The sequence below is a fragment of the Escherichia sp. 93.0816 genome (genome assembly GCF_013368855.2).
Taxonomy (GTDB): domain Bacteria; phylum Pseudomonadota; class Gammaproteobacteria; order Enterobacterales; family Enterobacteriaceae; genus Escherichia; species Escherichia ruysiae.
Genome location: NZ_JABWNC020000002.1, coordinates 346,029 through 403,699, shown reverse-complemented (window position 1 = coordinate 403,699; position 57,671 = coordinate 346,029). Strand labels below are relative to the sequence as shown.

52 protein-coding genes and 1 pseudogene (2 of these 53 cut by a window edge) are annotated in these 57,671 nt (G+C 51.4%); 28 read left to right on the top strand and 25 right to left on the bottom strand.

The genetic code is table 11. From position 1 onward, the window contains the following. From accC to acuI, 5 genes are all read right to left on the bottom strand, one after another. On the bottom strand, positions 1–604 hold the 5' end (the start) of the coding sequence (gene accC, locus HEM79_RS04660; RefSeq protein WP_000884623.1) for an acetyl-CoA carboxylase biotin carboxylase subunit. Its footprint begins 746 nt before the window's first position; the window shows 604 of its 1,350 coding nt (coding positions 1–604); the start codon lies at positions 602–604; its stop codon lies off the left edge, out of view. Between the two features lie 10 nt (positions 605–614). After that, positions 615–1,085, bottom strand: coding sequence for an acetyl-CoA carboxylase biotin carboxyl carrier protein (accB, locus tag HEM79_RS04655; protein WP_000354618.1), 471 nt, complete (start codon positions 1,083–1,085; stop codon positions 615–617). A 395-nt stretch (positions 1,086–1,480) separates the two neighbouring features. Continuing rightward, a complete protein-coding gene (msrQ, locus tag HEM79_RS04650; RefSeq protein ID WP_001240071.1) occupies positions 1,481–2,080 on the bottom strand; it encodes a protein-methionine-sulfoxide reductase heme-binding subunit MsrQ in 600 nt (199 codons plus the stop codon). Beyond that, a complete protein-coding gene (msrP, locus tag HEM79_RS04645; protein WP_176242841.1) occupies positions 2,081–3,085 on the bottom strand; it encodes a protein-methionine-sulfoxide reductase catalytic subunit MsrP in 1,005 nt (334 codons plus the stop codon). Positions 3,086–3,182: 97 nt separating this feature from the next. Next, a complete protein-coding gene (gene acuI / locus HEM79_RS04640; RefSeq protein WP_176242842.1) occupies positions 3,183–4,157 on the bottom strand; it encodes an acrylyl-CoA reductase (NADPH) in 975 nt (324 codons plus the stop codon). Between the two features lie 151 nt (positions 4,158–4,308). Between acuI and csrD the strand changes: the two genes are divergently transcribed. From csrD to tldD, 8 genes are all read left to right on the top strand, one after another. Continuing rightward, entirely contained in the window at positions 4,309–6,249 is a 1,941-nt protein-coding gene (gene csrD, locus HEM79_RS04635) for an RNase E specificity factor CsrD (RefSeq protein ID WP_176242843.1), read from the top strand. A gap of 305 nt (positions 6,250–6,554) precedes the next feature. After that, positions 6,555–7,598 (top strand): rod shape-determining protein MreB, encoded by a 1,044-nt coding sequence (gene mreB / locus HEM79_RS04630; RefSeq protein WP_000913396.1) that lies wholly within the window; start codon positions 6,555–6,557, stop codon positions 7,596–7,598. A gap of 65 nt (positions 7,599–7,663) precedes the next feature. Then, positions 7,664–8,734: a rod shape-determining protein MreC gene (mreC, locus tag HEM79_RS04625; protein ID WP_000802527.1), complete on the top strand. Its 1,071-nt coding sequence runs from the start codon at positions 7,664–7,666 to the stop codon at positions 8,732–8,734. Continuing rightward, complete coding sequence (gene mreD / locus HEM79_RS04620; protein ID WP_000135265.1) at positions 8,734–9,222, top strand: rod shape-determining protein MreD; 489 nt, start codon at positions 8,734–8,736, stop codon at positions 9,220–9,222. Before mreC ends, mreD begins: the two co-directional genes overlap by 1 nt. Positions 9,223–9,230: 8 nt before the next feature. Beyond that, on the top strand, positions 9,231–9,824 hold the full coding sequence (gene yhdE, locus HEM79_RS04615) for a nucleoside triphosphate pyrophosphatase YhdE (protein ID WP_000203083.1): 594 nt from the start codon (positions 9,231–9,233) through the stop codon (positions 9,822–9,824). Next, a complete protein-coding gene (rng, locus tag HEM79_RS04610) occupies positions 9,814–11,283 on the top strand; it encodes a ribonuclease G (protein ID WP_000123197.1) in 1,470 nt (489 codons plus the stop codon). The genes yhdE and rng overlap by 11 nt, the downstream gene beginning before the upstream one ends. A 67-nt stretch (positions 11,284–11,350) precedes the next feature. Next, the gene (gene yhdP / locus HEM79_RS04605; RefSeq protein WP_176242844.1) at positions 11,351–15,151 is read left to right on the top strand and encodes an AsmA2 domain-containing protein YhdP; all 3,801 of its coding nucleotides are present in this window, start codon (positions 11,351–11,353) and stop codon (positions 15,149–15,151) included. A 156-nt stretch (positions 15,152–15,307) separates the two neighbouring features. Continuing rightward, positions 15,308–16,753, top strand: a complete 1,446-nt coding sequence (tldD, locus tag HEM79_RS04600; protein ID WP_000055925.1) for a metalloprotease TldD — start codon at positions 15,308–15,310, stop codon at positions 16,751–16,753. Between the two features lie 72 nt (positions 16,754–16,825). On the opposite strand, the gene aaeR is transcribed toward tldD, so the two are convergent. Then, positions 16,826–17,755 carry an HTH-type transcriptional activator AaeR gene (gene aaeR, locus HEM79_RS04595; protein WP_000440317.1) on the bottom strand — a complete coding sequence of 310 codons (930 nt, stop codon included), beginning with the start codon at positions 17,753–17,755 and terminating at the stop codon, positions 16,826–16,828. Positions 17,756–17,937: 182 nt separating this feature from the next. Between aaeR and aaeX the strand changes: the two genes are divergently transcribed. The 4 genes from aaeX to HEM79_RS04575 all read left to right on the top strand — a co-directional run bounded on the left by aaeX (position 17,938) and on the right by HEM79_RS04575 (position 21,418). Further along, positions 17,938–18,141, top strand: coding sequence for a p-hydroxybenzoic acid efflux pump operon protein AaeX (aaeX, locus tag HEM79_RS04590; RefSeq protein WP_000051841.1), 204 nt, complete (start codon positions 17,938–17,940; stop codon positions 18,139–18,141). A gap of 7 nt (positions 18,142–18,148) precedes the next feature. Beyond that, on the top strand, positions 18,149–19,081 hold the full coding sequence (gene aaeA, locus HEM79_RS04585; RefSeq protein ID WP_000854026.1) for a p-hydroxybenzoic acid efflux pump subunit AaeA: 933 nt from the start codon (positions 18,149–18,151) through the stop codon (positions 19,079–19,081). A gap of 5 nt (positions 19,082–19,086) precedes the next feature. Beyond that, complete coding sequence (aaeB, locus tag HEM79_RS04580) at positions 19,087–21,054, top strand: p-hydroxybenzoic acid efflux pump subunit AaeB (protein ID WP_176242845.1); 1,968 nt, start codon at positions 19,087–19,089, stop codon at positions 21,052–21,054. A gap of 91 nt (positions 21,055–21,145) precedes the next feature. Further along, positions 21,146–21,418: a barstar family protein gene (locus tag HEM79_RS04575; protein ID WP_001029013.1), complete on the top strand. Its 273-nt coding sequence runs from the start codon at positions 21,146–21,148 to the stop codon at positions 21,416–21,418. A 55-nt stretch (positions 21,419–21,473) separates the two neighbouring features. On the opposite strand, the gene yhcN is transcribed toward HEM79_RS04575, so the two are convergent. Both yhcN and argR read right to left on the bottom strand, forming a co-directional pair. After that, a complete protein-coding gene (gene yhcN / locus HEM79_RS04570; protein WP_016159490.1) occupies positions 21,474–21,737 on the bottom strand; it encodes a peroxide/acid stress response protein YhcN in 264 nt (87 codons plus the stop codon). Between the two features lie 365 nt (positions 21,738–22,102). Further along, complete coding sequence (argR, locus tag HEM79_RS04565) at positions 22,103–22,573, bottom strand: transcriptional regulator ArgR (RefSeq protein WP_001257843.1); 471 nt, start codon at positions 22,571–22,573, stop codon at positions 22,103–22,105. Positions 22,574–23,007: 434 nt separating this feature from the next. Here argR and mdh point away from each other — a divergent pair, with 434 nt between their 5' ends. Continuing rightward, a complete protein-coding gene (gene mdh / locus HEM79_RS04560) occupies positions 23,008–23,946 on the top strand; it encodes a malate dehydrogenase (RefSeq protein WP_001295272.1) in 939 nt (312 codons plus the stop codon). A gap of 64 nt (positions 23,947–24,010) precedes the next feature. Here mdh and degS read toward each other — a convergent pair whose 3' ends face one another. From degS to zapG, 3 genes are all read right to left on the bottom strand, one after another. Continuing rightward, a complete protein-coding gene (degS, locus tag HEM79_RS04555; protein ID WP_000497717.1) occupies positions 24,011–25,078 on the bottom strand; it encodes an outer membrane-stress sensor serine endopeptidase DegS in 1,068 nt (355 codons plus the stop codon). Positions 25,079–25,167: 89 nt separating this feature from the next. Further along, positions 25,168–26,535, bottom strand: a complete 1,368-nt coding sequence (degQ, locus tag HEM79_RS04550; protein WP_176242846.1) for a serine endoprotease DegQ — start codon at positions 26,533–26,535, stop codon at positions 25,168–25,170. Between the two features lie 155 nt (positions 26,536–26,690). Further along, positions 26,691–27,089, bottom strand: coding sequence for a Z-ring associated protein ZapG (gene zapG, locus HEM79_RS04545; protein ID WP_010345273.1), 399 nt, complete (start codon positions 27,087–27,089; stop codon positions 26,691–26,693). A gap of 193 nt (positions 27,090–27,282) precedes the next feature. On the opposite strand from zapG, the gene zapE reads away from it, so the two are divergent. The 11 genes from zapE (at position 27,283) to nanQ (ending at position 36,507) form a co-directional block, all read left to right on the top strand. Continuing rightward, positions 27,283–28,410 (top strand): cell division protein ZapE, encoded by a 1,128-nt coding sequence (gene zapE, locus HEM79_RS04540; RefSeq protein WP_016159488.1) that lies wholly within the window; start codon positions 27,283–27,285, stop codon positions 28,408–28,410. Positions 28,411–28,628: 218 nt separating this feature from the next. After that, positions 28,629–29,057, top strand: a complete 429-nt coding sequence (rplM, locus tag HEM79_RS04535; RefSeq protein ID WP_001517180.1) for a 50S ribosomal protein L13 — start codon at positions 28,629–28,631, stop codon at positions 29,055–29,057. Positions 29,058–29,072: 15 nt separating this feature from the next. After that, complete coding sequence (gene rpsI / locus HEM79_RS04530; protein ID WP_000829818.1) at positions 29,073–29,465, top strand: 30S ribosomal protein S9; 393 nt, start codon at positions 29,073–29,075, stop codon at positions 29,463–29,465. Positions 29,466–29,780: 315 nt separating this feature from the next. Then, positions 29,781–30,419: a stringent starvation protein SspA gene (gene sspA, locus HEM79_RS04525; protein WP_000257293.1), complete on the top strand. Its 639-nt coding sequence runs from the start codon at positions 29,781–29,783 to the stop codon at positions 30,417–30,419. 5 nt (positions 30,420–30,424) lie between these two features. Then, positions 30,425–30,922, top strand: coding sequence for a ClpXP protease specificity-enhancing factor (gene sspB / locus HEM79_RS04520; RefSeq protein ID WP_000366125.1), 498 nt, complete (start codon positions 30,425–30,427; stop codon positions 30,920–30,922). A gap of 117 nt (positions 30,923–31,039) precedes the next feature. After that, the gene (gene nanR / locus HEM79_RS04515) at positions 31,040–31,822 is read left to right on the top strand and encodes a transcriptional regulator NanR (RefSeq protein ID WP_000990910.1); all 783 of its coding nucleotides are present in this window, start codon (positions 31,040–31,042) and stop codon (positions 31,820–31,822) included. 123 nt (positions 31,823–31,945) lie between these two features. After that, complete coding sequence (nanA, locus tag HEM79_RS04510) at positions 31,946–32,839, top strand: N-acetylneuraminate lyase (RefSeq protein WP_000224706.1); 894 nt, start codon at positions 31,946–31,948, stop codon at positions 32,837–32,839. A 107-nt stretch (positions 32,840–32,946) separates the two neighbouring features. Then, on the top strand, positions 32,947–34,437 hold the full coding sequence (gene nanT, locus HEM79_RS04505; protein WP_176242847.1) for a sialic acid transporter NanT: 1,491 nt from the start codon (positions 32,947–32,949) through the stop codon (positions 34,435–34,437). A 47-nt stretch (positions 34,438–34,484) separates the two neighbouring features. After that, entirely contained in the window at positions 34,485–35,174 is a 690-nt protein-coding gene (locus tag HEM79_RS04500) for an N-acetylmannosamine-6-phosphate 2-epimerase (RefSeq protein ID WP_176242848.1), read from the top strand. Beyond that, the gene (gene nanK, locus HEM79_RS04495) at positions 35,171–36,046 is read left to right on the top strand and encodes an N-acetylmannosamine kinase (protein WP_016159485.1); all 876 of its coding nucleotides are present in this window, start codon (positions 35,171–35,173) and stop codon (positions 36,044–36,046) included. Before HEM79_RS04500 ends, nanK begins: the two co-directional genes overlap by 4 nt. Beyond that, entirely contained in the window at positions 36,043–36,507 is a 465-nt protein-coding gene (gene nanQ, locus HEM79_RS04490) for an N-acetylneuraminate anomerase (RefSeq protein ID WP_176242849.1), read from the top strand. The genes nanK and nanQ overlap by 4 nt, the downstream gene beginning before the upstream one ends. A gap of 37 nt (positions 36,508–36,544) precedes the next feature. Here nanQ and HEM79_RS04485 read toward each other — a convergent pair. The 8 genes and pseudogenes from HEM79_RS04485 to gltB all read right to left on the bottom strand — a co-directional run. Further along, positions 36,545–36,877: pseudogene (locus tag HEM79_RS04485) on the bottom strand (DUF1016 N-terminal domain-containing protein); the annotation flags it as partial. 182 nt (positions 36,878–37,059) lie between these two features. Next, on the bottom strand, positions 37,060–37,776 hold the full coding sequence (locus HEM79_RS04480; RefSeq protein ID WP_176242851.1) for a DUF1120 domain-containing protein: 717 nt from the start codon (positions 37,774–37,776) through the stop codon (positions 37,060–37,062). Next, positions 37,773–38,318, bottom strand: a complete 546-nt coding sequence (locus HEM79_RS04475; protein ID WP_176242852.1) for a YhcE family protein — start codon at positions 38,316–38,318, stop codon at positions 37,773–37,775. The genes HEM79_RS04480 and HEM79_RS04475 overlap by 4 nt, the downstream gene beginning before the upstream one ends. Continuing rightward, positions 38,315–40,702, bottom strand: coding sequence for a fimbrial biogenesis usher protein (locus HEM79_RS04470; RefSeq protein WP_176242853.1), 2,388 nt, complete (start codon positions 40,700–40,702; stop codon positions 38,315–38,317). Before HEM79_RS04470 ends, HEM79_RS04475 begins: the two co-directional genes overlap by 4 nt. A 20-nt stretch (positions 40,703–40,722) precedes the next feature. After that, on the bottom strand, positions 40,723–41,394 hold the full coding sequence (locus HEM79_RS04465; protein WP_000477084.1) for a fimbria/pilus chaperone family protein: 672 nt from the start codon (positions 41,392–41,394) through the stop codon (positions 40,723–40,725). Between the two features lie 144 nt (positions 41,395–41,538). Beyond that, positions 41,539–42,306 (bottom strand): DUF1120 domain-containing protein, encoded by a 768-nt coding sequence (locus tag HEM79_RS04460; protein ID WP_176242854.1) that lies wholly within the window; start codon positions 42,304–42,306, stop codon positions 41,539–41,541. Between the two features lie 451 nt (positions 42,307–42,757). Beyond that, on the bottom strand, positions 42,758–44,176 hold the full coding sequence (gene gltD / locus HEM79_RS04455; RefSeq protein WP_176242886.1) for a glutamate synthase subunit GltD: 1,419 nt from the start codon (positions 44,174–44,176) through the stop codon (positions 42,758–42,760). A 12-nt stretch (positions 44,177–44,188) separates the two neighbouring features. Continuing rightward, entirely contained in the window at positions 44,189–48,649 is a 4,461-nt protein-coding gene (gltB, locus tag HEM79_RS04450; protein ID WP_176242887.1) for a glutamate synthase large subunit, read from the bottom strand. Positions 48,650–49,324: 675 nt separating this feature from the next. Here gltB and HEM79_RS04445 point away from each other — a divergent pair. The 4 genes from HEM79_RS04445 (at position 49,325) to mtgA (ending at position 54,294) form a co-directional block, all read left to right on the top strand. After that, positions 49,325–50,254, top strand: coding sequence for a TIGR01212 family radical SAM protein (locus tag HEM79_RS04445; RefSeq protein WP_176242885.1), 930 nt, complete (start codon positions 49,325–49,327; stop codon positions 50,252–50,254). 95 nt (positions 50,255–50,349) lie between these two features. Next, positions 50,350–52,686 (top strand): aerobic respiration two-component sensor histidine kinase ArcB, encoded by a 2,337-nt coding sequence (gene arcB, locus HEM79_RS04440; RefSeq protein WP_176242884.1) that lies wholly within the window; start codon positions 50,350–50,352, stop codon positions 52,684–52,686. A 229-nt stretch (positions 52,687–52,915) separates the two neighbouring features. Continuing rightward, positions 52,916–53,569: an isoprenoid biosynthesis glyoxalase ElbB gene (gene elbB, locus HEM79_RS04435; protein WP_176242883.1), complete on the top strand. Its 654-nt coding sequence runs from the start codon at positions 52,916–52,918 to the stop codon at positions 53,567–53,569. Beyond that, positions 53,566–54,294, top strand: a complete 729-nt coding sequence (gene mtgA / locus HEM79_RS04430) for a monofunctional biosynthetic peptidoglycan transglycosylase (RefSeq protein ID WP_176242882.1) — start codon at positions 53,566–53,568, stop codon at positions 54,292–54,294. The genes elbB and mtgA overlap by 4 nt, the downstream gene beginning before the upstream one ends. Here the strand turns inward: mtgA and yrbL are convergent. The 6 genes from yrbL to rpoN all read right to left on the bottom strand — a co-directional run. Then, complete coding sequence (yrbL, locus tag HEM79_RS04425) at positions 54,291–54,923, bottom strand: PhoP regulatory network protein YrbL (RefSeq protein ID WP_000620403.1); 633 nt, start codon at positions 54,921–54,923, stop codon at positions 54,291–54,293. The two genes, mtgA and yrbL, sit on opposite strands and share 4 nt — an antisense overlap. Before the next feature lie 222 nt (positions 54,924–55,145). After that, positions 55,146–55,418, bottom strand: a complete 273-nt coding sequence (gene npr, locus HEM79_RS04420; RefSeq protein WP_000216792.1) for a PTS phosphocarrier protein NPr — start codon at positions 55,416–55,418, stop codon at positions 55,146–55,148. After that, positions 55,415–56,269 (bottom strand): RNase adapter RapZ, encoded by an 855-nt coding sequence (gene rapZ, locus HEM79_RS04415; protein WP_000243741.1) that lies wholly within the window; start codon positions 56,267–56,269, stop codon positions 55,415–55,417. The genes npr and rapZ overlap by 4 nt, the downstream gene beginning before the upstream one ends. Positions 56,270–56,314: 45 nt before the next feature. Further along, entirely contained in the window at positions 56,315–56,806 is a 492-nt protein-coding gene (ptsN, locus tag HEM79_RS04410) for a PTS IIA-like nitrogen regulatory protein PtsN (RefSeq protein WP_000183676.1), read from the bottom strand. Between the two features lie 117 nt (positions 56,807–56,923). Then, positions 56,924–57,211, bottom strand: a complete 288-nt coding sequence (gene hpf / locus HEM79_RS04405; protein ID WP_001176602.1) for a ribosome hibernation promoting factor — start codon at positions 57,209–57,211, stop codon at positions 56,924–56,926. Between the two features lie 22 nt (positions 57,212–57,233). Further along, positions 57,234–57,671, bottom strand: the end of a protein-coding gene (gene rpoN / locus HEM79_RS04400; RefSeq protein WP_021550129.1) for an RNA polymerase factor sigma-54. It continues 996 nt past the right edge of the window; 438 of the gene's 1,434 nt are visible here — the last part of the coding sequence; the start codon falls outside the window, past its right edge; its stop codon occupies positions 57,234–57,236.

Genomic DNA, 57,671 nt, shown 5'->3' with positions numbered 1-57,671 from the left:
TCTCCATATAAACCATATCATTGCTAAAAGCAGCTTTCGCTTCCGCACGGGTCATGGAGATAGACTGCGCCAGTTCCGCGTCGCTGCGCACAACGCGCATACCGCGACCGCCGCCGCCGCCGGAGGCTTTGATAATCACCGGATAACCAATGCGTTTTGCAATGGCGCGGTTTTTATCCATATCGTCGCCCAGCGGGCCGTCAGAACCCGGAACGCAAGGAACGCCAGCTTTTTTCATCGCTGCAATTGCAGACACTTTGTCGCCCATCAGGCGAATAGTGTCTGCTTTCGGGCCGATGAAGATAAAGCCAGAGCGTTCAACCTGCTCGGCAAAATTAGCGTTTTCGGAAAGGAAGCCGTAACCCGGATGGATTGCTACTGCGCCGGTGATTTCAGCGGCGCTGATGATAGCCGGGATGTTCAGATAACTTTTTACTGACGGAGCCGGGCCAATACAGACCGTTTCATCTGCCAGTAATACGTGTTTTAAATCGCGATCCGCGCTGGAGTGCACAGCGACAGTCTTAATGCCCAGTTCTTTACAGGCACGAAGAATACGCAATGCAATCTCGCCACGGTTGGCAATAACAATTTTATCCAGCATGTTCGCCTCGTTACTCGATGACGACCAGCGGCTCGTCAAATTCTACCGGTTGTCCACTTTCGACCAGAATTGCTTTCACAGTACCGGATTTGTCTGCTTCGATCTGGTTCATCATTTTCATGGCTTCAACGATGCACAGGGTATCGCCCACGTTCACTTTCTGACCCACTTCGATGAACGCTTTCGCGTCCGGGCTTGGGGTGCGATAGAAAGTACCAACCATTGGGGAACGTACGATGTGACCACTGATTTCCGCTGCTGCTGGCGCTTCCATGGAAGGAACGGTCGCCGGAGCGGCTGCGTTAGATTGAGCTGGCTGCTGCATCATCGGTGCAGCGTAAGCTTGTTGCATCATCGGGAAACTAGCGGCAGGTGCTGCACGGCTGATGCGTACTGACTCTTCGCCTTCAGAAATTTCCAGTTCAGAGATGCCTGATTCTTCAACCAGCTCGATCAGTTTTTTAATCTTACGAATATCCATGAGTGGGTTCCGTACTCTTTGTTTAGTGTGATTGTGACAGGCGTTTCACCGCCGTCTGTAAAGCGTATGCCCCGACAGCTGTATGCATAGCGATAAATTCCAGCTGACCGGGACGCCGGTCTATTTTGCCCCAGAGCGTCAATGTGAGACTTGACGGACATTGTGCAGCGATCTGCTGCTATCCTCCGGCAAAAAACAAAATATACCTTCGTTGCGCCATTGTCACCTTTTCCGCAGCTTAAAAACCGCGTTAGGGAGAACGAAGTCGCACATTATAACGATTTCGTAGCAATTGGCAGCTAAATACTGGTCTTATCAGGGAAGATAATCAACAGCTAACATGTAAATAACTTTCAACGCCGTGCATTTTGCAACAAGCCGCACAGTTCATGAAATTAGCGCCACCATTGACGGAACTTCTTAAAACGTAAGGCTAAAAGCAGTAAAGCCAGCCCGGCATAGATAACCGGCTGTGGTGAGATAATCTTCACTGACCACAGATAATGTATGGGAGCCAGGATCGCGACCAGATAGACGAAGTTATGCAACTGTTGCCAGCGTTTACCTAAGTTTCGCTGCATCGCCTGCGTGGAAGTGAATGCTAAAGCCAGTAAAATCAGCCAACTGACAATGCCGAGCGTTAAATAAGGTCTGGTAATTAATTCCTGACCGAATAACGTCAGGTTATTCACGCCCAGTTCCAGTAAGGCATAACTGGTTAAGTGCAGCGTTGCCCAGGCGAAACACCATAAACCTAGCAGGCGGCGGGTGCGTATCAATAAGGGCTGTTTAGCATAGCGCGCTAGTGGCGTAATTAATAAGGTCGCCAGCAAGAATTTCAGCGCAGTCCGACCCGTAAAATGCTGAATATCTTTCACCGGATCGGCGCTTAATCCGCCATGATTGATTGCCCATACCAGCCAGACAAACGGTAAAAATCCGGCAAGATGCAGGCAAACTTTCAGCCATGTCACTTGTTTTGCTGTCAGTCGCACTTAAAAATTCTCCCGTAAATCCAGGCCACGATAGAGCGACGCGACTTGATCGGCGTATCCGTTAAACAGCAGCGTAGGCTGGCGTTGTACATCCAGAATGCCGCCTGAACCAATAAATCGTTCGGTGGCCTGCGACCAACGGGGATGATCAACATGCGGATTGACGTTGGCGTAAAAGCCATATTCATTGGGCGCAGCCAGATTCCAGGTGGTTGGCGGACGTTCACGGGTCAGCTTAATGCTGACAATCGATTTAATCCCTTTAAAGCCATATTTCCACGGCACAATCAGCCGCACTGGTGCGCCATTTTGTGGTGGTAGCGCCTTGCCATAGACACCAACGGTCATCAGCGTGAGTGGATGCATCGCTTCGTCGAGACGTAATCCTTCTATATAAGGATATTTCAGGCCGCCGCCAATAAACCGGTCCTGCTGGCCTGGCATCTGTTCCGGCGCATAAATGGTCTCGAAGGCGACGTATTTTGCGTTACTGGTTGGTTCCGCCAGTGCCAGTAATTTGTGCAGCGGGAAACCAATCCACGGTACGACCATCGACCACGCTTCCACGCAGCGCATACGGTAAATCCGCTCTTCCAGCGGGAAACGATGGGTTAAGCCGTCGTGGTCGAGCGTTAATGGTTTGGCGACTTCACCACTGATTTTCAACGTCCACGGATCGGTTTTCAGGCTGCCGGCATTTGCCGCTGGGTCCGCTTTATCCAGCCCGAACTCATAGTAGTTGTTATAGCCGGAAACTTTATCTTCCGGCGTGAGCGGCAGATTATTTTGCCAGGCGGCAGGTTTACTAAACTCCAGCGGCTTCCCGGCAGGTGCGGGCGGGCGATCGTTGCCCTTAAACCAGTTAAGCAGGTCGGCATGTGTAGTGGTTGGCAGAGAAAGTGCAGCTGCGCTGATGCCTAACGTTTTCAGAATCTGCCGACGTTGCATAAAAAAAGCCGATTCGGCAGTGACATCGGCTTCTGTAAATTGACGAATTTTTTTCATAACAGACTCCCGGTATGCTCCTGATTACTATGGCAGGGAGAATGTCAAAGTGCTGCTAAAATTCGTTAGTTATATGTAAATTATTTTGTACGAAATCTTAACTTATTTTTACCAGAGTGCGCCCCTGCACTTGGTTATTAATAATGGCTTCGGCAAACTTCGGTGCCTCTGTCAGTGAGATTTCTTTTGCTGCTTGTGAATAGAATGATTCCGGTAGATCGGCGACCAGACGCTGCCAGGCCTGCGCCCGACGAGCTGGTGGCGTCATGACTGAATCCACTCCTTGCAGACGGACGTTGCGCAGAATAAACGGCATTACCGTGGTTGGCAGAGCAAAGCCACCCGCCAGACCACAAGCCGCCACGCAGCCGCCGTAGTTCATTTGTGCCAGCACTTTCGCCAGTACTTTGTCACCAACAGTGTCAATTGCGCCTGCCCAGAGTTGTTTTTCCAGGGGACGGGACTCAGCAAACTCATCGCGGGGCAGAATACGGCTGGCGCCCAAACTTTTCAGATACTCATGGGTACTTTCGCGACCAGATACAGCAACGACCTGATAACCTAACTTATGCAGCAGCGCCACGGCTGTACTGCCGACGCCGCCACTGGCGCCCGTCACCACAATCTCGCCATCCTGCGGGCGAATACCGGCATCTTCCAGTGCCAGTACGCACAGCATAGCGGTAAATCCGGCAGTACCGATAACCATCGCTTTACGCGCGTCCAGACCTTGCGGCATCGCAACCAGCCAGTCACCTTTTACGCGCGCCTGTTGTGCCAGCCCGCCCCAGTGGTTTTCACCGACGCCCCAGCCCGTCAGTAACACTTCCTGACCGGCATGAAAACGAGGATCTTCACTGGCGCGTACCGTTCCGGCGAAGTCAATGCCAGGAATCATCGGAAAATTACGGATGATTTTTCCTTTACCGGTAATCGCCAGCGCATCTTTATAATTCAGACTCGACCACAGGACATCGACCGTCACATCGCCTTCCGGCAGGCGACTTGCGTCCAGAGTCTGTACAGATGCGAGGGTTTTACCGTCCTGCTGTTCTAAAAGTAACGCCTGCATAAGAGATCCTCATGTGCATGATGGATTGGAAAATAATTTCTGAAGACTATACTCGCTAATGGAAAAGCAAAGCCGATGAAGCGCAATAAATTGCGAGATAAATCTGATTTGCTAGTATGCCCGCGTCCTCACTATCGGAGTTAACACAAGGATGAGATTAACGACGAAATTTTCGGCCTTTGTCACGCTGCTCACCGGGTTAACAATTTTTGTGACTCTGTTGGGCTGCTCGCTTAGTTTCTACAACGCCATTCAGTATAAGTTTAGTCATCGTGTTCAGGCAGTGGCGACGGCGATCGATACCCACCTTGTGTCGAATGACTTCAGCACATTGAGGCCACAAATCAGCGAACTGATGATGTCTGCGGATATCGTTCGCGTGGATCTTTTGCACGATAAAAAACGGGTTTATACCCAGTCCCGCAATGGTAGTTACCGTCCGGTGGGAACCAGCGATCTGTTTCGCGAACTGACTGTACCGTTGATTAAACATCCGGGGATGTCGCTGCGTTTGGTTTATCAGGACCCGATGGGCAACTATTTCCACTCGTTGATGACCACCGCACCGCTCACCGGTGCGATTGGATTTATCATTATTATGCTCTTCCTGGCAGTACGCTGGTTACAGCGGCAACTTGCCGGGCAAGAACTGCTGGAAACCCGCGCCACACGTATTTTAAATGGTGAGCGAGGCTCGAATGTGTTGGGAACCATCTATGAATGGCCGCCCAGAACCAGCAGCGCGCTGGATATGCTGCTTTGTGAAATTCAGAACGCACGCGAACAGCACAGCCGTCTTGATACGCTGATCCGCTCCTATGCTGCTCAGGACATCAAAACCGGCCTCAATAACCGACTCTTTTTCGATAATCAGTTAGCAACGTTACTGGAAGATCAGGAGAAAGTGGGGACTCACGGGATCGTGATGATGATCCGCCTGCCGGATTTCAATATGTTGAGCGATACCTGGGGACACAGCCTGGTTGAAGAACAACTCTTCACCCTGACAAATCTGTTATCGACATTTATGATGCGTTATCCCGGGGCGCTATTGGCGCGTTATCACCGTAGCGATTTCGCTGTGCTGTTGCCACACCGGACATTAAAAGAGGCGGAGAGCATTGCCGGGCAATTGATCAAGGCGGTCGATACCTTACCGACGAATAAAATGCTCGATCGTGATGATATGATTCACATCGGCATCTGTGCCTGGCGTAGCGGGCAGGATACCGAGCAGGTGATGGAACATGCGGAATCCGCCACGCGCAATGCGGGATTACAGGGCGGCAATAGCTGGGCTATTTACGATGACTCGCTACCTGAAAAAGGGCGCGGTAACGTTCGTTGGCGTACGCTCATCGAGCAAATGCTGAGTCGCGGCGGCCCGCGTCTTTATCAGAAACCGGCGGTTACCCGTGAAGGGCAGGTTCATCACCGCGAACTGATGTGTCGTATCTTTGATGGTAACGAAGAGGTCAGTTCGGCGGAATATATGCCGATGGTGTTGCAGTTTGGCTTATCGGAAGAGTATGACCGTCTGCAAGTCAGTCGCCTCATCCCGCTGTTACGCTATTGGCCGCAAGAAAATCTGGCGATTCAGGTCACCGTTGAGTCGTTGATTCGCCCGCGTTTCCAGCGTTGGTTACGCGATACGCTGATGCAATGTGAAAAATCACAGCGAAAACGCATAATTATTGAACTTGCAGAGGCTGATGTTGGTCAACATATCGGTCGCTTGCAACCTGTTATTCGTTTAGTGAATGCTTTAGGAGTTCGGGTCGCCGTCAACCAGGCTGGTTTGACGCTGGTAAGTACCCGTTGGATCAAAGAACTTAATGTTGAATTACTCAAGCTCCATCCGGGGCTGGTAAGAAACATTGAGAAGCGAACAGAGAATCAATTGTTGGTGCAGAGCATGGTAGAAGCGTGTTCCGGGACCAACACCCAGGTTTACGCTACTGGCGTACGTTCACGAAGCGAGTGGCAGACCCTGATTCAGCGTGGGGTTTTGGGTGGGCAGGGGGATTTTTTTGCGTCCTCACAGCCACTTGATACTAACGTGAAAAAATATTCACAAAGATACTCGGTTTAACCTGCCGTTTGATCCGTTTTCACGTAGAATAACGCGCGCTGCGTTTCACGGGAGCGTGCTTGTCTGTTCGCCAGATTGTTGCAGCACATATGCAGATTAATGACCTTACGCAGTTGCAAACAGGCGAGGAATGCATGCTGATGCATTTAGCCTCTCTGGACTCAGGTAGAGATTTGTAACAAAGGAAACAAACTGCACTAATTTTCACCGTAGCAGATGATTTTTGCGCCTTGTCGCTGCTGCGTGTGGTTGGTAAAGTAAGCGGATTTTCTTTTCCGCCCCAGCTTTCAGGATTATCCCTTAGTATGTTGAAAAAATTTCGTGGCATGTTTTCCAATGACTTGTCCATTGACCTGGGTACTGCGAATACCCTCATTTATGTAAAAGGACAAGGCATCGTATTGAATGAGCCTTCTGTGGTGGCTATTCGTCAGGATCGTGCCGGTTCACCGAAAAGCGTAGCTGCAGTAGGTCATGACGCGAAGCAGATGCTGGGCCGTACGCCGGGCAATATTGCTGCCATTCGCCCAATGAAAGATGGCGTTATCGCTGATTTCTTCGTGACTGAAAAGATGCTCCAGCACTTTATCAAACAAGTGCACAGCAACAGCTTTATGCGTCCAAGCCCGCGAGTTCTGGTTTGTGTGCCGGTTGGCGCTACCCAGGTTGAGCGTCGTGCTATTCGTGAATCCGCGCAGGGCGCAGGCGCCCGCGAAGTATTCCTGATTGAAGAGCCGATGGCCGCAGCAATCGGTGCCGGCTTGCCGGTATCTGAAGCAACCGGTTCCATGGTTGTTGATATCGGTGGTGGTACTACTGAAGTTGCCGTTATCTCTCTGAACGGTGTGGTTTACTCCTCTTCTGTACGTATCGGCGGTGACCGCTTCGACGAAGCGATCATCAACTACGTTCGTCGTAACTACGGTTCTCTGATCGGTGAAGCGACTGCAGAACGTATCAAACACGAAATCGGTTCTGCTTATCCGGGCGATGAAGTCCGTGAAATCGAAGTTCGTGGCCGTAACCTGGCAGAAGGCGTGCCACGCGGCTTTACATTGAATTCCAACGAAATCCTCGAAGCGCTGCAAGAGCCGCTGACCGGCATCGTTAGCGCGGTGATGGTTGCGCTGGAGCAGTGCCCGCCGGAACTCGCTTCCGACATTTCCGAGCGCGGAATGGTGCTCACTGGCGGTGGTGCGCTGCTGCGTAACCTTGACCGTTTGTTAATGGAAGAAACCGGCATTCCTGTTGTTGTTGCTGAAGACCCGCTGACCTGTGTGGCGCGCGGTGGCGGCAAAGCACTGGAAATGATCGACATGCACGGCGGCGACCTGTTCAGCGAAGAGTAATCGGATGCAGGCAGGGGAAGCATCTGTTTGCCCTGCCTGGTCTGATACGAGAATACGCATAACTTATGAAGCCAATTTTTAGCCGTGGCCCGTCGCTACAGATTCGCCTTATTCTGGCGGTGCTGGTGGCGCTCGGCGTTATTATTGCCGACAGTCGCCTGGGGATGTTTAGTCAAATCCGTACCTATATGGATACCGCCGTCAGTCCTTTCTACTTTGTTTCCAATGCTCCTCGAGAATTGCTGGATGGCGTATCGCAGACGCTGGCCTCGCGTGATCAACTAGAACTTGAAAACCGGGCGTTACGTCAGGAATTGCTGTTGAAAAACAGCGAACTGCTGATGCTTGGACAATACAAACAGGAGAACGCGCGCCTGCGCGAGCTGCTGGGTTCTCCGTTGCGCCAGGATGAGCAAAAGATGGTGACCCAGGTTATCTCTACGGTTAACGATCCGTATAGCGATCAAGTCGTTATCGACAAAGGCAGCGTTAACGGAGTTTATGAAGGCCAGCCGGTCATCAGCGACAAAGGTGTTGTTGGCCAGGTGGTGGCTGTCGCCAAACTGACCAGCCGCGTGCTGCTGATTTGCGACGCGACCCATGCACTGCCAATTCAGGTACTCCGTAATGATATCCGCGTAATTGCTGCGGGTAACGGTTGTACTGATGATTTACAACTTGAGCACCTGCCGGCGAATACTGATATTCGTGTTGGTGATGTATTGGTGACATCTGGTCTTGGTGGACGCTTCCCGGAAGGTTATCCGGTGGCGGTCGTCTCTTCTGTGAAACTCGATACCCAGCGCGCTTATACCGTGATCCAGGCGCGTCCGACTGCGGGGCTGCAACGTTTGCGTTATCTGCTGCTGCTGTGGGGCGCAGATCGTAACGGTGCTAATCCTATGACGCCGGAAGAGGTGCATCGCGTCGCTAATGAACGCCTGATGCAGATGATGCCGCAGGTATTGCCTTCTCCAGACGCAATGGGACCAAAACTTCCGGAACCGGCAACGGGAATTACCCAGCCAGATCCGCAGCAACCTGCAACAGGTACTGCCACTAACCGCTCTCCACAAAGGGCTACGCCGCCGCAAAGTGGTGCTCAACCGCCTGCACGTGCGCCGGGAGGGCAATAGTGGCGAGATATCGTAGCCAGGGGCGCTGGGTTATCTGGCTCTCTTTCCTCATCGCCTTGTTACTACAAATTATGCCCTGGCCGGATAATCTCATCGTTTTCCGGCCAAACTGGGTATTGCTCATCTTATTGTATTGGATCCTGGCCTTGCCCCATCGCGTAAATGTGGGCACAGGTTTTGTGATGGGTGCCATACTGGATCTGATCAGTGGCTCTACGCTCGGTGTCCGGGCGTTGTCGATGAGTATCATTGCTTATCTGGTAGCACTGAAATTCCAGCTTTTTCGCAACCTGGCATTATGGCAGCAGGCGCTGGTCGTCATGTTGCTTTCGCTGGTAGTGGATATTATTGTTTTCTGGGCAGAGTTTTTAGTGATCAACGTCTCTTTCAGACCCGAAGTGTTCTGGAGTAGTGTAGTCAATGGTGTGCTCTGGCCGTGGATTTTCTTGCTGATGCGCAAAATCCGTCAGCAGTTTGCAGTGCAATAAAGGTTTCTATGACTTCTCTGTATTTAGCTTCCGGTTCTCCGCGTCGTCAGGAGTTACTTGCGCAACTTGGCGTGACCTTTGAACGTATTGTTACGGGCATTGAGGAACAGCGCCATCCGCAGGAGAGCGCGCAGCAGTATGTTATGCGTCTGGCGCGTGAGAAAGCGCAAGCAGGTGTTGCTCATACTGCGCAGGATCTCCCGGTACTGGGAGCGGATACCATTGTTGTCCTGAATGGGGAAGTGTTAGAGAAACCGCGCGATGCAGAACATGCGGCGCAGATGTTGCGCAAATTATCGGGACAGACTCATCAGGTAATGACGGCGGTGGCGCTGGCAGACAGCCAGTACATTCTCGATTGTCTGGTGGTCACCGATGTGACGTTCAGAACGTTAACAGACGAAGACATCGCGGGCTATGTTGCCAGCGGTGAACCGTTAGATAAAGCAGGTGCATACGGTATTCAGGGGCTGGGTGGTTGTTTTGTCAGGAAGATAAATGGCAGCTATCACGCCGTAGTCGGCTTACCGCTGGTTGAAACGTATGAATTATTAAGTAATTTTAACGCACTGCGTGACAAAAGGGATAAACATGACGGCTGAATTGTTGGTAAACGTAACGCCTTCGGAAACACGAGTGGCGTATATTGATGGCGGTATTCTGCAGGAAATTCATATTGAACGTGAGGCGCGACGCGGAATAGTAGGCAATATCTACAAGGGTCGTGTAAGTCGTGTACTTCCGGGTATGCAGGCGGCTTTTGTAGATATTGGGCTGGATAAAGCCGCGTTTCTTCATGCATCCGACATCATGCCGCACACCGAATGTGTGGCGGGTGAAGAACAAAAGCAGTTCACGGTGCGCGATATTTCAGAGCTGGTGCGTCAGGGACAAGATCTGATGGTGCAGGTGGTGAAAGACCCGCTTGGCACTAAAGGTGCGCGCCTGACCACAGATATCACGCTGCCATCTCGCTATCTGGTGTTTATGCCAGGTGCATCTCACGTCGGGGTTTCCCAACGCATTGAAAGTGAATCTGAACGTGAACGCCTGAAAAAAGTGGTCGCAGAGTATTGCGACGAGCAGGGCGGATTTATTATTCGTACTGCGGCGGAAGGGGTTGGCGAAGCGGAGCTGGCCTCCGATGCTGCCTACCTGAAACGTGTCTGGACCAAAGTGATGGAGCGTAAAAAGCGTCCACAGACCCGTTATCAACTGTACGGCGAACTGGCGCTGGCGCAGCGTGTTCTGCGTGATTTCGCCGACGCTGAGCTGGATCGTATTCGCGTTGACTCGCGCCTGACTTACGAAGCGTTGCTTGAGTTCACCTCGGAATACATTCCTGAGATGACCAGCAAGCTGGAGCATTACACCGGACGCCAGCCAATTTTTGATCTCTTTGATGTCGAAAACGAAATCCAGCGGGCGCTGGAACGCAAAGTAGAACTGAAATCCGGCGGCTATCTGATTATCGACCAGACCGAAGCAATGACCACCGTGGACATCAATACCGGGGCGTTTGTCGGTCATCGCAATCTGGACGACACCATCTTCAATACCAATATTGAAGCGACGCAGGCTATCGCTCGCCAGTTACGGTTGCGTAACCTGGGCGGGATTATCATTATTGATTTCATCGACATGAATAATGAAGATCACCGTCGCCGCGTATTGCATTCGCTGGAACAGGCGTTGAGTAAAGACCGGGTGAAAACCAGCGTTAACGGCTTTTCTGCTCTGGGGCTGGTGGAAATGACGCGTAAACGCACCCGCGAAAGCATTGAGCACGTACTGTGTAATGAATGCCCTACCTGCCACGGTCGCGGAACGGTGAAAACCGTGGAAACGGTATGCTATGAAATCATGCGCGAGATCGTTCGCGTGCACCATGCTTACGACTCTGACCGTTTCCTGGTCTATGCTTCTCCGGCAGTAGCTGAAGCCTTGAAAGGCGAAGAATCTCACTCGCTGGCGGAAGTGGAAATTTTCGTAGGCAAGCAGGTTAAAGTACAAATCGAACCGCTCTACAACCAGGAGCAGTTTGACGTCGTAATGATGTAAACAGATGCTGGGCCGCCATCCGGCAAAAGGTTTTTGAGTCACATTTTTAGCAGACAAGGAGTGACGGGTGAGGCGATTGCCGGGGATTTTACTGCTTACTGGAGCCGCGCTCGTTGTGATCGCTGCGCTGCTGGTCAGCGGCCTGCGTATTGCTTTACCGCACCTCGACGCCTGGCGCCCGGAAATCCTTAACAAAATTGAATCCGCGACGGGTATGCCGGTGGCAGCCAGTCAGCTCTCCGCCAGTTGGCAAAATTTTGGCCCAACACTCGAAGCGCACGACATCCGCGCAGAGTTGAAAGATGGCGGTGAATTTTCGGTTAAACGCGTCACCCTGGCGCTGGATGTCTGGCAGAGCCTGCTGCATATGCGCTGGCAGTTTCGCGACCTCACTTTCTGGCAACTGCGCTTTCGCACCAATACTCCCATCACCAGTGGCGGTAGTAATGATAGCCTGGAAGCCAGCCACATCAGCGATCTGTTTCTTCGTCAGTTCGATCACTTCCATCTCCGCGATAGCGAAATCAGCTTCCTGACACCATCCGGTCAGCGCGCTGAACTGGCGATCCCGCAACTCACCTGGCTTAACGATCCACGTAGACACCGCGCGGAAGGTCAGGTAAGTCTCTCCAGTCTGACCGGACAACACGGCGTGATGCAGGTGCGCATGGATCTGCGTGATGATGAGGGACTGTTAAGCAATGGTCGCGTCTGGCTCCAGGCTAATGACATTGACCTGAAGCCGTGGCTCGGTAAATGGATGCAGGACAATATTGCGCTGGAAACGGCACAGTTCTCCCTTGAAGGCTGGATGACGATCGACAAAGGCGATGTGATCGGGGGCGATGTCTGGCTGAAACAGGGCGGTGCAAGCTGGCTGGGCGAGAAAAAAACGCATTCGCTGTCGGTGGATAATCTGACCGCGCACATAACGCGCGAACATTCGGGCTGGCAGTTTTCCATTCCTGATACGCGGATCACCATGGACGGCAAACCCTGGCCGAGTGGAGCTTTGACGCTGGCCTGGATACCGGAACAAGACGTTGGCGGCAAAAACAATAAACGCAGTGACGAACTACGGGTTCGCGCCAGCAATCTGGAGCTGGCGGGGCTGGAAGGCATACGCCCATTAGCAGCGAAACTTTCCCCTGCGCTGGGTGATATTTGGCGTTCAACCCAGCCGAGCGGCAAGATCAACACGCTGGCGCTGGATATCCCGCTTCAGGCGGCAGAGAAGACCCGCTTTCAGGCATCGTGGAGCGATCTGGCCTGGAAACAATGGAAATTATTGCCAGGCGCGGAACATTTCTCCGGGACGCTTTCAGGAAGCGTAGAAAATGGTTTACTGACGGCTTACATGAAGCAGGCGAAAATGCCTTACGAAACGGTATTTCGCGCACCGCTGGAAATTGCCGACGGTCAGGCAACCATAAGCTGGTTGAATAATGACAAAGGTTTCCAGCTGGATGGTCGTAACATCGACGTCAAAGCTAAAGCCGTCCATGCGCGCGGCGGTTTTCGTTACCTGCAACCTGCTAACGATGAACCCTGGCTGGGGATTCTGGCTGGCATCAGTACCGATGATGGTTCACAAGCCTGGCGCTATTTCCCGGAAAACCTGATGGGGAAAGAGTTAGTCGATTATCTAAGTGGCGCAATTCAGGGCGGTGAAGCGGATAACGCGACCCTGGTTTATGGCGGCAATCCACATCTTTTCCCTTACAAACACAACGAAGGTCAGTTTGAAGTGCTGGTGCCGCTGCGTAACGCGAAGTTTGCTTTCCAGCCAGATTGGCCTGCGTTGACTAATCTCGATATTGAACTGGACTTTATTAACGACGGTTTATGGATGAAAACCGATGGCGTTAATCTGGGCGGTGTGCGCGCCAGTAACCTCACTGCGGTGATCCCTGACTACTCGAAAGAAAAGCTGCTGATTGACGCTGACATTAAAGGTCCGGGTAAAGCCGTTGGTCCTTACTTTGATGAGACGCCGCTGAAGGATTCGCTGGGCGCGACCCTACAAGAACTCCAGCTCGACGGCGATGTGAATGCTCGCTTACATCTCGATATCCCGCTGAACGGCGAACTGGTTACAGCGAAAGGTGAAGTGACGCTGCGCAACAACAGCCTGTTTATCAAACCACTCGACAGCACTCTGAAAAATTTGAGCGGAAAATTCAGCTTTATCAATGGTGATCTGCAAAGTGAACCACTGACAGCAAGCTGGTTTAACCAGCCACTGAACGTGGATTTTTCCACCAAAGAAGGGGCAAAAGCTTACCAGGTTGTGGTGAATCTCAACGGCAACTGGCAACCGGCGAAAACCGGCGTTCTGCCTGAAGCGGTGAACGAAGCGTTAAGCGGCAGCGTGGCCTGGGATGGTAAAGTGGGCATTGAGCTGCCTTATCATGCTGGCGCTACGTATAACGTAGAGCTGAACGGCGATCTGAAGAATGTGAGTAGTCACTTACCCTCACCGTTAGCCAAACCTGCGGGCGAACCGCTACCGGTTAACATTAAGGTTGATGGCAATCTCAACAGCTTTGAATTAACCGGGCAGGCTGGCACGAATAACCATTTCAATAGCCGCTGGTTGCTCAGTCAAAAGCTGACGCTTGAGCGCGCTATCTGGGCGGCAGACAGTAAAACGCTTCCCCCGTTGCCGGAACAGAGTGGTGTTGAGTTAAATATGCCGCCAATGGACGGCGCCGAGTGGCTGGCGCTATTCCAGAAAGGCGCGACGGAAAAAGTTGGCAGCGCGGCGAGTTTCCCTCAGCACATTACGTTGCGTACACCGGCGTTGTCATTGGGGAATCAGCAGTGGAATAACCTGAGCATTGTCTCGCAACCGATGGCAAACGGTACGCAGGTTGAGGCGCAAGGGCGTGAAATCAACGCTACGCTGGCGATGCGTAATAACGCGCCGTGGCTGGCGAATATTAAATATCTCTATTACAACCCGAACGTAGCGAAAACGGGTGGTGAATCAACGAATTCATCACCTTTTCCGACCACGGAGCGCATCAGCTTCCGTGGCTGGCCGGACGCACAAATACGTTGCGCAGAGTGCTGGTTCTGGGGGCAAAAATTCGGTCGCATCGACAGCGATATCACCATTTCCGGCGATACGTTAACGCTGACCAATGGACTGATTGATACCGGTTTCTCGCGACTCACTGCCGATGGTGAATGGGTTAACAATCCGGGGAATGAACGCACCTCGCTGAAAGGAAAACTGCGCGGCCAGAAAATTGATGCCGCCGCAGAATTTTTTGGTGTCACGACGCCAATACGCCAGTCGTCATTTAATGTGGATTACGATTTACACTGGCGTAAAGCACCGTGGCAGCCAGATGAAGCGACATTGAATGGCATCATTCATACTCAACTGGGCAAAGGCGAAATTACCGAAATTAGCACCGGACATGCCGGGCAATTGCTGCGCTTATTGAGCGTTGATGCCCTGATGCGTAAGCTGCGTTTTGATTTCAGGGATACCTTTGGCGAAGGGTTCTATTTTGACTCCATTCGCAGCACCGCGTGGATTAAAGACGGCGTTATGCACACTGACGACACGCTGGTGGATGGCCTGGAAGCGGATATCGCCATGAAAGGGTCGGTAAATCTGGTACGTCGCGATCTGAATATGGAAGCGGTTGTCGCACCAGAGATTTCTGCGACGGTGGGCGTGGCTGCAGCCTTTGCGGTTAACCCTATTGTTGGCGCGGCAGTGTTTGCCGCCAGTAAAGTGCTGGGGCCGCTGTGGAGCAAAGTTTCCATTTTGCGCTATCACATTTCGGGTCCGCTGGACGATCCGCAAATCAACGAAGTGTTGCGCCAACCGCGTAAAGAAAAAGCGCAATGATTTGACGAGGGCGCGTAATTGCCCCAATCTCATAAGATAATCGTTGCCATACGGCCAACGAGCCGGAACATAACCGTAGGCCGGATAAGGCGTTCACGCCGCGTCCGGCAGCCGTAAAAAATCCTCTACCGCAGTAACTAACGAGTAGCAAAAACGATGAGTCTGAACCTGGTAAGTGAACAATTGCTAGCGGCGAACGGCCTGAAACATCAGGACTTGTTCGCGATCCTCGGTCAACTGACCGAACGTCGCCTTGATTATGGCGATCTCTATTTTCAGTCGAGCTATCACGAATCCTGGGTTTTAGAAGACCGCATTATTAAAGATGGTTCTTACAACATCGATCAGGGCGTTGGCGTGCGTGCAATCAGCGGTGAAAAAACCGGATTTGCTTACGCTGACCAAATCAGCCTGCTGGCGCTGGAACAGAGTGCGCAAGCGGCGCGTACCATTGTGCGTGACAACGGCGATGGCAAAGTACAGACGCTGGGCGCGGTAGAGCATAGCCCGCTATATACCTCGGTCGACCCGCTGCAAAGCATGAGCCGTGAAGAGAAGCTGGATATCCTGCGTCGTGTCGATAAGGTTGCTCGCGAAGCGGACAAACGCGTACAGGAAGTGACTGCCAGCCTCAGTGGCGTCTATGAATTAATTCTGGTTGCGGCAACTGACGGCACGCTGGCGGCAGACGTCCGTCCGCTGGTGCGTCTTTCTGTGAGCGTTCTGGTCGAAGAAGATGGTAAACGCGAACGCGGCGCCAGTGGCGGCGGTGGTCGTTTTGGATATGAGTTCTTCCTTGCCGATCTCGACGGCGAAGTCCGTGCGGATGCATGGGCAAAAGAAGCCGTGCGTATGGCGCTGGTCAATCTTTCTGCTGTTGCCGCACCTGCGGGCACCATGCCGGTGGTTCTCGGCGCTGGCTGGCCTGGCGTGCTGTTGCATGAAGCGGTCGGTCACGGCCTGGAAGGCGACTTCAACCGCCGTGGTACTTCGGTCTTTAGTGGACAGGTCGGGGAGCTGGTGGCTTCTGAACTGTGTACAGTGGTTGATGACGGCACGATGGTTGATCGCCGTGGTTCGGTGGCGATTGATGACGAAGGTACGCCAGGACAGTACAACGTGCTGATTGAGAACGGCATCCTGAAAGGTTACATGCAGGATAAACTCAACGCGCGCTTAATGGGCATGAAGCCGACCGGCAATGGTCGCCGTGAATCCTACGCTCACCTGCCAATGCCGCGTATGACCAATACCTACATGCTGCCGGGTAAATCGACCCCGCAGGAAATTATTGAATCCGTTGAGTATGGCATCTATGCGCCGAACTTCGGTGGTGGTCAGGTGGATATCACCTCCGGTAAATTTGTCTTCTCCACCTCAGAAGCGTATCTGATTGAAAACGGTAAAGTAACGAAGCCGGTGAAAGGCGCAACGTTGATTGGTTCCGGAATCGAAACCATGCAGCAGATTTCGATGGTGGGCAACGACCTGAAATTGGATAACGGCGTGGGTGTCTGCGGTAAAGAAGGGCAGAGTTTGCCGGTTGGCGTGGGCCAGCCGACGCTTAAAGTCGATAACCTGACCGTTGGCGGTACAGCGTAATCTATCCAGGCTGGTAAGCGTCGCATCAGGCATTGGTTGCCGGATGCGGCATTTACCGGTCACATACATGAATTACTTTTCTTTCCCGCGCCCGTGCATCTCCTGAAACAGCTTACCGACCTCAACAAAATAATCCGTCAGTGAGTTGATCACGACCTGCACCTTCAGTGGCAGCTTATCTTTTTCGGTATACAACGCATAAACCGGGCGTGGATCTGACTGGTAACGCGGCAGCAAGATCTCCAGTTCCCCGCGATTGATCTCGTTGATCACCCACATCAGCGGCACGTAGGCGATGCCGGCGCCTGCCGTCAGCCAGCGCACCAGCGTCATTGGATCATTTGTGACAAACCGTCCTTGCGGGATCAGTCGTGTTGAGATCCCTTCCGGGGCAATCAGTTCAAATTCATTGTCCGGGCGCACGCTGTATTCCAGCCATGAATGGCTACTTAAATCGGCGGGTTTTTCCGGTATGCCGTATTGTGTGAGATAGCTTTTAGCGGCGCACACAACCATTGGCATCGCGCCCAGACGGCGGGAAAACAGGCTGGAATCCTGCAATGCGCCGACGCGGATCACCACATCCAGACCATCAGCGATCAGGTCGGGCGCAGGTATACCTGTGACCAGATTCACGCTCAGGCCTGGGTACTCTTTCAGCATTTTTGCTGTCAGCCCGGCGAGAACATTTTGTGCCATAGTTGAAGAACAGCCAATGCGCAGCGTCCCGATGGGCGTGTTATTGAAGGCATACAGTTGTTCGTGGACATCCTGCACTTCATGGAGCATCCGACGGCAGCCCTGGTAGTAAATTCTACCGGCCTCGGTCAGACCAATGCTGCGTGTGCTGCGGTTTAGCAGCTTTACCTGCAACTCATCTTCCAGTTTTGACACCGTCTGACTGATGGACGAAACGCTCATCTGTAGCTGTCTGGCGGCGGCGGTAAAAGAGCCAAATTCAACTACTTTGGCAAACACCGACATGCGTTTTAGTCGTTCCATTATTCACTCTGACTTAAAAGTGATTTAGATCACATAATATAGATAACAGCATAACAGTTACGCTAATATATTAAATATCAATCTACAGCAATGTTGCTCTCGCCCGGCTTTCCATGCCCTTCTCTGCGGCGACAGATGCTGAAAATAATAACGCCTGCTCTCTCTATACAACCAAGGTCAACATGAGTCTGTTTCCCGTTATCGTGGTGTTTGGGCTGTCCTTCCCACCGATATTTTTCGAATTGCTTTTATCACTGGCGATTTTCTGGCTGGTGCGCCGGGTACTTGTGCCAACAGGTATCTACGACTTTGTCTGGCATCCGGCGTTGTTCAACACCGCGCTCTATTGCTGCTTGTTTTATTTGATATCGCGACTGTTCGTTTGAGGTTGAAGTGAAAACACTAATAAGAAAATTCTCCCGTACGGCCATCACGGTCGTATTAGTCATTCTGGCCTTCATCGCAATTTTTAATGCCTGGGTCTATTACACCGAATCCCCGTGGACGCGTGACGCACGCTTTAGCGCCGACGTCGTTGCGATCGCGCCGGACGTATCCGGACTCATTACTCAGGTGAATGTTCATGATAACCAGCTGGTGAAAAAAGGACAGGTACTGTTCACCATCGACCAGCCGCGCTATCAAAAGGCGCTCGAGGAAGCGCAAGCCGATGTTGCTTATTATCAGGTGCTGGCACAGGAAAAACGCCAGGAGGCCGGACGTCGTAACCGTCTCGGCATACAGGCGATGTCTCGCGAAGAGATAGACCAGGCCAACAACGTACTACAAACGGTTCTGCATCAATTAGCGAAAGCGCAGGCGACCCGCGATCTGGCAAAACTGGATCTTGAACGCACGGTGATCCGCGCGCCAGCAGATGGTTGGGTGACCAATCTCAACGTCTATACCGGTGAGTTTATTACCCGTGGCTCAACGGCGGTTGCGCTGGTGAAACAGAACTCCTTCTATGTGCTGGCCTATATGGAAGAAACCAAGCTGGAAGGCGTACGCCCTGGGTATCGTGCAGAGATCACGCCGCTTGGCAGTAACAAAGTGCTGAAAGGGACTGTTGATAGTGTTGCCGCAGGGGTCACTAACGCCAGCAGTACGCGCGATGACAAAGGAATGGCGACTATCGACTCCAACCTGGAGTGGGTGCGTCTGGCGCAACGTGTTCCGGTACGTATTCGTCTCGACAACCAGCAAGAGAACATCTGGCCTGCGGGCACCACCGCTACGGTGGTGGTCACTGGCAAACAGGATCGTGACGAAAGCCAGGATTCGTTCTTCCGTAAAATGGCTCATCGCCTGCGTGAGTTTGGTTAATCACGATGGGTATTTTCTCCATTGCTAACCAACATATTCGCTTCGCGGTAAAACTGGCGACCGCCATTGTGCTGGCGCTGTTTGTTGGCTTTCACTTTCAGCTGGAAACGCCACGTTGGGCGGTACTGACAGCGGCGATTGTTGCCGCCGGCCCGGCCTTTGCTGCCGGTGGCGAACCATATTCTGGCGCTATTCGCTATCGTGGCTTTTTACGCATCATCGGCACATTTATTGGCTGTATTGCCGGACTGGTGATCATTATTGCGATGATCCGCGCCCCCTTGCTGATGATTCTGGTGTGCTGTATCTGGGCTGGTTTTTGTACCTGGATTTCTTCACTGGTACGAATAGAAAACTCCTATGCGTGGGGACTGGCTGGTTATACCGCGCTGATCATTGTGATCACTATTCAGCCGGAACCGCTGCTTACGCCGCAGTTTGCCGTCGAACGTTGTAGCGAGATCGTTATTGGTATTGTGTGTGCGATTATGGCGGATCTGCTCTTTTCTCCGCGATCGATCAAACAAGAAGTGGACCGAGAGCTGGAAAGTTTGTTGGTCGCGCAATATCAATTAATGCAACTCTGTATCAAGCATGGCGATGGCGAAGTTGTCGATAAAGCCTGGGGCGACCTGGTTCGACGCACCACGGCGCTACAAGGTATGCGCAGCAACCTGAATATGGAATCTTCCCGCTGGGCGCGAGCTAATCGACGTTTAAAAGCGATCAATACGCTATCGCTGACGCTGATTACCCAGTCCTGCGAAACCTATTTGATTCAGAATTCGCGCCCGGAATTGATCACTGATACTTTCCGCGAATTTTTTGACACGCCAGTAGAAACCGCGCAGGACGTTCACAAGCAGTTAAAACGCCTGCGGAGAGTTATTGCCTGGACGGGGGAACGTGAAACACCTGTCACCATTTATAGCTGGGTCGCGGCAGCAACGCGTTATCAATTGCTCAAACGCGGCGTTATCAGTAACACAAAAATCAACACGACCGAAGAAGAGATCCTGCAAGGCGAGCCGGAAGTAAAAGTAGAGTCAGCCGAACGTCATCATGCGATGGTAAACTTCTGGCGAACCACACTTTCCTGCATTCTGGGCACGCTTTTCTGGCTGTGGACGGGGTGGACTTCCGGCAGTGGCGCAATGGTGATGATTGCGGTAGTGACGTCACTGGCAATGCGTTTGCCGAATCCACGTATGGTGGCGATCGACTTTATCTACGGGACGCTGGCGGCGCTGCCGTTAGGGCTGCTCTACTTTTTGGTGATTATCCCTAATACCCAACAGAGTATGTTGCTGCTGTGTATTAGCCTTGCAGTGCTGGGATTCTTCCTCGGCATTGAGGTACAGAAACGGCGACTAGGCTCAATGGGGGCGCTGGCCAGCACCATCAATATTATCGTGCTGGATAACCCGATGACGTTCCATTTCAGCCAGTTTCTCGACAGCGCATTAGGGCAAATCGTCGGCTGTGTGCTCGCGTTCATCGTTATTTTGCTGGTGCGGGATAAATCGCGCGACAGAACCGGACGCGTATTGCTTAATCAATTTGTTTCTGCTGCCGTTTCCGCGATGACCACCAATGTCGCGCGACGTAAAGAGAACCATCTTCCGGCACTTTATCAGCAGTTGTTTTTGCTGATGAATAAATTTCCCGGAGATTTGCCGAAATTTCGCCTGGCGCTGACGATGATTATCGCACACCAGCGCCTGCGTGATGCGCCGATCCCGGTTAACGAGGATTTATCGGCGTTTCACCGACAAATGCGCCGCACAGCAGACCATGTGATATCTGCCCGTAGCGATGATAAACGTCGTCGGTACTTTGGGCAGTTGCTGGAAGAACTGGAAATCTACCAGGAAAAGCTACGCATCTGGCAAGCGCCACCGCAGGTGACGGAACCGGTGCATCGGCTTACCGGTATGCTGCATAAATACCAGCACGCGCTAACCGATAATTAAGTCAAAGCCGACGCCAAAAGCGTCGGTTTTTTCATGTCTATACTTAGCGATGAACGGCAGAACTCGCCGCGAAACGTGACGGTGGCAACAGATGAATATTTATACCTTTGATTTTGATGAGATTGAGAGTCAGGAGGATTTTTATCGTGACTTTAGCCAAACCTTTGGTCTGGCGAAAGATAAGGTACGCGATCTCGACTCACTATGGGATGTGTTAATGAACGATGTCCTGCCGCTACCACTTGAGATTGAATTTGTTCATCTGGGAGAGAAAACGCGTCGCCGTTTTGGCGCGTTAATATTGCTGTTTGATGAGGCAGAGGAAGAGCTGGAAGGGCATTTGCGTTTTAATGTTCGTCATTAGCGCAAAAAAAAGCCCCCGAACCGGGGGCAATATCGTCGGACAAGACGATGAGGGTTTATTTGTACAGTTCAGCCGTAGCGTGCCAGGTGTCACCGCTACGAGCTTCAGTAATCTGGTAGGCCGTTGCGCCTTTCTCTTCCGCTTTTTTGTTCAGCATTTCACGCATATCCATCGGTGAAGACGCCACTCCACTGACGGACACTGTACCGATAGCTTCACGGTTTTGCGCTTGTGCAGCATTAATGGAATCGGCAGCGAACGCACCGAAAGAGAGAACAGAAAGTACGCTTAATGCAGCAACAGTGGTTTTGATTTTCATGATTTTTACCTCGACATAATCTTTTAACTGGGTCTTTGTTTCGTGACCCATATCACAAAATCAAGTATACACTAATTATCTAGCTAATTAATACCACGCTAACCGTTTGTATTAAGTTTAAAGTGTTAAAAATATTAATTTTTATAACAAAGTGGAATTAAAAACATAGTGCACCATGATAAATATCATTAATTTCAATATGATATAGCATTTTGCATAATGTGCGATTATTACCCTATGTATTCAAGATGTGAATGTTTTGTCGCAGCAAAGCGCACTATTCGTTAAATAGATGGCAGGGGAAAGCAGGGGGATAAGAGGAGAACGCAGCATTTTTCCCGCCGCCAGAAGCGGCGGGGTAGAGATTAAAGCTCCTGGTCGAACAGCTCTAAAATCGCTTCGTACAGGTCTTTGACGGTAAAACCTTTGGCAGGGGTGGTAAAGATGGTGTCATCACCGGCAATAGTGCCAAGAATACCTTCTGCTTTGCCCAGAGAGTCCAGCAGACGCGCAATTAATTGTGCCGCGCCAGGGCTGGTATGAATCACCACAACAGCATCGTTGTAGTCGATATCCAGCACCAGATTTTTCAGCGGACTGGAGGTGGTTGGTACGCCCAGTTCAGCTGGCAGGCAGTAAACCATTTCCATCTTGGCATTGCGGGTTCGTACAGCCCCAAACTTGGTTAACATCCGCGAGACTTTAGACTGGTTAATATTGTCAAAGCCTTGCTCCTGCAATGCGGCGACGATTTCGCCCTGGGAGCTAAATTTCTCTTCTTTAAGTAACGCTTTAAACGCTTTAACTAATTCTTCTTGCTTAGCCGAGCTTCGCATAAGTCACCCGATATGGTGGTTGATACAACATTATTGTGCATACAGATGAATTTTTATGCAAACAGTCTGCCCTGGAGAAGGCTGAAATAATGTTATGAAAGAGCGGGATTTTATCAAATTTCGTTATTGAGAAACATGCCTGCGTCACGGCATGTAAATTTCGCTTAAAAGTAAATTAATTGTTATCAAAATGATGTTGTTTTGGCTGAACGGTAGGGTATATTGTCACCACCTGTTGGAATGTTGCTCTAACGCATAAGCGACTGTTAATTACGTAAGTTAGCTCCCTGATTACGTCAATTAAATGCATAAACGCCAAATTTGCGTGACTACACATTCTTGAGAAGTGGTCATTGTAAACAGGGAATTTGTGGATTAAGGTCGCGGCAGCGGAGCAACATATCTTAGTTTATCAATATAATAAGGAGTTTAGGATGAAAGTCGCAGTCCTCGGCGCTGCTGGTGGTATCGGCCAGGCGCTTGCACTACTGTTAAAAACCCAACTGCCTTCAGGTTCAGAACTCTCCCTGTATGATATCGCTCCAGTCACTCCCGGTGTGGCCGTCGACCTGAGCCATATCCCTACTGCTGTGAAAATCAAAGGTTTTTCTGGTGAAGATGCGACCCCTGCTCTGGAAGGCGCAGATGTCGTTCTTATTTCTGCAGGTGTTGCGCGTAAACCGGGTATGGATCGTTCCGACCTGTTTAACGTTAACGCCGGTATCGTGAAAAACCTGGTACAGCAAGTTGCGAAAACCTGCCCGAAAGCGTGCATTGGTATTATCACTAACCCAGTGAACACCACTGTGGCTATCGCTGCAGAAGTGCTGAAAAAAGCCGGTGTTTATGACAAAAACAAACTGTTCGGCGTTACCACGCTGGATATCATTCGTTCCAACACCTTTGTTGCTGAACTGAAAGGCAAACAGCCGGGCGAAGTTGAAGTGCCGGTTATTGGCGGTCACTCTGGTGTTACCATTCTGCCGCTGCTGTCTCAGGTTCCTGGCGTAAGCTTCACCGAACAAGAAGTGGCTGATTTGACCAAACGTATCCAGAATGCGGGTACTGAAGTGGTTGAAGCGAAAGCCGGTGGCGGGTCTGCAACCTTGTCTATGGGTCAGGCAGCTGCACGTTTTGGTCTGTCTCTGGTTCGCGCACTGCAGGGCGAACAAGGCGTTGTAGAATGTGCCTATGTTGAAGGCGACGGTCAGTACGCACGTTTCTTCTCTCAACCGCTGCTGCTGGGTAAAAATGGTGTGGAAGAGCGTAAATCTATCGGCACCCTGAGCGCATTTGAACAGAACGCGCTGGAAGGTATGCTGGATACGCTGAAGAAAGATATCGCCCTGGGCGAAGAATTCGTTAATAAGTAATTGATTAGCGGATAATAAAAAAAACCGGAGCAACGTCTCCGGTTTTTTGTCTTTCACGCTGGCCTTAATTGGTCGCCGGATATTCCTGAATGGTGACCTGCAACGTTAACTGTTTATCATCACGCATCACTACAACCGGGATCACCGAGCCTGGTCGGATTTCCGCAACCTGATCCATTGTCTCCAGCGCGGAGATGGCCGGTTTGTTATCCACCGAAATAATCAGATCGTTGACCTGGATACCCGCGTTAGCCGCCGGACCATCAGGTGACACTTCGTTAACCACAATCCCTTGCAGTTGATCGATGCCGCCGCCCTGCGCGTGCAAAGGTGCGATCTCTCGTCCACCAATGCCAATGTATCCACGGATCACGCGACCATCGCGGATCAGCTTATCCATAATTTTGGTTGCTAACTGGAAAGGAATCGCAAAGCCGATACCTTCCGGCGTTTCGCCATCGTTACTCTTATCAAACGACAGCGTGTTAATGCCCATAAGCTCACCCAGCGAGTTCACCAGCGCGCCGCCGGAGTTACCGTGGTTAATGGAAGCATCGGTTTGCAGGAAGTTTTGCCGCCCGGTCGGGTTCAGGCCGATTCGACCTGTGGCACTGATAATGCCCTGGGTAATGGTCTGCCCAAGGTTATACGGGTTACCGATCGCCAGCACCACATCGCCAATGTGCGGTACGCGTCGTGAATTGATTGGAATAGTGGGTAAACCACCAGTGGCATTAATTTTAAGCACTGCCAGATCGGTTAGAGAGTCAGATCCCACCAGTAATGCTTCAAAAACACGACCATCCTGTAAGGCGACGATGATCTGATCGGCGTCGTTGATCACGTGTTTATTGGTGATGATATAACCGCGTTGATCCATGATCACGCCAGATCCCAGTGTACGGATCTCAAGCTGGTTGTGTGAGGAGGTGTTCAAACCACGGTTATAAACGTTGACTACCGCTGGCGCGGCGCGGCGAACCGCCAGATTATAGCTGGCAGGCGTCTCATCGGTACTGTCGAATTGCGGTGTGGAAAGCGGGTTAATGCTGCGCAGCGAAGGCATGGCAACCAGCAGAATAGCGCCGACAATTAATCCAATCGCAACGGAACGTAAGAGCTTCACAAACATGATGGAGGCGTCATTAAAAAAGGGAACGGCAGCAGCATACCACGAGTTAACCGGACATCACACGTCAGCCTGATGCCCGGTTTACGACATTAACGCATTAGCAGGTAAATGCTCTCATTGCCACGTACGATCTGCAGGGCGATGATGGACGGTTTTGTCGCCAGCACTTTGCGCATTTCAGCGATCGAATTCACCCGATCGCGGTTGACGCCAATGATTATATCGTCTTTTTGCAAGCCAGCCTGAGCGGCGGGGCTTCCTTTGACAACCTCATCGATCTTAATACCTTTGCCGCCATCCTTTAGCTGACCATCGCTCAACGTCGCGCCTTCCAGCGCAGGTGTGATCATCTCGGCACTGGCTGACGATGAGGTGCTGGTATCGAGTGTCACTTCTACTTCCAGTGGTTTGCCGTTACGCAGCAGGCCGAGTTTCACTTTCGTGCCCGGCTCGGTGGTCGCGATACGAGAACGCAACTCAGCAAAGCTATTGAGTGGTTTACCGTTGAGACTGGTAATAATATCGCCCGCTTTCACGCCTGCTTTCGCCGAGCCAGAACCTGGCAGCACTTCGCTGACAAACGCGCCGCGCTGAACGTCCAAATTAAATGCTTTGGCGATATCGGCACTCATTTCGGTGCCTTTAATGCCTAACAGGCCGCGTTTGATTTCACCAAAATCGATAAGTTGCTGCGCCAGGGTACGCGCCATATTACTCGGAATGGCAAAACCAATTCCTACGCTACCGCCGCCCGGGGCAAGGATTGCTGTGTTGATACCAATTAATTCACCGTTAAGGTTTAACAGCGCACCGCCGGAGTTACCACGGTTAATAGAGGCATCGGTCTGAATAAAGTTTTCCAGGCCTTCGAGATTTAACCCACTGCGGCCTAATGCGGAAACAATCCCGGAGGTGGCGGTTTGCCCAAGACCAAACGGGTTGCCGACAGCGACGGCAAAATCACCGACGCGCAGTTTATCGGAGTCGGCAATGGCAATTTGCGTTAATTTGCCTGGATTCTGAATTTGCAACAGGGCGATATCGCTCTGGTCATCACCGCCAATCAGCTTTGCATCAAACTCGCGCCCGTCATTGAGTTGAATACTGATTTTCTGTGCCTGATTAATGACGTGATTGTTGGTCAGCACATAACCTTTATTGGCATTGATTATGACGCCGGAACCTAAACCTTCGAAAGGTTGCGCAGGCTGATCCGGTAAATCATCACCAAAAAACTTTTTGAATTCTTCCGGAATTTTCTGCTCCTGGCTGGCGGTTCCTTCGACTCGAACACTGACCACTGCGGGAAGCACTTTTTCCAGCATCGGCGCCAGACTGGGCAGAGGCGCTTGACCGGCAACCTGACCGGGAATCGATGCGATGGCCTGAAACGGCGCCGAGAGAGTTAACCCGACACTTAACGCTAATGCACTCAACAGCTGGGTTTGCTTTTTCATTATTCCTGCTCTCGTACCTGAATGATAAGAAAAAGAGATTCAAAACAGTTTGATGTTATTGAATTTTCAGATGGCAAACAATGAGACACCAGATTAAATGATAGTCGGGGGAAGAAGAGAAGAGGAGGGCGCAATGGCTGCGCCCGAAAAATAAATTAGTCGCGCTTCGCGCCGGTACGTAACAGGCCGGATGCGCCTTCAGAATAGTCACGCGGCATCTGCACCGGAGCCTGATCGTTGCTGGCTTCAGATTCTGCCAGACGATTGCGGAACGGGTTGGCTTCAGCAGACAGTTCCGGCAGCAGGCTGCTGGAGCTTTTCGCCATGTGTTGATACAGCTGGCGATAGTCGTGCGCCATGGTATCCAGTAATTCCGCGCTGCGGGCAAAGTGGTTAACCAGCTCTTCGCGATACTCGTCCAGTTCAGCTTTATTTTTTTCAAGTTCGTACTGCAACGCCTGTTGCTGGCGCAGTTTACGATTACCAAAACGCATGGCCACAGCACCAATAATGATGCCGACGACTAACCCAATTAGCGCATATTCCCAGGTCATGAACATCTCCCGTTGTCTTTTGTTTCCGTAGGGTGTTGGCTTCAGGCTCCATGCCTGCGGCTGATTATGCCACTATAACCGTTAATTCCACAGAAGTGGAATCCCGACTGCATATCGCGTAGTGTAGAACGGCCTTTTTTTCGTCAACCGTGAACAACGGCACACCGATTATTCAAGGAATAACAAGAACATCATGCAAAGCGTTACCCCAACATCGCAATACCTGAAGGCGCTCAATGAAGGTAGCCATCAACCCGACGACGTACAAAAAGAGGCCGTCAGTCGGCTGGAGATTATCTATCAGGAATTAATCAACAGCACGCCGCCAGTCCCCAGGGCTAGCGGGCTAATGGCACGGGTCGGGAAACTGTGGGGGAAGCGCGAAGATACAAGCAACGCGCCGGTGCGTGGCTTATATATGTGGGGCGGTGTAGGGCGTGGAAAAACCTGGTTGATGGATCTTTTCTATCAAAGTTTGCCGGGAGAGCGAAAACAGCGGCTGCATTTTCACCGTTTTATGCTGCGGGTGCATGAAGAATTAACCGCATTGCAAGGGCAGAGCGATCCGCTGGAAATTATTGCCGATCGTTTCAAAGCCGAAACTGACGTGCTCTGTTTTGATGAATTTTTTGTTTCTGATATTACCGATGCCATGCTGCTGGGCGGCCTGATGAAAGCATTGTTTGCTCGCGGCATAACGCTGGTAGCAACGTCAAATATTCCGCCGGATGAGCTTTATCGAAATGGCCTGCAACGTGCGCGTTTTCTGCCTGCAATCGATGCCATTAAACAGCATTGTGATGTAATGAACGTGGACGCCGGTGTTGATTATCGGCTGCGTACCCTTACTCAGGCGCATCTGTGGCTGTCGCCGCTTAATGATGAAACGCGTGAGCAGATGGATAAGCTGTGGCTGGCGCTGGCAGGTGCAAAACGAGAACAAGCCCCTACGCTGGAAATCAATCATCGACCGCTGGCGACAATGGGCGTAGAAAACCAGACGCTGGCGGTGTCATTTACCACGCTGTGCGTCGATGCCCGCAGTCAGCATGACTATATTGCGCTCTCACGTCTGTTTCACACGGTGATGTTGTTTGATGTGCCTGTCATGACGCGGTTGATGGAGAGTGAAGCGCGGCGTTTCATTGCGCTGGTGGATGAATTTTACGAGCGCCACGTCAAGCTAGTGGTGAGCGCGGAAGTACCTTTGTATGAGATTTATCAGGGCGAGCGGCTGAAGTTTGAGTTCCAGCGTTGCCTGTCACGTCTGCAAGAGATGCAAAGCGAAGAGTATTTGAAGCGCGAGCATTTGGCGGGTTAAAACCTGTCACAAATCACAAAAAGGGGTCGATCTTTGACCCCGACTTCTCTATAATCTTGCGACCCCACGTTACAAGAAAGTTTTTTTCCCAAAACTTTTTGTGTGCTGGCATAGGCTATTCGAAGGGGTAGGTTTGCCGGACTTTGTCGTGTGAACCTCAACAATTGAAGACGTTTGGGTGTTCACCAACGTGTAACTATTTATTGGGTAAGCTTTTAATGAAAACTTTTACAGCTAAACCAGAAACCGTAAAACGCGACTGGTATGTTGTTGACGCGACCGGTAAAACTCTGGGCCGTCTGGCTTCCGAACTGGCTCTGCGCCTGCGCGGTAAGCATAAAGCGGAATACACTCCGCACGTAGATACTGGTGATTACATCATCGTTCTGAACGCTGACAAAGTTGCTGTAACCGGCAACAAGCGTACTGACAAAGTGTACTATCATCACACCGGTCACATCGGTGGTATCAAACAAGCGACCTTTGAAGAGATGATTGCTCGCCGTCCTGAGCGTGTGATTGAAATCGCGGTTAAAGGCATGTTGCCAAAAGGCCCGCTGGGTCGTGCTATGTTCCGTAAACTGAAAGTTTACGCGGGTAACGAGCACAACCACGCGGCACAGCAACCGCAAGTTCTTGACATCTAATCGGGATTATAGGCAATGGCTGAAAATCAATACTACGGCACTGGTCGCCGCAAAAGTTCCGCAGCTCGCGTTTTCATCAAACCGGGCAACGGCAAAATCGTTATCAACCAACGTTCTCTGGAACAGTACTTCGGTCGTGAAACTGCCCGCATGGTAGTTCGTCAGCCGCTGGAACTGGTCGACATGGTTGAGAAACTGGATCTGTACATCACCGTTAAAGGTGGTGGTATCTCTGGTCAGGCTGGTGCGATCCGTCACGGTATCACCCGCGCTCTGATGGAGTACGACGAGTCCCTGCGTTCTGAACTGCGTAAAGCTGGCTTCGTTACTCGTGACGCTCGTCAGGTTGAACGTAAGAAAGTCGGTCTGCGTAAAGCACGTCGTCGTCCGCAGTTCTCCAAACGTTAATTGGTTTCTGCTTACGCAGATTACCATTGGCGAAAAAACCCGCTTCGGCGGGTTTTTTTATCGCCAAAGTGGGTCTGGTTTTGTCGCATTCTTCTGAATGTCGCCTCTTTTTCCCCATTTCCAGAATCGACTCACCACAAAGGTCGCAAAATCTGGTAAACTATCATCCAATTTTCTGCCCAAATGACGGGTATTGTTCATTTTTTGTTTGCGTTCCGAACATGAATGACGCATCCGCTGGCGGGTAACATCACTTCTGACTGGCCATATGTTGGCTGGTAGCAGTAAAAATTCTGACTATACCTGGAGGTTTTCATGGCTGTCGCTGCCAACAAACGTTCGGTAATGACGCTGTTTTCCGGTCCTACTGACATCTATAGCCATCAGGTCCGCATTGTGCTGGCTGAGAAAGGTGTAAGTTTCGAGATCGAACACGTGGAAAAGGACAATCCGCCTCAGGATCTGATTGACCTCAACCCGAATCAGAGCGTTCCGACCCTGGTGGATCGTGAGCTGACCCTGTGGGAATCTCGCATCATTATGGAATATCTGGATGAGCGTTTCCCGCATCCGCCACTGATGCCTGTTTACCCAGTAGCTCGCGGTGAAAGCCGTCTGTACATGCACCGTATCGAAAAAGACTGGTACACGCTGATGAACACCATCATCAACGGTTCAGCCTCTGAAGCCGATGCCGCACGTAAGCAACTGCGCGAAGAACTGCTGGCGATTGCGCCGGTCTTCGGTCAGAAGCCGTACTTCCTGAGCGATGAGTTCAGCCTGGTTGATTGCTACCTTGCTCCATTGCTGTGGCGTCTGCCGCAACTGGGCATCGAGTTTAGCGGCCCGGGTGCGAAAGAGCTGAAAGGCTATATGACCCGCGTCTTTGAGCGTGACTCTTTCCTTGCTTCCTTAACAGAAGCAGAACGTGAAATGCGTCTGGGCCGGAGTTAATCTGTATGGATTTGTCACAGCTAACACCACGTCGTCCCTATCTGCTGCGTGCATTCTATGAGTGGTTGCTGGATAACCAGCTCACGCCGCACCTGGTGGTGGATGTGACGCTCCCGGGCGTGCAGGTTCCTATGGAATATGCGCGTGACGGGCAAATCGTACTCAACATTGCGCCGCGTGCGGTTGGCAATCTGGAACTGGCGAATGATGAAGTGCGTTTTAACGCGCGCTTTGGTGGCATTCCGCGTCAGGTTTCAGTACCGCTGGCTGCCGTGCTGGCTATCTACGCCCGCGAAAATGGCGCAGGAACAATGTTCGAGCCTGAAGCTGCCTACGACGAAGATGCCAGTATCATGAATGATGATCAAGCGTCGGCAGATAATGAAACCGTTATGTCGGTCATTGACGGCGATAAGCCCGATCACGATGATGACCATCATCCTGACGATGAACCGCCACAGCCTCCACGCGGTGGACGCCCGGCATTGCGGGTTGTGAAATAAATGATAAACAGGCCCATGTGGCCTGTTTTGCTATCTACCTTCTTTTCGCCTGATTTTAATACTGTGTTACGATAACTTCGCTATTATCCGTCAACATATTTTCCCAGAAAGAGCTCTATGAACGCATTTGATCCGCAAGCAGAAGATTCTCCGGCTACTATCGGTCGTAACTTGCGTCGTCGTCCACTGGCGCGCAAAAAACTCTCCGAAATGGTGGAGGAAGAGCTGGAGCAGATGATCCGCCGTCGTGAATTTGGCGAAGGTGAGCAACTGCCGTCTGAACGCGAACTTATGGCGTTCTTTAACGTTGGGCGTCCTTCGGTACGTGAGGCGTTGGCGGCGTTAAAGCGCAAAGGTCTGGTACAAATTAATAATGGTGAACGCGCTCGTGTCTCGCGTCCTTCTGCGGACACCATCATCGGCGAGCTTTCCGGCATGGCAAAAGATTTTCTTTCCCATCCTGGCGGGATAGCCCATTTCGAACAGTTACGCCTGTTCTTTGAGTCCAGCCTGGTGCGCTATGCGGCTGAACATGCTACTGATGAACAAATCGATTTGCTGGCAAAAGCTCTGGAAATCAACAGTCAGTCGCTGGATAACAACGCCGCGTTTATTCGTTCAGACGTTGATTTCCACCGTGTGCTGGCAGAGATCCCTGGGAACCCGATCTTTATGGCGATCCACGTTGCTCTGCTCGACTGGCTGATCGCCGCCCGTCCGACAGTCGCCGATCAGGCGCTGCACGAGCATAACAACGTTAGTTATCAGCAGCATATTGCGATCGTTGATGCGATCCGTCGTCACGATCCCGATGAAGCCGATCGCGCATTGCAATCGCATCTCAACAGCGTTTCTGCCACCTGGCACGCCTTCGGTCAGACCACCAACAAAAAGAAATAATGCCACTTTAGTGAAGCAGATCGCATTATAAGCGTTCTGTATGATGTGTTGCTTATTTGATCTGGTATAACAGGTATAAAGGTATATCGTTTCTAACAGGCAAGCATCACTTCAGAGGTATTTATGGCAACAAATTTACGTGGCGTAATGGCCGCACTCCTGACTCCTTTTGACCAACAACAAGCACTGGATAAAGCGAGTCTGCGCCGCCTGGTTCAGTTCAATATTCAGCAGGGCATCGACGGCTTATACGTAGGTGGTTCAACCGGCGAAGCCTTTGTACAGAGCCTTTCCGAGCGTGAACAGGTACTGGAAATCGTCGCTGAAGAGGCGAAAGGTAAGATTAAATTAATCGCTCACGTAGGTTGTGTCAGCACTGCTGAAAGCCAACAACTTGCGGCATCTGCTAAACGTTATGGCTTCGATGCCGTCTCTGCCGTTACGCCGTTCTACTATCCTTTCAGCTTTGAAGAACACTGCGATCACTACCGGGCAATCATTGATTCAGCGGATGGTTTGCCGATGGTGGTGTACAACATTCCGGCGTTAAGCGGCGTTAAACTGAGCCTGGATCAGATCAACACTCTGGTTACGTTGCCAGGTGTCGGCGCGCTGAAACAGACCTCTGGTGATCTCTATCAGATGGAGCAGATCCGTCGTGAACATCCGGATCTGGTGCTCTACAACGGTTACGACGAAATCTTTGCTTCCGGCCTGCTGGCGGGCGCTGATGGTGGTATCGGTAGTACCTACAACATCATGGGCTGGCGTTATCAGGGCATCGTTAAGGCGTTGAAAGAAGGTGATATCCAGACCGCGCAGAAACTGCAAACCGAGTGCAATAAAGTCATTGATTTGCTGATTAAAACTGGCGTATTCCGTGGCCTGAAAACAGTTCTGCACTATATGGATGTGGTGTCCGTTCCGCTGTGCCGCAAACCGTTTGGTCCGGTGGATGAAAAATATCTGCCAGAACTGAAGGCGCTGGCTCAGCAGTTGATGCAAGAGCGCGGGTGAGTTTTTCCCCTCACTCGCCCCTACCGGGTGAGGGGAAATAAACGCATCTGTACCCTACAACTTTCATACCAAAGCGTGTGGGCAACGCCCATCGCGGGAGACTCACAATGAGTACTACAATCCAGAATATCCCGTGGTATCGCCATCTCAACCGCGCACAATGGCGAGCATTTTCCGCTGCCTGGTTGGGATATCTACTTGACGGTTTTGATTTCGTTTTAATTGCCCTGGTACTCACTGAAGTACAAGGTGAATTTGGGCTGACGACGGTGCAGGCGGCAAGTCTGATCTCCGCAGCCTTTATCTCACGCTGGTTCGGAGGCCTGATGCTTGGGGCTATGGGGGACCGTTACGGGCGTCGTCTGGCAATGGTCACCAGTATCGTTCTCTTCTCGGTCGGGACGCTGGCTTGTGGCTTCGCGCCAGGCTACATCACCATGTTTATCGCTCGTCTGGTGATTGGCATGGGGATGGCAGGAGAATACGGTTCCAGCGCCACCTATGTGATTGAAAGCTGGCCAAAACACCTGCGTAACAAAGCCAGTGGTTTTCTGATTTCCGGCTTCTCTGTAGGTGCCGTCGTTGCTGCCCAGGTATACAGCCTGGTGGTTCCGATCTGGGGCTGGCGTGCGCTGTTCTTTATCGGCATCTTACCGATCATCTTTGCTCTCTGGCTGCGGAAAAACATCCCGGAAGCAGAAGACTGGAAAGAGAAACACGGAGGTAAAGCACCGGTACGTACAATGGTGGATATTCTTTACCGTGGTGAACATCGCATCGCCAATATCGTGATGACGCTGGCGGCAGCTACTGCGCTGTGGTTCTGCTTCGCCGGCAACCTGCAAAATGCCGCAATCGTCGCTGTTCTTGGGCTGTTATGCGCCGCAATCTTTATCAGCTTTATGGTGCAAAGCACGGGTAAACGCTGGCCAACGGGCGTAATGCTGATGGTGGTTGTGTTGTTTGCTTTCCTCTACTCATGGCCGATTCAGGCGCTGCTGCCGACGTATCTGAAAACTGAGCTGGCTTATAACCCACATACGGTCGCCAATGTGTTGTTCTTTAGTGGTTTTGGTGCGGCGGTGGGTTGCTGCGTCGGTGGTTTCCTCGGTGACTGGCTGGGAACGCGCAAAGCCTACGTTTGTAGCCTGTTAGCTTCACAATTGCTGATTATTCCGGTGTTTGCGATTGGCGGCGCAAACGTCTGGGTACTCGGTCTGTTACTGTTCTTCCAGCAAATGCTCGGTCAGGGCATCTCCGGGATCTTACCGAAACTGATCGGCGGTTATTTCGATACCGACCAGCGTGCGGCGGGGCTGGGCTTTACCTACAACGTCGGCGCACTTGGCGGCGCACTGGCTCCAATCCTCGGCGCGTTGATCGCTCAACGTCTGGATCTGGGCACTGCGCTGGGATCGCTCTCGTTCAGTCTGACGTTCGTGGTGATCTTGCTGATTGGTCTGGATATGCCATCCCGCGTTCAGCGTTGGCTGCGCCCGGAAGCGTTACGTACTCATGACGCTATCGACGGCAAACCATTTAGCGGTGCCGTGCCGTTTGGCAGCGCCAAAAACGATTTAGTCAAAACCAAAAGTTAATCCTGTAGCCCGGTCTCTGCACCGGGCCTTTCGCTAAGGGAAGAAGTATGTCGTTACTTGCACAACTGGATCAAAAAATCGCTACCAATGGTGGCTTGATTGTCTCCTGCCAGCCGGTTCCGGACAGCCCGCTCGATAAACCCGAAATCGTTGCTGCCATGGCATTAGCGGCAGAGCAGGCGGGTGCGGTCGCTATTCGCATAGAGGGTGTGGCAAACCTGAAAGCCACGCGTGCGGTGGTGAGCGTGCCGATTATCGGGATTGTGAAACGCGATCTGGAGGATTCTCCGGTACGTATCACGGCCTATATTGAAGATGTTGATGCACTGGCGCAGGCGGGCGCGGATATTATCGCGATTGATGGCACCGATCGTCCGCGTCCGGTGCCTGTTGAAACGCTGCTTGCGCGTATTCACCACCACGGTTTACTGGCGATGACTGACTGCTCAACGCCGGAAGACGGTCTGGCTTGCCAAAAGCTGGGAGCCGAAATTATTGGTACTACGCTTTCTGGCTATACCACACCTGAAACGCCAGAAGAGCCCGATCTGGCGCTGGTGAAAACATTGAGCGACGCCGGATGCCGGGTGATTGCCGAAGGGCGATACAACACGCCAACGCAGGCGGCAGATGCGATGCGCCATGGCGCATGGGCAGTGACGGTCGGTTCTGCCATTACGCGTCTTGAACACATTTGCCAGTGGTACAACACAGCGATGAAAAAGGCGGTGCTATGACCACACTGGCGATTGATATCGGCGGTACTAAACTTGCCGCCGCGCTGATTGGCGCTGACGGACAGATCCGCGATCGCCGTGAACTCCCCACGCCAGCCAGCCAGACGCCGGAAGCATTGCGTGAAGCCTTAGCCGCGTTAGTCTCCCCGTTGCAAGCTCATGCGCAGCAGGTTGCCATCGCTTCAACCGGGATAATCCGCGACGGCAGCCTGCTGGCGCTGAATCCGCATAATCTCGGTGGATTGCTACACTTTCCGTTAGTCAAAACGCTGGAACAACTTACCGACTTGCCGACCATTGCCATTAATGATGCGCAGGCCGCAGCGTGGGCGGAGTATCAGGCGCTGGAAGGCGATATAACCGATATGGTGTTTATCACCGTTTCCACCGGTGTTGGCGGCGGCGTAGTAAGCGGCGGCAAACTGCTTACCGGCCCAGGTGGTCTGGCGGGGCACATCGGGCATACGCTTGCCGATCCGCAGGGGCCTGTCTGTGGCTGTGGACGCACAGGTTGCGTGGAAGCGATTGCTTCTGGTCGCGGCATTGCGGCTGCGGCGCAGGGTGAACTTATGGGCGCAGATGCGAAAACCATTTTCACGCGCGCCGGGCAGGGCGACGAGCAGGCGCAGCAACTGATTCATCGCTCCGCACATGCGCTGGCAAGACTGATTGCCGATGTTAAAGCCACGACTGATTGCCAGTGTGTGGTGCTCGGCGGCAGTGTCGGGCTGGCGGAAGGGTATCTGGCGCTGGTGGAAACGTATCTGGCTAAGGAGCCAGCGGCATTTCATGTTGAGTTACTGGCGGCGCACTACCGCCATGATGCAGGTTTACTTGGGGCTGCGTTGCTGGCTCAGGGAGAAAAATTATGATGATGGGTGAAGTACAGTCGTTACCATCTGCCGGTTTACATCCAGCACTACTGGACGCGTTAACGCTGGCATTAGCCGCCAGGCCGCAGGAAAAAGCGCCGGGTCGTTACGAATTGCAGGGCGACAATATCTTTATGAATGTCATGACGTTTAACACTCAATCGCCCGTTGAGAAAAAAGCCGAATTGCACAAGCAATATATTGATATCCAGTTATTGTTAAGCGGCGAGGAGCGGATTCTGTTTGGTATGGCAGGCACTGCGCGCCAGTGTGAAGAGTTTCACCATGAAGATGATTACCAGCTTTGCAGCGCCATTGAGAACGAGCAAGCCATCATCCTGAAACCGGGAATGTTTGCCGTGTTTATGCCAGGAGAACCGCATAAACCGGGATGTGTTGTTGGTGAGCCTGGAGAGATTAAAAAGGTGGTAGTGAAGGTTAAGGCCGAGTTAATGGCTTAAAACTTTGTTCGTTTTAACAATTCTCCAGACAGTGTCTGGAGAATTGTGCAGACACTGTCTGCACAATTTCAATTCGTTGAAAACAAATATAAAAATTCTTAAATTGCCATAAATTCCTGGTGGAGAACCCACGCTTATACCTTAGACTTAAATCCTTGGATAGCCGCTTGATTAGCTGCGTACCATACGTGGCTCGTGCCTCACCACCTTGTTCAAATTCGACAATTCGTCGGCCAATTTCCCAGTATGTAGCGGTCATTAATGCGTTAACGCTACGTACCGTTTCCGTCCGGGCGTTATCGACCAGATGAATAATGCCGTCGTGGATTTGCTGGTAGCCTGCAGTAGTTCTCTCTGAGAGCGATTCCATTATCTGTGCCTTTATACGGCGCTGTGTTGGATAATGGAGTCAGCTATACGCCTGGGATGAGCACTGAACAATTAAGCACGGCGTATTACATTCACTTTCCCTAAGATAGGTGAACAGTTTCCAGCAATATTATCAGAGCGTATAAAACGAATGCCAGATAGTACTCCTGCCCGGCATTGTTATTACAAGTAAACCACGCTTATCACTGCCTGACCATCCAGTTCGATTTTCTCTGAACTGCCTAAATCATTCGCAATAGATGCGCTCACCTGTAGTGGTATAACGGCGTTAGTCACAGGAATGGGGGAAGTCTCCCCTGCTTTTACAAAGGTGTAGTAATAACTTTGGTCGACAGCAAGCGGATAAGCGGTGAGCGTTTGCCATGCTCTTTTTTGCCCAGTTATGACCGCATCTGCACCTGCAACTGATGCCGCCAACGTCTGACTACCATTGCTGGCGCTAATGTTTTGGCTATCAATTAATACAGCATAACTGCCGATATTCTTATTATCTTTTGTTTTTCCTAAGCCGAATAAGCGTGTTGCCTGGTTAATATAACCACCGCCATTCACGGTATATTTTACACCGCTCTGACCTTCACCATCTTTTCCGGTGACCACGCTGTCCATCCGCGTATCCCGGGCAGTAATCGCAATGCCGGTTGCTGATTCACAAGTGATGGTCAGAGTAATATTACGTGTGCCAATCTGAGTGTAATGCTGCGTTGAAAGTGCATTGATTGAATGGCTGCCGAAGTTCACTACACCGCCGTTGCTTAACAGCGGTGTACAGGCTGCAGCTTCCAAAGACACCTTGACGCCAATGGTGGCTCTGTCAGCGGCTTGTACTGACAAGGTAATAAAGGCGCTGGCGACAATCAGCAATTTTGTGTTGTTCATTTTGCCTCCACCAGGACAGTAAGATTGCCCGTAATATCCGTCATGTCGGTGAGCTCTCCCTCATCCTTAAAAGAAGGCGCCATGGTCAGTGTGAGGCTGATACTTTTACCGCTATCAATTACTGCTTCCTGACCATTTTGCATAAACACCAGCCAATTATTAGGCGAAGGGCTTACAGATGCTGTTCCTGCACTGCCTGCATTGTCACTTTTGCTGTTAGCTAACGCCAAATCAAAGCTGTCACTACCGGAAATTGCATCGCTGGCGACCAGATTTAATGCACCTTCCGGGCCAAAACCAAATCTGTTATTTGTAATATGCGTGGTACTTAACTGAACGCGGACATGACCAGTCTGGTCGCATTGAATAACCAGCATGGTTGTTTTGTCCGCTAACTGCGTTGTCTTACCTCGGTCGGCCTGGCGCATAGCGGCACTGCGTTTGCCATAGTCGACATTTTGTGTGCTGCTGGTGAGATTACACTCTGCCAGAACCGGCATGGCGCACGTCAATAGCAGACATCCTGCGATTATCCGTTTCATTGGCAGACTCCTGTTGCTGTTTCGTAGAAGATATCGTCAGGTGCTTCTGCGGGTAAGAAGAGCGAGATCCGACAGGAGCGATTGCCATCTACTGCGATTATTGTCATCTCTGGCTTCACGTTGTTGAGGAACACCGTACCCTCGTCAACGGACGTAGTCAGGTAGTTGCCGTCACTGTCCTGAATCGCCATTCCTCGTGGCAGTTTTTTACCATCGGGATAAGCAATAGTGAGCAGTGCCCGCCGTTGTGTGAGGGTGTTAAAGCCCACTTTACCCACAGCCCCACGGCTCTGTTTCAGTATTTTTGTGCCATTACCGACGTCGACATTTTTTGGCAAACTGGTGGTATCAATTTCTATTGTTGCTTTACGCCACGGCTGAAGTGAGGGGATCACTGCCTTGCCGCCGATATCCGTCCAGACTGAGCCTGTTGGGGTTGATATTTTGACCCCTGATACGGAGTTATCGAGTCTGGCAATGGCGTAAGTATCATCAATTGCCCACGGAGAGAGCGTGACTCCCTGGCTGTGCAGAGCAATACCGCCAGAAAGCATACCGTTATAGGAACGATTATCTTCGTTGTTCGCACTTGCAGCCAGGCTGAGTTGGGTATAGTGAAGATTGGTATTCAGGCTGCCATTAATAGTGTTCTGCTGTTCGTCCTGATTACGCTCGGCACTGACATAGTAAGATGTTTCATCTGAGATAACACCAGAGACTCCCCCGCCGTAGTATGTGCGATGGTCATCGTGGCGTGTATACAATGTTGCGCTGCTGGAACGGCCAAACGGAATACTGATATTCACGTAGAAAAGGTCGCCATCGTCTTCATTATCTTCAGAGGCATCCAATTGATGTTGCCAGTTAACGGAAACCGTGGCGTGTTTAAAGCTTTTGTTCCAGTTGACACTAAGGTTAGTCGAATCGCTTCTGCCATCGTAACTTTGCGTTTTATAGCCACTAACGTTAACACCGCCAAGTGTCGGATCTGACCAGCTAATTCCCAGTGACAGGGTGCTTTTTGTCCAGTCGCTTTCACCATCGTTATCGGTGGATTCAGACAGGGTGCGATAGTTGTGATCCTGGTAGCTGATACTACTGTTTACTCCTAATGCGTAGGGTAAGTTGTAGTTTACATCCAGTTGATATTTTTGCCCGTGCAGCGAATGGTTGTTATCCCAAGCCGAGCTTATTTGGCTTCCCAGCGACAGGTCAGGCAAGGGGATGATATCTGTACGCGCGGCAATAGCCTGGTAGCTATCTGCCACAATTGCTCCTCCGCCGAAATTACTCCAGGTTGTGAGATTCCAGCTATCAGATGCGCTTAATACCCAAGGAGAGTCGTCATAACTACTGTCAACGCGACCCAGTGAAATGCGATAGCCCTGACCGTTAACTATTTGGTTATTAAACAACGTCGCAGGAACGGAGAAGGTGTGTTCCCCTCCGGTAGTTTCAATCACGTTGACCTGAAGGTCGCTGTTCATCGTGCGAACGGGAACATCCGAAATGGTAAACGCACCCGCCGGAACCAGAGTCGAGAGTAGCAGAACGCCCTGTTGGCGTATTTCCACTCGCGCCTGAAATGTATTCGCGATTCCGGTTACTTGTACGCCGCTGCCGGTATGCTGTAAGGCGCTATCTGGCGATAATTCAATACCATAAATTCTTGCACCTTCAAGTAACGTGTTATTTACGTTAACTTCACCCGCACGCATTAACATCTTGCTCCCCACGAATGTATGCTCAAGGTAGGTCGTGGAGTTCTGGTTGCTGAAGTTACCGTCAGATTGCGTAATAAATTGGTGGCTTCTTAACATCCAGTCATTGATGTTGATACCGCCTTCCAGCACCGCCTGGGAAAAATCAGAGCTGTCATTGCCAAACTCAGAACGGCTGGAGAGAAGCGAATAATTTAACAGTGCGCCATGTCCACCGGTGGTAGCCGATGTCACATCCTGGCTTAGAGGAATACGCGCCTGTGGAGGCACTGTTATCTGCAACTTTTCCTGGTTGGTCAGCGGGGTAATTTTCGTACCAGGGTAACTTTGGGGATAGTCATAGCAGCCATTCTCATCGCTACTGGCGGGGATTTTTAACCCGGCAAACTCCAGCACATTTTTATCAAGACAGGCATCGCCGTTGTTATCAATGCGTACGATGATGTTGCCAATTTCGTCCCCATTAACGTTGAGCATGAGCGAATACTCACCCGGCATAAAGCGTGCAGAACGAGAAAAATAGTGCGAAACAGCCGGATCAATCCCCAGCGATTTAAGTGTATTCCGGTCGAAGTCTACGGCGGCGAGTTCGAGATCGCTGGCGCTGGCAGGCAGCGTTGTGAGTAGGCCGATCGAATATGCCAGTAACGATTTCTTCAACATCCCTGGATACCTGAAGTAAGTTATTTCAAGTCTGTCAGATATTTATTACCGCGATAGCCGTATCGGCTGGCAGGGTAAAATTCCACTTGTTTGTCAGTGGCGTCTGGCAGAGTGGCTGTGGTTGAGGTGTGTGGCAACAGGTATGTTTTGCTTAAATTACCTGGTTTTCCTGAGGGCAATGTTTTGAATTGCAGGGTCATACGCACGACGTAATCACTGGGGTTGCTGATTTCTATTTGATTACCGTTTTTACGCCATTCGAGATATTTCCAGGCTTCTGTTTCTACGGCGAGCGAGGCTGGGTGAATCAACACCGGTAAGTCCTGACGTATTGTTAAGGAAACTTGGTTTTTATCGACGTCTTTTGGTGGAATACCTTCAAAGGTAACGCGTTTGAGTTCTTCCGCTTTCAGGGGCGCGGATGTTTGCAACAAGAAACGGACTTGCTGAATTTGACCTGCTTCCACGCGAATAACCGGTTGGGTTGGAATTAAACGAATCGTTTTTTGGCTATCCGGGAGATCGACAATGGTGGTGTAGAGCAGTGCGGGATAAGAATCTGTATTGGTGACATTCATCGTCGCCTCGCCTTTCTTTTCATCAACCAGTAATACTGATGTTTCTGGCACCATGCCGGCAGCCAGCGTTTGAAAAGAGAGTAATACGAGAGCCGATAATAAAGATTTAAACATAGAAAACTCCTGTAAATACCGAAACCAGATCGGGTTATTCCTTTTATCTTTATTACTTTCTGACTGAGAAAGTGATAAATAACAGCAGACCGGCAAAATACCGATGCTGCTGTTTTTAATAACGCTAAAATGAATCGCTAACGATTAGAGGTACAGCACCTGCAGAGTCACGTTACCGTCCAGTTTAATCACTTCAGTCGTACCCAGAACGGTATTATCCTGTACAGCGGCGTCAATCAGCAGTGGGAACTGGGCCATAGTGATCGCAACAGGCGTTAACTCACCCGTTTTCGCCACAGAATAGGCACGGTTTTTTGCACCGTTAGTCGAAATGATGGAGCCAGTATCACTCTTAATCCAGGTTGGGACTGCAGGAGTAAAGTCACCGGTCTGAATAACATCGACGGTCAGATCGCCTGTATCATCGCTGGCAGTGGCAGCGCCCGCCATGGTGTCAATACCAATAGTGAATGAACCAATTTTTTGCCCGTTAGGTGCGAGACCAAGACCAAAACCGTTACTGGTATTTGCCATATCCATTTGTTTACCAAAAGCTTTGGCAATATATGCGGTGCCGCTCAACGGTAAGCGGGAGTCCAGGCGGTTATCGAAGCTGGTGATAGCAAACAGCGTTGGTGCTGTACATTTGATGGTCAGTGTGGTGGTTTTACGGCCTAACTGAACGAGGGTGTTAGTGACACCGGTCGGATTCAGCGCCATGTTTGGGTGTTTGCCGTAGTCAATGATGCCGCCACCGGTGAATTCAGGGGTACATGCACCTGGGTTAAATTCTCCGACAACCGTTAAGGTGGCATCTGAGGTTACGGTGGTATCAGCTGCCATTACATTAAATGACGTAACAGCAAGAGCCGCACAAATAGCGGCAGTAGTAAGAGACTTTTTGAAAAGCATGTGAACACTTCCTTGGTGAGGATTCTTAATGAGTGATTTAATTTGTTCTTCAATATTTAAAGAACAAAAACCGGATAAGTGTACCCGGTTGTTTATGATTGTAAATAAATTGCGCATCTGGAAATAATTAATAAAAAAATCACATTCTACATATGAATATTAATGTGGTTGTATTGTGATCAATGTATTTTTTTTATGGTGAAAAGTAATCTTCAATATTCATGTCATAAATATAACTAACGGGAAAAATAGGAAAATATAAAAATAAATATAATGAATATATTGCATGATTATATTTATTTTTTTTATATGTTTAAGTCGCTATCCTGGTACTACTTCAGCAAAAAAGAGGGAGAGCAGCGAATAGCGCAGAAATACTAAGGGTGTTAATGGGCAAGATTCGCCAGACAGAGCCTGGCGAACTACAACACGTTAGTAGAAAATTAGGGGATTAAACTTCCAGCCAGTTCATGATCCCGTCAGCCGCTTTACGACCTTCGGCGATGGCGGTCACCACCAGATCCGAACCACGCACGATGTCACCACCGGCAAAGATTTTCGGATTGCTGGTTTGGAAAGCGTTTTCGTTACCTTCCGGGGCAATGATACGCCCTTGAGAATCCAACTCGACGCTGTGTTCTGCCAGCCATTCCATGCTGTGTGGGCGGAAACCAAACGCCATGATCACCGCATCTGCCGGAACAATATGTTCTGACCCTGCCACGATCTCCGCGCGGCGACGGCCTTTAGCGTCCGGTTCGCCCATTTCGGTGCGCACCATTTTCACGCCGCTGACTTTACCGTTGCCATTAACTTCAATACCCAGTGGCTGGACGTTGAATTTGAACTCAACGCCTTCTTCCCGCGCGTTTTTCACTTCGCGGCGGGAACCCGGCATGTTCTCTTCATCACGACGATAGGCACAGATAACTTGCTTAGCACCCTGGCGCACGGAAGTGCGCACGCAGTCCATCGCGGTATCGCCACCGCCAAGCACCACCACGCGCTTGCCTTCCATGCTGACGAACGGTTCGTCGTGGGTTTCGCCAAATCCCATCAACTGTTTGGTGTTGGCGATGAGGAACGGCAGCGCCGCGTACACACCATCGGCGTCTTCGTTTTCCAGCCCGCCGCGCATTGATTGATAGGTTCCGACGCCGAGGAACACGGCATCGTAATCTTTCAGTAGATCGTCAAGCTGTACGTCACGACCCACTTCGGTATTGAGTCTGAATTCAATACCCATGCCGGTGAAGATTTCACGGCGGCGCGTCATTACCTCTTTTTCCAGCTTGAAAGCTGGAATGCCGAAAGTCAGCAGGCCGCCGATTTCCGGGTGACGGTCGAAGACGACAGCTTTGACACCGTTGCGCGTCAGGACATCCGCACACGCCAGACCCGCCGGACCAGCGCCGATAATCGCCACTTTTTTATCGGTCTGCTTCACGCCGGACATATCCGGGCGCCAGCCCATTTCGAACGCTTTATCATTGATATAACGCTCAATATTACCGATGGTCACCGCGCCAAACTCATCGTTCAGGGTACAGGAACCTTCGCACAGACGATCCTGTGGGCAGACACGCCCGCACACTTCCGGCAGGGTATTGGTTTGATGCGACAGTTCTGCCGCTTCAAAAATACGCCCCTCGTTGGCGAGTTTCAGCCAGTTCGGGATGTAGTTGTGTACCGGGCATTTCCATTCGCAGTATGGGTTGCCGCATGACAGGCAGCGGTCAGCCTGCGCTTTGGCCTGGCCTTCGGAAAACGGCTCATAAATTTCAACAAACTCAATTTTGCGGATCTTCAGCGGTTTCTTTGGCGGATCAACGCGCTGCAGGTCGATAAATTGATAAACATTCTGACTCATTGTTGCTACCCCTTACTGCGCCTGCACGCGCAACTCTGCTGCGCTACGACTACGGTGACCCAGCAGTGCTTTTACATCACTGGACTTCGGTTTAACCAGCGCGAATTTAGTGGCGAAGGTTGACCAGTTAGCCAGAATTTCTTCGCCACGCTGGGAACCAGTATGCTGCACATGCTCGGTGATAAGACCACGCAGATGCTCTTCATGGATCGCCAGAGAGTCCACGCTTAAGACCTCCACCAGTTCCGGGTTAACGCGTTTGCGGAAATCACCACTTTCGTCGAGAACGTAAGCGAAGCCGCCGGTCATGCCCGCGCCGAAGTTAACGCCAGTTTTACCCAGAATACAGACGATACCGCCCGTCATATATTCACAGCCGTTGTCGCCAATACCTTCTACCACGGTAATCGCACCGGAGTTACGCACGCCAAAACGTTCACCCGCGCGGCCTGCGGCATACAGACGACCGCCGGTCGCGCCATACAGGCAAGTGTTGCCGATAATGCTCGCCTCATGGCTGCGGAAGGCCGAGCCAACCGGAGGACGAATGGCGATTAAGCCGCCCGCCATGCCTTTACCGACATAGTCGTTGGCATCACCCGTCAGATACAGCTCCACGCCGCCCGCGTTCCACACGCCGAAACTCTGGCCTGCGGTACCGTTGAAGTACGCTTTAATCGGATCGGCAGCCAGTCCCTGATCGCCGTGCATCTGGGCGATATAACCTGAAAGCGATGCGCCGACAGAACGGTCGGTGTTACGAATATCGAACCAGAAGGTTTTGCTCTGGCGCTCATCGACAAACGGTTTCGCCTGTTGCAGCAACTGCGCATTCAGCAGGCCGTTATCAAACGGCGGGTTGTTTTCGGTGCAGTAGAGCGCCTTACCAGGATGCGGCTCGGCAGTCTCCAGCAGCTTCGATAGCGCCAGTTTTTGCTGTTTAGCGGTGAAACCGTCCAGCTCTTTCAGCAGGTCGGTGCGACCAATCAGATCCACCAGACGCGTCACGCCCAGCTGTGCCATCAGCTCGCGGGTTTCACGGGCGATGAATTCAAAGTAATTCGTCACCTTGAACGGCAGGCCGTGGTAGTGATTTTTACGCAGTTTTTCGTCCTGAGTTGCCACGCCTGTCGCGCAGTTGTTCAGATGGCAAATACGCAGATATTTACAGCCGAGCGCGACCATTGGGCCAGTGCCGAAGCCGAAACTTTCCGCGCCGAGGATGGCCGCTTTGATGATATCGACGCCGGTTTTCAGGCCGCCATCAACCTGCAAACGGATCTTATGACGCAAGCCGTTGGCAACCAGCGCCTGTTGGGTTTCAACAAGCCCCAGCTCCCACGGGCAGCCTGCGTATTTCACCGATGAAAGCGGACTTGCGCCGGTGCCGCCGTCATAGCCTGCGATGGTGATTAAATCGGCATAAGCTTTTGCCACGCCAGTCGCGATGGTGCCAACGCCCGGTTCGGACACCAGCTTCACGGAGATCATCGCTTTCGGGTTAACCTGTTTCAGGTCGAAAATCAGCTGCGCTAAATCCTCGATAGAGTAGATATCGTGGTGCGGTGGCGGGGAGATCAACGTTACGCCCGGCACGGAATAGCGCAGTTTGGCGATGTAAGGAGTGACTTTATCGCCCGGCAACTGACCGCCTTCGCCCGGCTTCGCGCCCTGGGCGACTTTAATCTGAATCACGTCGGCATTGACCAGATACGCCGGAGTGACGCCGAAGCGACCGGAAGCGACCTGTTTAATGCGCGAGACTTTGTTGGTGCCGTAGCGCGCCGGATCTTCACCACCCTCACCGGAGTTGGAATTGCCGCCAATGCTGTTCATCGCTTCCGCCAGCGCCTCGTGCGCTTCCGGGCTTAATGCGCCGATAGACATTGCGGCGGTATCGAAGCGTTTAAACAGTTCGCTTGCCGGTTCAACATCAGCAATGTTGACCGCTTCATCACCTGGAGTAATCGCCAGCAGATCGCGCAGCGTGGTAGCAGGACGCTCGTTAACCAGCTTCGCGTATTCCTGATAGTCGCTGTACTCGCCGCTCTGTACCGCCTGTTGTAGCGTGCGCACCACGTCTGGGTTGTAGGCGTGGTATTCGCCGCCGTGCACATATTTCAGCAGGCCACCCTGGCTGATGGGCTTACGCGCCAGCCAGGCTCGTTTTGACAGATTCAGCAGATCCTGCTGGAAGTCTTCGAAGCCTGCCCCGCCAATGCGGCTGACCGCGCCCTGGAAGCACAGGCTCACAACATCATCGTGCAGACCGACCGCCTCAAACAGTTTCGAGCAGCGGTAAGAGGCGATAGTGGAGATGCCCATCTTGGACATGATTTTGTACAAGCCTTTGTTGATGCCGTTACGGTAGTTGAGCATCACGGTACGATAATTTTTGGCAATCGCGTGGGTGTCAACCAGGCGACCCAGCGTTTCATAGGCAAGGTACGGATAAATAGCCGTCGCGCCGAAGCCCAGCAACACGGCGAAGTGGTGCGGATCGCGGGCGCTGGCGGTTTCGACGATGATGTTGGCGTCGCAACGCAGGCTTTGATCGACCAGACGGGTCTGGATCGCGCCAACCGCCATCGGAGCCGGAACCGGCAGGCGATCTTTAGCGATATTCCGGTCGGAGAGCACCAGCAACACGGTGCCGCTACGCACCATTTTTTCGGCTTTGTCGCACAGCTCTTTGACTGTCGCTTCGAGCGTGGTTTTAGTGACGTCAAAGGTGATATCCAGCGTATCTGCGCGGTAGTGCTCCTCTTTCATCGTCGTGAGCTGTTTGAAATCGGAGTAGAGCAGAATCGGCGATTTAAAGCTTAAACGGTGCGCCTGGCCCTCTGCTTCACAGAAGACGTTCATTTCACGACCAATGCTGGTGGCGAGCGACATAACATGCGCTTCACGCAGCGGGTCGATTGGCGGGTTAGTCACCTGAGCAAACTGCTGGCGGAAGTAGTCGTAAATAATGCGCGGCTGGCTGGAGAGTACGGCGAATGGGGTGTCGTCGCCCATCGAACCGACGGCTTCCTGGCCGTTTTCACCCAGCACACGGATCACAGAGTCCAGTTCTTCCGCGCTGTAGTTAAACTGCTTCTGGTAACTGGCAAGCGTGTCGTCGTCCAGTTCGCGGCTACCCACTTCTTCATCGGGCAAGTCTTCAAATGGCACCAGACGACGGACGTTTTTCTCCATCCACTCTTTATATGGATGGCGGCTTTTCAGGTCATCATCGGTTTCTGCCGAGTGCAGAATACGCCCACTGCGGGTATCGATCACCATCAGTTCGCCCGGCCCCACGCGGCCTTTTTCGACCACTTCATCAGGCTGATAATCCCAGATGCCCACTTCAGAGGCGCAGGTGATGAGTTTATCTTTGGTGATGACGTAGCGCGCCGGACGCAGACCGTTACGGTCGAGATTACAGGCGGCAAAACGACCGTCAGACATCACGATGCCCGCCGGGCCATCCCACGGCTCCATATGCATGGAGTTAAAATCGAAGAACGCGCGCAGTTCCGGATCCATATCCGGGTTGTTCTGCCAGGCGGGTGGCACTAACAGACGCATGGCGCGGATGATATCCATCCCGCCCGCCAGCAGCAGTTCCAGCATGTTATCCATCGAACTGGAGTCAGAGCCAGTTTCGTTGACGAACGGTGCGGCGTCGTGCAAATCCGGGATCAGCGGCGTCTGGAATTTATAAGTACGGGCGCGCGCCCACTGACGGTTACCGGTGATAGTGTTGATTTCGCCGTTGTGCGCCAGATAGCGGAACGGCTGCGCCAGCGGCCAGCGCGGCACGGTGTTGGTGGAGAAGCGTTGATGGAACAGACAGATAGCTGATTCCAGACGCAGATCAGCAAGATCCAGGTAAAAGCGCGGCAAATCCGCCGGCATACACAGACCTTTATAGATGTTGACCAGATTCGACAGGCTACAGACGTAGAAGTCTTTATCGGCTTCGAGACGTTTTTCAATGCGGCGACGGGCGATAAACAGACGGCGCTCCATATCGCGCGGACGCCAGCCTGCCGGGGCGTTCACAAAAATTTGCTCAATGCGCGGCAGCGAGGAGAGGGCGATTTCACCCAGTACACCTTCGTTGGTAGGGACATCACGCCAGCCGACAATCGACAAGGTTTCGCGTTGTAGCTCTTCTTCAACGATGCGGCGTGCGGCGGCGGCGAGTTCAGGATCTTTATTCAGGAAGATCATCCCGACGGCGTAGTTTTTCGCTAAACGCCAGCCGCGCTCCTGCGCAACGATACGAAAAAAGCGATCCGGTTTTTGTAACAGCAGACCGCAACCGTCACCGGTTTTACCATCAGCGAGAATCGCGCCACGGTGCTGCATACGGGCCAGTGCGTGTATTGCAGTACGCACTACCTTGTGGCTAGGTTCGCCTTCTATGTGGGCGATCAGGCCGAAACCACAGTTATCCCTCTCAAGGGATTTATCGTACAACATATCGTGAACCTCCCCCAGGCTCTGCGGGAACCCCACTACCGAACCGCTGCGCACGGGCACAGAAAGAGCATGGCGACGGGGTTTGCGTTTCATACGCTTACCTCGCATTCGCCCCCTTTTTTGTCCTTTTCGCATCGGTTAATACGGTGAAGAGGGGATCTCAATTACTGCATAAATATGATGAGCAGGCTGCTCATCCAGAAAGCTTCCAGCGGATTTCCAACTTATCGGGAAAGCTGATACAGGTCAAATGGCAAGCTTATTGGTCTGGAAATGTGCTTTAGCGCAAAATTCTTTGTTAATTCATTGAATTTAAACTGAATTTGTTATTCTTTATTAATGGGAGGGGAAAAAGGAAAACGTTGAGTGCCTGACTACTATAGCGGCGTGTTAACCCTTATCCTGCCTTGAATTGACGTTTGAAGCAGTGTTTTATACTGCCTTAAGATGAAAAGGCATTTCATGCTACTGTTTTTGTTTAAAATCCATTAGCGGATAAAAAAATCCGACGCAAGATAAGCAAAAGTAATTTATGTGCTATTGCATTAAATTTCAATAATTGTGATTTATTATGCAGTTGATATAAGCAGGCCGGGACGATTGATCCAGGTCATCGCCGAATTGAGCTAAAAATGGCAGGCTTTGGCCTCTTTTCAAGGCGCGGTCTATCAGATTATGCAGTTACAGAAATTAGTCAATATGTTTGGTGGGGATCTTACCCGTCGTTACGGGCAAAAGGTGCATAAACTGACGCTGCATGGCGGTTTTAGCTGCCCGAATCGTGACGGAACCATCGGACGCGGCGGATGCACATTCTGTAATGTTGCTTCGTTTGCCGACGAAGCGCAGCAACACCGTTCCATTGCTGAACAACTGGCGCATCAGGCGAATCTGGTTAACCGTGCGAAACGCTATCTGGCCTACTTTCAGGCGTATACCAGCACCTTTGCGGAAGTTCAGGTGCTGCGTTCCATGTATCAACAGGCGGTGAGCCAGGCCAATATTGTCGGTTTGTGTGTTGGTACACGCCCGGACTGCGTGCCGGATGCGGTGCTGGATCTGCTTTGTGAATATAAAGACCAGGGCTACGAAGTGTGGCTGGAGCTGGGGCTGCAAACCGCGCATGACAAAACGCTGCATCGCATCAATCGCGGACATGATTTTGCCTGCTATCAGCGCACGACCCAGCTGGCGCGTCAGCGTGGACTGAAGGTGTGTTCTCATTTAATTGTTGGCCTGCCTGGCGAAGGGCGGGCTGAATGTTTGCAAACGCTGGAGCGAGTGGTTGAAACCGGCGTGGACGGCATAAAGCTTCATCCCCTGCATATCGTGAAAGGCAGTATTATGGCGAAAGCCTGGGAAGCGGGGCGTTTGAATGGCATTGAACTGGAGGATTACACGCTAACCGCCGGGGAGATGATTCGCCATACGCCACCGGAGGTTATCTACCACCGAATTTCCGCCAGCGCCCGTCGCCCGACGTTGCTTGCTCCGCTGTGGTGTGAAAATCGCTGGACGGGAATGGTCGAGCTGGATCGCTATCTCAATGAACATGGCGTACAGGGATCGGCGCTGGGACGTCCGTGGCTACCTCCAACGGCGTAGGCCATTGAGGGGAATTCCGCATTTCTCACACAATTTATAACGTAACTGTCAGAATTGGGTATTATTGGGGCAGGTTGTCGTGAAGGAATTCCCTAATGAAGCAAATTCGTCTGCTGGCGCAGTATTATGTTGACCTGATGATGAAGTTAGGTCTGGTGCGCTTCTCAATGTTGCTGGCGCTGGCCCTTGTCGTTCTCGCCATTGTGGTACAAATGGCGGTGACCATGGTGCTGCATGGTCAGGTCGAAAGCATTGATGTTATTCGTTCTATCTTCTTTGGTCTGCTGATTACGCCGTGGGCGGTCTACTTTCTTTCGGTGGTCGTCGAGCAACTGGAGGAGTCACGACAACGTCTGTCACGGCTGGTGCAAAAACTGGAGGAGATGCGTGAGCGCGATCTGAGCCTCAACGTTCAGTTAAAAGACAATATTACCCAGCTTAATCAGGAAATTGCCGTTCGTGAAAAAGCGGAAGCTGAATTGCAGGAAACCTTCGGTCAGCTGAAAATTGAAATCAAAGAGCGTGAAGAGACACAAATTCAGCTCGAACAGCAATCCTCTTTCTTACGTTCCTTCCTTGACGCCTCTCCAGACCTGGTTTTTTACCGTAACGAAGATAAAGAGTTTTCCGGCTGTAACCGCGCAATGGAATTGCTAACCGGGAAGAGCGAAAAACAACTGGTTCATCTGAAACCTGCTGATGTTTACTCACCGGAAGCCGCCGCGAAAGTCATTGAGACCGATGAAAAAGTGTTCCGTCATAATGTGTCACTGACCTATGAGCAGTGGCTGGATTATCCCGACGGACGCAAAGCCTGCTTTGAAATCCGTAAAGTGCCGTACTACGACCGCGTGGGTAAACGCCACGGTTTGATGGGGTTTGGTCGTGACATTACCGAGCGTAAGCGGTATCAGGATGCGCTCGAACGTGCCAGCCGCGACAAAACGACTTTTATCTCCACCATCAGTCACGAATTGCGTACACCGCTGAACGGTATCGTTGGTTTAAGCCGCATTCTGCTGGATACGGAACTCACTGCTGAGCAGGAAAAATATCTCAAAACCATCCATGTTTCCGCCGTCACTTTGGGGAATATTTTTAACGATATTATCGACATGGATAAGATGGAGCGGCGTAAAGTTCAGCTTGATAACCAGCCGGTTGATTTCACCAGTTTCCTTGCCGATCTGGAAAATCTCTCCGCATTGCAGGCGCAACAAAAAGGGCTGCGTTTTATTCTGGAACCGACGCTACCATTACCGCATCAGGTCATTACCGACGGTACGCGTTTACGGCAGATCCTGTGGAATCTCATCAGTAACGCCGTCAAATTCACCCAGCAAGGGCAGGTTACCGTGCGCGTGCGCTACGATGAAGGCGACATGCTGCATTTTGAAGTGGAAGACTCCGGCATCGGTATTCCGCAGGATGAGCTGGATAAAATTTTTGCCATGTATTATCAGGTGAAAGACAGTCATGGCGGTAAACCTGCCACCGGCACCGGTATTGGTCTGGCGGTTTCTCGTCGGCTGGCGAAAAATATGGGCGGCGATATTACTGTTACCAGCGAACAGGGCAAAGGTTCAACCTTTAGGTTGACGATCCACGCACCGTCGGTGGCAGAAGAGGTCGATGACGCGTTTGACGAAGATGATATGCCTTTACCGGCGCTGAATGTGCTGCTGGTGGAAGACATTGAACTGAACGTTATTGTCGCGCGTTCTGTGCTGGAAAAATTGGGTAACAGCGTTGATGTAGCAATGACCGGCAAGGCGGCGCTGGAGATGTTTAAGCCGGGAGAATACGACCTGGTGTTGCTGGATATTCAGTTGCCAGATATGACCGGGCTGGATATCTCTCGTGAACTGACGAAGCGTTATCCGCGCGAAGATTTACCGCCGCTGGTGGCTTTAACCGCCAATGTGCTGAAAGATAAACAAGAGTACCTCAATGCTGGAATGGATGATGTGCTGAGTAAGCCGCTTTCCGTACCGGCGCTAACCGCGATGATCAAGAAATTCTGGGATACCCAGGATGATGAGGAGAGCACGGTGACGACAGAAGAGAACAGCAAATCTGAAGCATTACTCGATATTCCCATGCTGGAACAGTATCTCGAACTTGTAGGGCCAAAGTTGATTACCGATGGACTGGCGGTGTTTGAGAAAATGATGCCGGGCTATGTGAGTGTACTGGAGTCGAACCTGACGGCGCAGGATAAAAAAGGCATCGTCGAGGAAGGGCATAAAATTAAAGGCGCGGCGGGTTCAGTGGGGTTACGCCATCTACAACAGCTGGGTCAGCAAATTCAGTCTCCCGACCTTCCTGCGTGGGAAGATAACGTAGGTGAATGGATTGAAGAGATGAAAGAAGAGTGGCGTCACGACGTAGAAGTACTGAAAGCGTGGGTTGCGAAAGCTGCTAAAAAATGACCCCGGCTAGACCGGGGTGCGCGAATACTGCGCCAACACCAGGGAAATCTTGGCTGCGCCGTAAATTATTATGATGAGTTACAAGGGCACAGCACTGTTTTTCAGGCCGCACGCAGTTAAGATAGCAAATCTTAAATGATTTGTTACATGAATCAGTTAAATGTGTGATGCGTAGCATTTTTATTAAAAAGATTAATGTGTTTCAGTCAGTTGCGAAAGGATGATCACAATGAAGAAAATTGGCGTAGTTCTGAGCGGGTGCGGCGTCTATGACGGTTCTGAAATTCATGAAGCTGTGTTGACGTTGTTAGCTATTTCACGCAGCGGTGCGCAGGCAGTCTGCTTTGCACCGGATAAGCAGCAGGTTGATGTCATCAACCATTTAACCGGCGAGGCGATGACGGAATCGCGCAATGTGCTGATTGAAGCCGCGCGTATTGCGCGTGGTGAGATCCGTCCTCTGGCTCAGGCCAATGCCGGCGAACTGGATGCGTTGATTGTGCCTGGTGGCTTTGGCGCGGCGAAGAATTTAAGCAATTTTGCCAGCCTTGGCAGTGAATGCACCGTTGATCGTGAATTAAAGGCGTTGGCGCAAGCGATGCATCAGGCCGGTAAACCGCTTGGTTTTATGTGTATTGCCCCGGCGATGCTGCCGAAAATTTTCGATTTCCCGCTGCGTTTGACCATCGGTACTGATATCGATACCGCAGAAGTGCTGGAAGCGATGGGCGCGGAGCATGTGCCATGTCCGGTCGATGATATCGTTGTTGATGAAGACAATAAGATTGTCACTACACCGGCTTATATGTTGGCACAGAACATTGCGGAAGCGGCGAACGGCATTGATAAGCTGGTTTCTCGCGTGCTGGTTCTGGCTGAATGAGTAAAAGCCGCTTAACGGCGTTCGGTTTCGTTCGTCGTTTTCTTCTGCGGTTAGTGGTTGTCCTCGCCGTTTTATGGGGCGGGGGCATCGCGTTGTTTAGCATAGTGCCCGTCCCGTTCTCAGCGGTAATGGTCGAGCGACAGGTCAGTGCCTGGCTGCATGGCAATTTTCGTTACGTGGCGCATTCTGACTGGGTCAGTATGGATCAAATATCGCCGTGGATGGGACTGGCGGTGATTGCCGCAGAAGATCAGAAATTCCCTGAGCACTGGGGCTTTGATGTCGCTTCCATTGAGAAAGCTCTGGCGCACAACGAGCGCAATGAAAATCGTATTCGCGGCGCATCAACGCTTTCCCAGCAGACAGCCAAAAACCTCTTTTTATGGGATGGGCGTAGCTGGATACGTAAAGGGCTGGAAGCAGGTCTGACATTGGGGATAGAAACGGTCTGGAGCAAAAAACGCATCCTGACGGTTTATCTGAATATTGCCGAATTTGGCGATGGTGTGTTTGGTGTTGAAGCCGCAGCGCAACGCTATTTCCATAAACCCGCGAGCAAACTCACTCAGTCGGAGGCTGCCTTACTGGCAGCGGTACTTCCGAACCCACTACGCTTTAAAGCTTCCGCACCCTCAGGCTACGTGCGTAGCCGTCAGGCGTGGATTTTACGGCAGATGCATCAGTTGGGCGGTGAATCTTTTATGCGGCAACATCAGTTGTATTAAGCTTCGCGCGAGGTGAGGGAGAGTTTCTTGTTCTCACTGAGTTGTGCGTCTTTCTTCAGGGCAACCGATAACGCGGGTTGAGCGATAAAACGTTGCCACAACCGCTCTTGTTTACGTAAACAACACCACTTCGACCAGGTCGCTAACGGAATCCACGTGCTTTCACCAATGTTGTCACAGACGACGGGAATAATTTCTGACTCGCTGATGCGGTGACAAAGAATATTCTGCGGCTTCAGCGACATTGTCACGATGCGGTTATCCTGCAAATAACGCTTCAGCTGTTTCAGTAACTGGCGCAGTTGCGCGATATCTTCTTCGTAACGGCATTGTTCAGCAAATTCGGTCAATGTAATAGACGGTTTGCCATCAAAATCGGCAATGACATCGTAGACATAACCGGTCCCGCAATCAGTCTCAACCGTACCGTGATAGCGTGGAATACCGCTCCAGTCTTTTAACCGACGTCCAAGATGCGCATAGTACTTTAACTCACGGCGGATCTCTTTATCACCACCGTCGCCACGGTGATAGACAATCTTGATACAGCGTTGGGCATCTTCCGGATGCGCGTAACATTTCCGATGTCTTCCGGTGCCCAGGGGACTTTGTTCAGATAAGCGAATCATGCCATCTCCTGGAAATATTTTCTGACAGTCTCCAGTATGAGGGCTTAACTTAAACAAAACCTAAACAAGGCTTTTTAAGGTTTTCTTAAGGTTTTGTACGCACAGAAAAGAGCACAAAATGTACAAGCCGCGAAAAATGAGGACATTTTCCGCTTGTACATTTTTCACCCTTAAGGGCTGAAGGTGTGTATCCGGGGGAATTAAGCGTCAGGGTTATGAAGATTAATCTTCATCGAAACCAGAGTTAAAGAGGGCGATAACGGCGGCCAGTGCTTCCACTTCCTGTGGACCGGTTGCTTCGACTTCAATCTGCCGTCCTTTGGCGGAGTCCAGCATCAGTAGCGCAATAACACTGTTCGCTTCAGCCTCGGTGCCTTCGTCATTACGTAACAGCACTTCAGCGTCAAAACCCTGCATTAATTCAAAGAGTTTCATAGCAGGCCGGGCATGCATGCCCAGCTTATTTGTGATTTCAACAGTTTGCTTGACGGTCATGGTTTACGTTTTTCCAGCGTACGATGGCGTGACTGGACGTTTTTACCGCGCGAGCGGAAGTAGTCTGCCAGCTGTTCTGCAATATACACCGAACGGTGCTTCCCGCCGGTACAACCAATGGCGACCGTCAGGTAGCTACGGTTGTTGGTTTCCAGCATAGGTAACCATAGCTCAAGGTAGCTTCGCGTCTGGTAGATAAAATTGTGTACTTCTGTGTGGCGGTCGAGGAACGCGGCGACAGGTTTATCAAGACCTGTCATTGGACGCAGTTTCGGGTCCCAGTGCGGGTTCGGCAGGAAGCGCACATCAAAGACGTAATCTGCATCAATAGGAATGCCGTGTTTGAAGCCGAAGGACTCAAAGACCATCGTCAGTTCACGCTCGCGTTTACCCAGCAAACGGGTACGCAACATTTCTGCCAACTCGTGAACGGACATTTCTGAGGTATCGACAATCAAATCTGCCCGCGAACGCAGTGGCTCCAGCAGATCGCTTTCTTTGTCGATGGCGCTCTCCAGAGACAGGTTTTTGCTGGAAAGCGGATGCAGACGGCGCGTATCGCTGTAACGACGAATCAGGGTGTTACGATCGGCATCGAGAAACAGCAGTTGCGGTGAGAAAGCATCAGGCAGGTTACTCATCGCCTGTTCGAATATTTCTGGTGACTCCGGCATATTACGAACATCAATGCTGACGGCGGCAGAAATCTCGCGATCGGCGAGCGTGCGAGCCAGATCGGGTAACAGCACTACGGGAAGGTTATCCACGCAGTAAAAACCCATATCTTCCAGCGCACGCAGGGCGACAGATTTACCTGAGCCTGAACGTCCGCTGACGATCATCAGTACCATGTACTGTTTCTCCTCACAACGTCTAAAAGAGACATTACAGAATAACTACGCTTCATCCGGAGTACCTTCGGTATCCGTAATGATTTGATACAGCTCTTCATCACTCTGGGCTGCGCGTAAACGGCGGCAGATGGTTTTGTCCGCCAGACGTTTCGCCACCAGCGAAAGAGTATGCAGGTGCGTTTTGGTTTGGTCAGCCGGCACCAGCAGGGCAAAAAGTAAGTCCACCGGTTGGTTGTCGATGGCATCGAAAGCTATAGGCGTTTCGAGCTGAACGAAAACACCAACGGCACGCAGAGTATCTTCTTCCAGTTTGCCATGCGGAATGGCAATGCCATTACCGATACCGGTACTGCCCATTTTTTCCCGCGTCAGAATAGCTTCAAAAACCACCTGAGGCGGCAGGCTGAGTTGTTTCGCAGCCAGTTCGCTGATAATTTCCAGTGCACGTTTTTTGCTCTGACAGTGGACGCGGCTTCGCGTACATTCCCTGTTAAGAACACTGCTAAGCTGTAGAGTTGTATCATTATTTGTCATAATTTCACCTAAGAACCTGACCACTCGAATCGTGGGACAGGTTCGGAGCATTAACCGTACAAATGGCCCGTTGTGTCGCACAACAGGCCGCCATGCACTTGCTAATTGCCCGGACAATTAGTGTTGTTTCAATTTATCTTTATGCTTGGTCAACTGGCGTGCCAGCTTATCGATTAAGCCATCAATGGCAGCGTACATGTCCTGACCTTCCGCGCTGGCATGAATCTCGCCACCGTTTACATGCAGTGTTGCATCTGAGGTATGGGTGACTTTCTCCACTTTCAGAACAACATAGACCTGGTTGATTCGGTCAAAATATTGCTCAAGTTTGGCAAATTTTGATGTGACAAATTCGCGCAGGGCCTCGGTGATCTCGACGTTATTTCCGGTAATGTTGAGCTGCATAGTGTCTTCCTTATCGGTTGGGTCAAACGAGCTGTTTACGCTGGTTTGACGGCGGAATGGATAAAGACTCTCGGTATTTCGCAACAGTGCGGCGTGCCACCATGATACCTTGTTCCGACAGCAAAGAGGTTAACTTGCTGTCGCTCAACGGTTTCGCTGGGTTTTCCGCCGCGATTAATTTCTTCACCAGCGCACGAATCGCCGTGGACGAGGCTTCGCCGCCGCCCTCGGTATTGACGTGACTGGAGAAAAAATACTTCAGTTCAAAAATGCCTCGTGGACTATGCAGATACTTTTGCGTGGTCACGCGAGATATCGTCGATTCATGCATTTCGACGGCCTGGGCGATATCGGCCAGTACCATCGGTTTCATATATTCTTCGCCTTGCTCAAAGAAGGCTTGCTGCTGTTCAACAATACAGCGACTCACGCGCAGTAGCGTATCGTTACGACTTTCCAG

Bases quoted from the DNA above. Each gene is read 5' to 3' on its own strand.
- yhcN (WP_016159490.1), bottom strand. From the start codon at position 21,737: ATGAAAATCAAAACCACTGTTGCTGCATTAAGCGTACTTTCTGTTCTC.
- HEM79_RS04480 (WP_176242851.1), bottom strand. From the start codon at position 37,776: ATGAACAACACAAAATTGCTGATTGTCGCCAGCGCCTTTATTACCTTG.
- npr (WP_000216792.1), bottom strand. From the start codon at position 55,418: ATGACCGTCAAGCAAACTGTTGAAATCACAAATAAGCTGGGCATGCAT.
- HEM79_RS04445 (WP_176242885.1), top strand. From the start codon at position 49,325: ATGCAGTTACAGAAATTAGTCAATATGTTTGGTGGGGATCTTACCCGT.
- elbB (WP_176242883.1), top strand. From the start codon at position 52,916: ATGAAGAAAATTGGCGTAGTTCTGAGCGGGTGCGGCGTCTATGACGGT.
- rpsI (WP_000829818.1), top strand. From the start codon at position 29,073: ATGGCTGAAAATCAATACTACGGCACTGGTCGCCGCAAAAGTTCCGCA.
- arcB (WP_176242884.1), top strand. From the start codon at position 50,350: ATGAAGCAAATTCGTCTGCTGGCGCAGTATTATGTTGACCTGATGATG.
- zapG (WP_010345273.1), bottom strand. From the start codon at position 27,089: ATGACCTGGGAATATGCGCTAATTGGGTTAGTCGTCGGCATCATTATT.
- mreB (WP_000913396.1), top strand. From the start codon at position 6,555: ATGTTGAAAAAATTTCGTGGCATGTTTTCCAATGACTTGTCCATTGAC.
- HEM79_RS04470 (WP_176242853.1), bottom strand. From the start codon at position 40,702: ATGTTGAAGAAATCGTTACTGGCATATTCGATCGGCCTACTCACAACG.
- HEM79_RS04465 (WP_000477084.1), bottom strand. From the start codon at position 41,394: ATGTTTAAATCTTTATTATCGGCTCTCGTATTACTCTCTTTTCAAACG.
- aaeR (WP_000440317.1), bottom strand. From the start codon at position 17,755: ATGGAACGACTAAAACGCATGTCGGTGTTTGCCAAAGTAGTTGAATTT.
- mtgA (WP_176242882.1), top strand. From the start codon at position 53,566: ATGAGTAAAAGCCGCTTAACGGCGTTCGGTTTCGTTCGTCGTTTTCTT.
- degS (WP_000497717.1), bottom strand. From the start codon at position 25,078: ATGTTTGTGAAGCTCTTACGTTCCGTTGCGATTGGATTAATTGTCGGC.
- degQ (WP_176242846.1), bottom strand. From the start codon at position 26,535: ATGAAAAAGCAAACCCAGCTGTTGAGTGCATTAGCGTTAAGTGTCGGG.
- tldD (WP_000055925.1), top strand. From the start codon at position 15,308: ATGAGTCTGAACCTGGTAAGTGAACAATTGCTAGCGGCGAACGGCCTG.
- rapZ (WP_000243741.1), bottom strand. From the start codon at position 56,269: ATGGTACTGATGATCGTCAGCGGACGTTCAGGCTCAGGTAAATCTGTC.
- nanT (WP_176242847.1), top strand. From the start codon at position 32,947: ATGAGTACTACAATCCAGAATATCCCGTGGTATCGCCATCTCAACCGC.
- acuI (WP_176242842.1), bottom strand. From the start codon at position 4,157: ATGCAGGCGTTACTTTTAGAACAGCAGGACGGTAAAACCCTCGCATCT.
- aaeB (WP_176242845.1), top strand. From the start codon at position 19,087: ATGGGTATTTTCTCCATTGCTAACCAACATATTCGCTTCGCGGTAAAA.
- sspA (WP_000257293.1), top strand. From the start codon at position 29,781: ATGGCTGTCGCTGCCAACAAACGTTCGGTAATGACGCTGTTTTCCGGT.
- argR (WP_001257843.1), bottom strand. From the start codon at position 22,573: ATGCGAAGCTCGGCTAAGCAAGAAGAATTAGTTAAAGCGTTTAAAGCG.
- gltB (WP_176242887.1), bottom strand. From the start codon at position 48,649: ATGTTGTACGATAAATCCCTTGAGAGGGATAACTGTGGTTTCGGCCTG.
- zapE (WP_016159488.1), top strand. From the start codon at position 27,283: ATGCAAAGCGTTACCCCAACATCGCAATACCTGAAGGCGCTCAATGAA.
- hpf (WP_001176602.1), bottom strand. From the start codon at position 57,211: ATGCAGCTCAACATTACCGGAAATAACGTCGAGATCACCGAGGCCCTG.
- nanQ (WP_176242849.1), top strand. From the start codon at position 36,043: ATGATGATGGGTGAAGTACAGTCGTTACCATCTGCCGGTTTACATCCA.
- yrbL (WP_000620403.1), bottom strand. From the start codon at position 54,923: ATGATTCGCTTATCTGAACAAAGTCCCCTGGGCACCGGAAGACATCGG.
- HEM79_RS04475 (WP_176242852.1), bottom strand. From the start codon at position 38,318: ATGAAACGGATAATCGCAGGATGTCTGCTATTGACGTGCGCCATGCCG.
- nanA (WP_000224706.1), top strand. From the start codon at position 31,946: ATGGCAACAAATTTACGTGGCGTAATGGCCGCACTCCTGACTCCTTTT.
- HEM79_RS04575 (WP_001029013.1), top strand. From the start codon at position 21,146: ATGAATATTTATACCTTTGATTTTGATGAGATTGAGAGTCAGGAGGAT.
- nanR (WP_000990910.1), top strand. From the start codon at position 31,040: ATGAACGCATTTGATCCGCAAGCAGAAGATTCTCCGGCTACTATCGGT.
- csrD (WP_176242843.1), top strand. From the start codon at position 4,309: ATGAGATTAACGACGAAATTTTCGGCCTTTGTCACGCTGCTCACCGGG.
- sspB (WP_000366125.1), top strand. From the start codon at position 30,425: ATGGATTTGTCACAGCTAACACCACGTCGTCCCTATCTGCTGCGTGCA.
- mreC (WP_000802527.1), top strand. From the start codon at position 7,664: ATGAAGCCAATTTTTAGCCGTGGCCCGTCGCTACAGATTCGCCTTATT.
- rplM (WP_001517180.1), top strand. From the start codon at position 28,629: ATGAAAACTTTTACAGCTAAACCAGAAACCGTAAAACGCGACTGGTAT.
- HEM79_RS04460 (WP_176242854.1), bottom strand. From the start codon at position 42,306: ATGCTTTTCAAAAAGTCTCTTACTACTGCCGCTATTTGTGCGGCTCTT.
- ptsN (WP_000183676.1), bottom strand. From the start codon at position 56,806: ATGACAAATAATGATACAACTCTACAGCTTAGCAGTGTTCTTAACAGG.
- nanK (WP_016159485.1), top strand. From the start codon at position 35,171: ATGACCACACTGGCGATTGATATCGGCGGTACTAAACTTGCCGCCGCG.
- msrP (WP_176242841.1), bottom strand. From the start codon at position 3,085: ATGAAAAAAATTCGTCAATTTACAGAAGCCGATGTCACTGCCGAATCG.
- HEM79_RS04500 (WP_176242848.1), top strand. From the start codon at position 34,485: ATGTCGTTACTTGCACAACTGGATCAAAAAATCGCTACCAATGGTGGC.
- accB (WP_000354618.1), bottom strand. From the start codon at position 1,085: ATGGATATTCGTAAGATTAAAAAACTGATCGAGCTGGTTGAAGAATCA.
- mdh (WP_001295272.1), top strand. From the start codon at position 23,008: ATGAAAGTCGCAGTCCTCGGCGCTGCTGGTGGTATCGGCCAGGCGCTT.
- aaeX (WP_000051841.1), top strand. From the start codon at position 17,938: ATGAGTCTGTTTCCCGTTATCGTGGTGTTTGGGCTGTCCTTCCCACCG.
- gltD (WP_176242886.1), bottom strand. From the start codon at position 44,176: ATGAGTCAGAATGTTTATCAATTTATCGACCTGCAGCGCGTTGATCCG.
- rng (WP_000123197.1), top strand. From the start codon at position 9,814: ATGACGGCTGAATTGTTGGTAAACGTAACGCCTTCGGAAACACGAGTG.
- yhdE (WP_000203083.1), top strand. From the start codon at position 9,231: ATGACTTCTCTGTATTTAGCTTCCGGTTCTCCGCGTCGTCAGGAGTTA.